Raw genomic sequence first — 55,161 nt, 5'->3', positions numbered from 1 at the left:
TACGCGCTGGCGCTGTCGTCGGTGCGCATGCTGGCGCGGCTGAGGGTCTGGGAGACGGTCGCAGACCACGCCCAGCCGATGAACGAGATCAAGGTCACCGACGGGCGCGCTGGGGATGCCAAGGCGTTTCTGGGTCTGCATTTCAACAGCGCCGAGATCGAGGAAGGCCCCATGGGCCAGATGCTCGAAGATCGCTACCTGCGGCGCGCACTGCTGGATGCCATGGACGCCGAGCCGGGCGTCACGCACATGCAGGGCGAAACGGTGATCGCGCAGGACGTGGCCGCACAGGGCGTGACCCTGTCACTGGCCAGCGGAGGCAGCCTCAAGAGCCGCATCGTGGTGGGCGCCGATGGCCGCCAGAGCGGCACTGCCGCCCGCGCCCGCATCCGGCGCACCGGCTGGTCCTACAAACAGACCGCGCTGGTCTGTGCCATTGCACACGAGAAGCCCCACGGCGGCGTCGCGCACCAGTTCTTCATGCCGCCGGGACCGCTCGCAATCCTGCCATTGCCGGACAACCGCAGCTCCATCGTCTGGTCTGAGACCGACGCCACCGCCCGCGCCATCAACGCGCTGCCGGACGAGGACTACCTTGCGGTGCTGCGCCCGCGCTTCGGGGATTTCCTCGGGGAGATTTCGCTCGCGGGCAAGCGGTTCACCTACCCACTGGGGCTGACGCTGGCGAACAGCTTCATCGCGCCGCGGCTGGCACTGGTGGGGGATGCTGCGCACGGGATGCACCCCATCGCCGGGCAGGGCCTCAATGCCGGGCTGCGCGACGTGGCGGCGCTGGCCCATGTGCTGGCCGATGCGCGGCGCAGGGGCGAGGACATCGCCTCGCCCTTGGTGCTGGACCGCTACCAGCAATGGCGCCGCTTCGATACCGCGACGCTGGCGGCCTCGACCGACCTGTTCAACCGGCTCTTTTCCAACGACAACCCGCTGCTGCGGATGGGTCGGGACCTCGGCATGGCGGCGATCAACGCGGTGCCCGCCATGCGCCGTGGTTTCATCCGCGAGGCGGCGGGCATCACCGGAGATCTGCCGGAATTGATGCGGCCTTGAGCCCCCTGCCCTGCGGCCGCGCTTCGGCAACCCGCAGCTGCTCCTGAGCGCGGTGTGCAACACCCGCCGGACGCGCCCCGAGCACTTTTGTTGCCACACTTGCCGCGGGCAGCCTCGTCCCTGATGCCCTGCGCGACCTCCGGCGCACGCCTTTGCCGCATCGCCCAAGTGCCTCTTTGCCACGGCTCCAGAGCGTCACCTGCTGCGGCACCTCGGCGCGGGTCTGCACAGCCCCTGCGCCCCCATGCGCGTTGCAGCACAGGGGGGATGGCCCCTATCTGATCATCAAGGCGCAACCGGTGGCGCTGCCTTTGCAGGTCTCCACCGGGCGCACCCACGCGAAAGGATCACTGACATGAAATCCATCGGCTTTCTCTCCTTCGGGCACTGGTCCCCGACCCACGGCAGCGCGGTGAAGACCGCCTCGGATGTGCTCCTGCAGTCCATCGACCTCACGGTGGCCGCCGAAGAGCTGGGTCTCGACGGGGCCTACTTCCGGGTGCACCACTTTGCCCGGCAGCTTGGCTCGCCCTTCCCGCTGCTGGCCGCCGCAGGCGCCAAGACCTCGAAGATCGAGCTTGGCACCGGCGTCATCGACATGCGCTATGAAAACCCGTTCTACATGGCCGAGGATGCCGGCGCCGCCGACCTCATCGCCGGCGGGCGGCTTCAGCTGGGCCTGTCGCGCGGATCGCCCGAGCAGGTGATCGATGGCTGGAAATACTTCGGCTACGAGCCCGAGCCCGGCGAAAGCTCGGCCGACATGGCTCGGCGCCACACCGAGGCGTTCCTGAACCTGCTGGAAGGCCACGGCTTTGCCGAGCCGAGCCCGCGCCCGATGTTCCCCAACCCGCCGGGAAAGCTGCGGCTCGAGCCGCATTCCGAGGGGCTTCGCAACCGCATCTGGTGGGGCGCGGGATCGAACGCCACCGCCGTCTGGGCCGCCAAACTGGGCATGCATCTTCAAAGCTCGACCCTGAAGGACGACGAGACCGGCGAGCCGTTCCACGTTCAGCAGGCCGACCAGTTGCGCGCCTACAAGGCTGCGTGGCAGGAAGCCGGGCATGCGGGCACACCGCGTACGTCGGTCAGCCGGTCGATCTTTGCGCTGACCAACGACATGGACCGGCGCTATTTCGGGCGCGGCGGCAAGGAGAGCGACCAGGTGGGGTTCATCGAACAGCAGCGGTCGATCTTCGGGCGCGGCTACGCGGACGAGCCGGACCGGCTGATCGAACAGCTCAAGGGCGACGAGGCGATTGCCGAGGCGGACACCCTGCTACTGACCGTGCCGAACATGCTGGGCGTGGACTATAACGTCCATGTGATCGAGACGATCCTCAAGGACATCGCCCCCGCGCTCGGCTGGCGCTGATCGCGGCTTAACTTCCTCTCTCCCGCGTGCAAGGGTCCGCCCTGATACCGCAAGCGGGAGAGAGGATCACCATGACCCAGAACTGTGCAATCGTCACCGGGGCCGCGCGCGGCATCGGTCTGGCCACGACCGACCTGTTCCTTGAACTTGGCTGGCAGGTTGCCATGCTCGACTGGGACGAGGCCGAACTGAAAGCTGCCGCCGAAAGCCGGACCGGCGTGCTGACCCTACCCTACGACATGTCCGACCCCGCGCAGGTGACCACCGCCGTCGGCGAGACGCTGGCTTGGTCGGGGCGCATCGATGCGCTCATCAACAATGCCGGCGTGGCCGAATTCGGCCCGATCCGCGATTGCAGCCACGCCCAATGGCGCCGGGTGATGGACACCAACCTTGACGGCACCTTCCTGTGCAGTCAGGCCTGCATCGAGCCGCTGGCCGCCACCAAGGGCGCCATCGTCAACATCGCCTCGATCAGCGGCCTGCGCGCCTCGACCCTGCGGGTGGCCTACGGCACATCCAAGGCCGCCGTCATCCACATGACCAAGCAATACGCCGCCGAGCTGGGCGAACAGGGCATCCGGGTGAACTGTGTCGCCCCCGGCCCCGTCCGCACCAAGCTGGCCATGGCGGTCCATTCCCCCGAGATCATCGCCGCCTACCATGACGCGATCCCACTGAACCGCTACGGGTCTGAACGCGAGCTGGCCGAAGCCATCGTGTTCCTCGCCTCCGACAAGGCATCCTATATCACCGGGCAGGTGCTTGCGGTGGATGGCGGGTTCGACAGCACCGGCGTCGGCCTTCCGGCCCTGCGATCGGTGGTCGAAGCGGAAACCGCCTGATCGCCACGGCCACGAAACCCGTTCAGAAACACCCACCGGAACAACAGAAGGCCCCGCACGATGGCGGGGCCTTTTTTTCATGTGGAAGCCCTTGGCAACCTTGGGCCGCTTGCCGCACGGGCCACAGGCATCAGCGCACCCGGAGGCAAATGCGGGCCGGTGTCATGCCCGGCCCGGCCGGGTCACTTCACCCGTTGGCCGTTGGCAAGGATCTGGCCGCTGTCGTTGATCTCGATGGTCGAGCTGACGCTGTCGGGGTCCGAACCGCTCACGGTGAACATCGCCAGCATCATCCGCGCGCCCATGGCGTCCTGCTCGGACACCACGCCCAGCTCGATCAGTCGATCGATGAGGCCATTCGCCCCGTCGGCCTGCAGTTCGAGCGTGCCGGTGGGCGCGGGCATGCCGTCAAAGCTCTCGAGATCGTCGTTGTCGAAGGTGAAATCGCCCGTCCCGGTCAGCTTTGCGCCGCCGGCCTCGATGGTGAGGTCATTGAGCGTCAGCGCGTTCAGCTCACCCGGCTTGGTGTTGCCACCTTCAAGCGTTGCCAGCTGCGTCGGATCGAAGAAATCGATGTAGGGCGTCACCTGCCCCGACAGGTCCAGCATCACGGTCATCGGATCACGCGGCATGACGGCCTCGGGGTCGAACATGTTCCAGATCATGTCCGACAGGGTGAGCCCACCGAAGTTGACGCCGAAGGCCATGTCCTGCGGCTCGTCCGAGGCGCTCACCGGGACCAGCGCATGGGCCGTCACCTCATTCATCTCGGCGCTGAGCGGGAAAGGAAACTCCGGCGTCTGCGCTTCCCAGCTGACCCGCTGGGCGCCCGCATCGTAGCTGAGCCCGTCCTGCGAGGCACTGTAGCGCAGCCCCGACCCGTCGCTGGAGCTGGTGATCGTGGTGGCGGAGCCCTCTTCGGTGAAGGTCATCTCGGACCGGCCCGGGCCAATCTCGATGCTGCCACTCGCCTCGAGGCCCGCCGCCATGGGGTTCTCCACGTCGGGGGCCATGTCCACCGGGCGCGCCATGATCGAGCTTACTTCGACGCTCTCGGCGCTGCCGATGGCCGAACCGCCGTTGGCGCCGGTCTCATCGCTGCCGAAGATGTCATAGGCGACGCTGGCGATGTTGAGAGATTTCTCCATCCGCTGCATGTCGCCGTCACGGCGAGAGGTCGCGGTCCCGTCGAGCGTGTCCATGGACACCAGACCCCGCGCTCCCTCTCGGGGGATCTCGGTGCCGTCCACCACCAGACGCGCCAGTTCCAGCACCAGCCGCGCGGCGCTGAAATCGTAGTCGATGGCATCGGGATCGCCCGAGGCGACCATGTCGAACTCTTCCGGACGGTAGTCGATCTGCAGGTCCATCGTCTCGCCCTCGTTCGGGCGCACCTCGATCGTCAGGGGCAGCACGTCGGGCAGCACCACCCGGACCGACCCGTCGCCCGCCTCCTCGAGGTCCATCCCCGGCATGGAGACAGTGAACGTCCCCTCGTCTTCGGGCAGCTCGCTGATCATCCGGATATCGGACACGGTCAGCACATCGCCGGACCGCGTGGTCCCGGCCTCGAGCGCGTAGCCGAACCCGTCAAGGCTGCGCGACATGTCCTGCCACACCTCTTCGGGGGTCACATCGGCCTGCGCGGGCAGCGCGAGAACCGAGACGGAGGCCGCAAGGACGGCAAGACTTGTGCGTTTCATGGGGCAATCCTTCCACGGGAGCTATCAATTGGTTGCCGGGAACTTCTGCTTGTGGGCGAGCGGGGTCAAGAGGCTGGACCGGGGGTTTTCCAGCCTTTACCAAGGTTGTGAATCGGAAAATCGAGGTATCCCATGGACCTGACAGGCAAGACAGCGCTCATCACCGGAGCCTCGCGCGGCATCGGTGCCGCCACCGCCCGGATCTTTGCCGAGGCCGGCGCCAAGGTTGCGCTGCTGGCCCGCAACCGCGACGCCATCGCCGAGCTGGCGGGCGAGATCGGCCAGAACGCCGTCGCCATCCCCTGCGAGATCTCGCGCTACTGGGAGGTGGAGCAGGCAGTGGCCAACACGCTCAAGGCCTTTGGCTCGCTTGATATCGTGGTGAACAACGCTGGCGTCATCGACCCCATCGCCCCGCTGGCCGAGGCCGACCCCGACGCATGGAGCGCGGCGATCGACATCAACACCAAGGGTGTGTTCAACGGCATGCGCGCGGCCCTGCCGGTGATGCTTGGCGCGGGCGGCGGCACGGTGCTGACAATCGGCTCGGGCGCGGCGCACCGCCCGCTCGAGGGGTGGTCGGCCTATTGCACGTCGAAGGCGGGCACCCTGATGCTGACCCGCGCGGCGCAGGAGGAATACGGCGCCAAGGGCATCCGCGCCCTGTCGCTGTCGCCGGGCACAGTCGCCACGGACATGCAGCGCACCATCAAGGCCAGCGGCGTCAACGCGGTCAGCGAGCTTGACTGGGACGACCATATCCCCCCCGAATGGGTCGCCCGCACCCTGCTGTGGATGTGCGGCCCCGAGGCGGACGGCTTCCTCGGAGACGAGGTGTCCCTTAGGGACGAGGACATCCGCAGCAAGGTCGGCCTCGGATGATATCGCTCGAGCAGGACGGCGATTACTGGCTGGTGGTCATCGACCGCCCCGACAAGGCCAATTCGCTGACCCCGGAGATGCTGGGCCGCCTGTGCGAAATCGCCGAAGCCGCGCAGGCCGCCAAGGCGCTGGTGATCACCGGTGTGGGCAAGGTTTTCTCCGCCGGGGCGGACCTGGACGCGGCACGGGCGGGGCTTGCCACCTCGCCGCTGTGGGAACGGCTGTCGGGTGCCATCGCGCGGCTGCCGGGCCTCAGCATCTGCGCCATGAACGGCACCTGCGCGGGGGGTGCCATTGGCATGGCGCTGGCTTGCGATCTGCGCATCGCGGTGCCGGGGGCCAAGCTGTTCTACCCGGTGATGAAGCTGGGCTTCCTGCCGCAGCCTTCCGACCCGATGCGCCTGACCGCGCTGGTGGGGCCGGCGCGGGCCAAAGTGATCCTCATGGCCGGCCAGAAGATCCCCGTGGAAGAGGCCGCGCACTGGGGCCTTGTCGACCGCATCGTCGAGCCCCCTGCCCTGCTGACCGACGCCCGCGCCCTGTGCGAGCACACTCTGGCGGCGGACCCTGCCCTGTCCGGCGCCATCAAGCAGATGATCCGCTAGCACGCCCCTGAAAAGGTCACGAGATCGGCTTGTCGTCCTGCTCGCCTCGGCCCAACGGGATCCGTCTTGCCGGCCAAGCGCATGCAGCTGAAAAATGACGCTCTTTCGCGCTCAAACGCCTTTGCCTCGGGTTTCTCAGCGGCCTGCTGGGTGCATCGGCGCAGGCGTTTAAATCCCAGCCGTACCAGAGTGCACCGGGTCCACTGCAACTGATCGCGCGCATGAAGCATGAAGAAGGCCCCGCCGACGTGGCGGGACCTTTGAAGGAATGGCTGGCAATCAGTTGTGATTGGGCTCGGAGTTGGTCTCGAACTCGAGCGGCGGAGCGTTGTGATAGTCGATCACGCCCACGGTACCGCTGGAGGCACTCAGCGGGCTGACGAAATCCTGCGCCATGCCGTCGGTCACGTTCAGCACGTATTGCGCATCAGGTTCAAGGACACCAGTGGTCCATGTGTCATCCGTGGCCGAGGCACTGGTGGATGTGCCCGACTGGTTCACGAAGCGGACAGTGTCGCCGATCGCGGGAAAGACCTGATCGGGAAAGAATCCGTCACCCACGATGATGACGTAATGCTCGACCGCGGCCGCAGGGCCTGCGAGAGCTCCGATCAGGGTGGCGAGGATAGCAGACTTGCGCAGCATGAAACACTCCTTAGAACAGCTCAACAGGCCCCCACCGATTGGCTGCCGCTTCCTTAAGAAACGAATAAGGCAGGATTTTGGCGTGGTGGCGCGCCGGATCAGACCGAGAGCAGCGCCGTTGCGACCATGTCAGCCTCAGATGGTCCCAGCGCCAAAGGCGTGTCATGCAGCACCGACAGCCGGGTAAGCGCCTGAAGGTCCGCCTCTCCGCCATGGGGCACAGTGGGATCGGCAAAGAAGATCACCGCGTCAAGCTCGCCCGTGGCGATCATCGCACCCATCTGCTGGTCGCCCCCGCGCGAGCCGCGCTGCAATCGCCGAACGGTCAGCTCGGGCGCCGCCTCCGAGATCATACGCCCGGTACCGCCGGTGCAGATCAGCCGGTGCCCTTCCAGCGCGGCGGCATGGCGCATCACCCATGCCCGCAGGTGAGACTTGCGGGTGTCATGCGCTGCCAGCGCGATGCGGCGCGGCGCCGTCGAGGACCGGCGCGCCCGCCCCGTCATCGCGAGGATCGAGCGCACCTGCCCGGCAAAACCGGGGGTGTCGGCGGGAAACTCGCCTGCGAGGGCGGCAGTGCCCACGGTAAAGCCCGCGCCGCCCGCCTCAGCCACCGACAGGATGCGGGCCTCGCCGTCGATGCTGCCCGCCATGATTACCGGCTTGTCCACGGCGCCGCAGACCGCGCGCATCAGCGACGGTACATCTCCGGCAAAGCGGTAGGCCAGCAGGTCCAGCCCGTGCACATGTTCCAGATCGCAAAGCCGCCGGGCGGAGTCAGCCACTGCCGATTCCGGCCCCTGAAGCACGCTCGGGTGTCCGGTGATCTCGCCGCAGAAAGGGTAGTAGCGCAGCGGATGGTCGCGGGTCACCTGCGTCACCACGTCTGCTCGCGTGCCGCCCAGCAGGCAATCCACGTCCAGCGACACGGCGGCGCGGGCCGAGGCCAGTTCACTTTCTTCATCAAGGCTCACCACCTCGAGGTAGCTGCGCCCGCCCGCCGCGCGTATGGCATCCGCGAGACCGCGCAGTTCCGGCAGCGGCAGGCCCACGTCCTTGAACCCGATGTGTCGCACCCCGCCTTCCAGCGCCTCGTCGATGCGGGCGCGGGCGTCCGGGATGGTCCGGTCGTTTTCGGTAAGCATCAGGATGAAGTCGAAGGCCATGGCATTCCCCGTCGCGCTGTTTGCGGTAACCTACGTGGGATGGCCACAGTCTCCAAGGCCGGTTTCACGGCACGGACAGGCCGGGCAACAGCGGGGCTGGCAGTGCACCGACGCTGCAGGTGCTTCTGGCAGACCGGGTTGTGGACAAGGGCACATCCGCCTGATCCACCGCGCCGGTTATGTCAGAGCTTGATGTCGTCCAGCCGCTGATCGCCGGGCAGCTTGGACCGTTCGAGGATGATCTGCGAGATCGCCCGCGCGCGCACCGGGTCCAGCGATGCGAGGATCGGCGCCGCGTCGCGTTCGTCCATGGTGCCCATGACCATCACCGTCACCTCGATGTCGAGGTCGTTCATGATGTTCGCCGCTTCCTTGGGCTTCATGTTCCGGTAGAGCGACACCAGCCGGTCCACGTCGGCCGTATGCGCCGCCTCGACCCGCTCCAGCAGGCCCTCAAGCTCCTGCTTGAGATCCGCAAGCCGCTGGCGTTCGATCTCGAGCGTTTCCGACGTCAGGTCCTGTTCCGCCGACCGTTCCGCCGAGCGATCCTTCTGCGCCTCGAGCAGCTCTCGCTCGCGGCGGATCGAGGCGAGCAGTTCCTCGGGGGCCTCGCAGATCACGGGCTCGGGGGTGGGGGCGCCCTCCTCTGCGGCCTGTGCAGCCGAGATCAGTGCACCGCCGGAGGCCGATTGCAGCTGCGGCATCTCAAGGACAGTGGCCCCGGCCTTGGCAAGGACGACAAGGGCGATACCGCCGAGGATAAGGCTGATGGGGCGCATGGACAGATCTCAGGCTTCGCGTTGACGGACGGTTTCGAAGAAGCCGCGCACCAGTTCGGACTTGCCGTTCAGCGGCGTGGCTTCAGGCGGACGGCTGGGCCGTTCGCGGCTGCTGCGGAAGGCGGGTTCCTTGCGGGCCGCTTCGGTGCGAGTTTCGCTGCGGGTCTCGGTGCGCGCCCGGGGCTGCGCCTCGCGGGCGGCGCGCAGGGCGGACACCGTGCTTTCGCTGCGCTCCACCGCCTGGGAGAAACTGCCGATCATCGGCTCCATCTCGCGCAGGACGACCATAAGCTTGCGCACCCGGCGGTCCACCACCCAGGCATAGCCGAGTGTACCGACCAGAAGGACAAGGACAGCAACATCAATCACGAAGGACATCTGGCAGCTCCTCTTCTTGGTAAAGCTTTTCCGTAACCTTGAGCGCCATGCGCCCGTTCTTGCGGTGGCCGACCTCGGCATGGGCAATGTCCTTGCCCACGCAGGTCAGCGTCACCGCGTCGTCCGCCTGAAGTCCCAGTTCCAGCACCTGCCCCGGCGTCCACGCCAGCACCTCCCGCATGGGCAGGTTGACCTGCGCCAGAACCGCGGACAGATCCACCGAGGTGCCGCCCAGCATGTCGGTCATCTTGGACCGCCAGCCACTGTCACCGCCCAGCTGGCCGCCGGTGAACTGCTGCGACAGAAGGTGGCTGACCTGCTCGAACGCCGTGTTGGGCAGGATGAAGACCATCTCGCCGCTGCGGCCCTCGATCTCGATGTCGAGTGTGGCCCGCACGCAGGCGCTGGTCGGTGGCGCCAGCAGCAGACCCTTGGGGTTGGTCTCGAGGTGATCGATGCGGAACGTGACCGGCGAGACCTTGTTGAAGGCTGCGGTCAGCTCGGCCAGCACCGTCTCGCAAAAGCCCTGCCCCACCCGTTTCTCGATGCCGGTGAAATTGCGGGAGGCCGGCGCGGTCTGCGGCCCGGTGCGCCCGCCAAAGGTCACTTCGACGATGTTGAACAGCAGGTTCGGCGACAGTATCGAGGCGACGGTGCCGCCCCAGTCGTCCGCATCGGTCACCGCGATCAGCGCCACCTCGGGCAACTCGCCAAGCGCATCCTGGCAGGTCATGTAGTCGATGCCGCGCAGCGAGGTCTCGGCCATGCCGCCCAGGTAGCTGCGCAGGACCTGGCCAAGGGACAGCGCAAAGCGGTCGAAGGCGACCTCGAGCATGGGCAGGCGGGCATAGGAATGCTTGGCCCGCTCGACCATCAACTCCTGCACGTCACGGGTGCTGAGCATGGAATCGGGATGCACGGTCATTGCACGATCAGGTCCGCGATAAGGAATTCCTGCGGCGCATCACTATCGGAAATCGCACGCGCGCGACGCAGCAATTCGGCCTTGAGCCGGACGAGACCAATGCTGCCCTGCAGGTCACTTTCGTTCAGCTGGCGCAGGTAATCCTGAATACTGTCGCGCATGAACAGCTTGCGCTCTTCGATGTTCGCCGCGCCCGGCAGGGTGTTGTCATAGGCCAGCGCAAGGTTGAGCTTGAGGAACCGCGTGGTCTGCCGCCCGGTCGCCGTCGTGGACGTGATGTTGACGATGATTTCCTGGAACGGCGTGACAACGATGCGATCGTCGCCCACGCCACCAGCAGCAGAGCCTGCATGGGCTTGGTCTGCGTCCGGAGCGCTGCCTTCGTCCGCGTGCGCTTCTCCCGCCTCGTCGCCAGACCCGGGGAGCAGCGCCATGACCGCCGATGGCCCGACCGACGCGACAAGCCCGCCGCCAAGCGCCACGAGGCAGGCCAGCACCAGAAGCGCCCCTCGCAACAGCCCACGCCCCTTTCGAGGGGCGCCGCCTGCGGGGTCTGCGCTGCTTGCCGATGCCATTGGAGAGCCTGCCGAAATGCTTTTCTATCCTTGCACCATGATGCGAAAACACGGCCGTTAAAGCAAGTATAAAACGCGACAATAATCTTGATGGACAAGGATAGATGTGATTAATTTTGGATAAACCGGACAGGGGCGGATTCCGACGTGCAGGCGCTGATAGACAACCTGAAATCCCTCGGGCAGAAACGCCTCATCGCGCTTGGCGCCGTGGGGGTCGGGCTCGTGCTCGCGGTATTCATCGGCATGGCGGTGCTGGCGCAACGCGATTACGTCTCGCTCTACCGTGACCTGTCGCCCGCAGACGCGGGGCGCATCGTCGAGGCGCTGGAGCAGGCCCAGATCCCCGCTCGCGCCGACATGGCCGGCACCGCCGTGAGCGTGCCCGCCGAGGACCTTGCCCGCGCCCGCATGGAGCTTGCCGGTGCAGGCCTGCCCAATGACGGCACCCCGGGGTGGGAGATCTTCGACAGCGCCACGGGCCTTGGCATGAACAGCTTCATGCAGCGGGTGAACCGGATGCGGGCGATGGAAGGCGAGCTGGCGCGCTCAATCCAGACCATCGACGGCATCGAGGCGGCCCGGGTCCACCTTGTTCTGCCCGAACGCGAGCCGTTCAGCCGCGAGCGGGCTCAGCCCTCTGCGTCGGTCATCGTGCGCGGGCAGCGTCAGATCGCCATGCGGCAGGCGCAGGCGATCCGGTCGCTGGTGGCTTCGGCCGTGCCGGACCTTGCGCCGAACCATGTGACAGTGCTGTCCGCCTCGGGCGAGACGATCCTTGCGGAGGATGGCGAGGCGGGGTCCGACACGTCGCTGCAATCGGCCCGCGCCCAGATCGAGGACCGGCTGGGTCAGCGCATCACCCAGATCCTGTCGGCCCGCGTGGGCGCCGGCAACGCAAGGGTGCAGGTCAGTGTGGATCTGTCCACCGAGCGCCGGGTGATCCACGAACAGACCTACGACCCCGCGCAGCGCGTGGTCCGCTCCACCGAAACCCGCGAGGAATCCCGAGAGGACCAGCGCGCCGCATCCGGAGAGGTTGGCGTCAACGACAACATCCCCGCGGCGCTCGCCGATGACGTGCCGGGCAATGCCTCGAACACCTCGAACAGCACCAACGAGGTGGTGAACTACGAGATTGGCGGCACCCGCTCCGAGATCGTGCAGGAGCCCGGCGAGATCCAGCGCGTGTCTGTCGCGGTTCTCGTCAACGGCATCTACAACGTTGAGGGCGGCGGTGCCGTCGATTACGAGGAACGCGGCGAAGACGAGCTCGCCCGCCTCGAGACGCTGGTCCAGAGCGCCATCGGCTTCGACGAGGCGCGCGGCGACAGCGTCGAGGTGGTGAGCCTGCGCTTCATGGACTACTCAATGGACGTGGGCGAGCCGGTGTCTGGCGGGGTCATGCAGCTGATGCGCGACAACCTCGGCACCATGCTGCGCGGCCTCTTCGCGTTGGGGCTGGTGGCGGCGGTCCTGTTCTTCGCGGTGCGCCCGGCGCTCAACCGGCTGGCCACCCCTGCCGCCCTGCCCGGCCCCGACGGCGCGGCACCGGGCGGTCCCGGTGCGCTGGCACAGATCGGCAGCGACGGCAGCTCGACGACAACGAACATCACCAACATCCAGAACGCCCGGCAGGCCGGCACCACGGAACGCAACGTCTACCAGGATGGCACCGTGCTCGACCCACTGCCCCGGGACGAGGATGACACCATTGCACTGGCCTCGGTGCAGGGCGGCGTCCAGCGCGGCTGGATCAACACCGTCGGCACGCTGATCGAGAACGAGCCCGACGATGCCATCAAGGTGGTGCGCGGCTGGCTCGCCGAAGGATCGGCCACATGAGTTTCGTCTTCGACCGCAACTTCGACGCCGAAGGCGAGGCCACGGCGCGCGGTGAAACGCCGGTCATCGGTGCCGTCTTCACCCGCGCCCAGTACGAACAGGCCGTTGCCGAGGCCCGCGCCGCGGGCTTCGAGGCGGGGCTCGAGCAGGGCCGCGCCGAAGCCTTCGACGCCGCCGAAGGCTCGCAGAGCGCCCGCCGCCTCAAGGCGGCCGAGGCGGTGGTGCCCACCCTTCGCGCGCTTTTCGAGGACGCGCAGGCGCATCACGCGGCGCTTGAGGCGCAGATGGTCGAGTTCGTGCTGTCGGTCTTTTCGCAGGTCGCGCCCGACGTGCTGGCCGCACTGGCCGAGAGCCAGGCTCGGCGCGAGACGCTTGGCGCCGTGCGCATGGCGCTTGGCGCGTCGCAGCTGACGCTGTTCCTGCCCCCCGACACCGTGGAAAGCGCCAGCGCCGAGCTTGAGGCCGCCGCCCGCGAAGCGGGCTTCGGGGGCCGGCTGTCTCTGCGCCCCGACCCGGAGCTTTCCGCCGGTGACGTGCGCGCCGCTTGGGACAATGGCGTCATGTCCTACAGCTTTGCCGAGGTCTGCGCCCGCATCCTCGGGGCGCTTGGCATGACGCGGGACGATATCGAACAGAGGCTCGGGCAGAAACTCGCAGGAGACCGCACATGAACGACCTGACTGACACCGACGAAACCGCCCTGAGCGCCGTTGCCCAGGACGCGCTGGCCGAAGAGGCCGCGCAGCGCGGCGACGAGGCAAAGCCCGCAGGCGGGGCCAACATCGAGGCGATGCTGAATGTCGGGCTGAACGTGCAGATCGTTTTGGGCCGCACCCGCATGCCCATCGCGCAGCTGCTCAAGCTCAGCCGCGGGTCGATCATCGAACTCGACAAGTCCATCGGCCAGCCGGTCGAGGTGGTCATCAACGACCGCCTGGTGGCACGCGGCGATCTCGTCAAGCTGGCGGACGACCGGCTGGGCGTGTCACTGATCGAGATCGTCAAGGATTACGTGTCCACCGAATGATCCAGCCCCGCGCCATCGCTGTCTGCCTTGCCGTCGCGGGGTTTGCCGCCCTGCTGGCCGGGCCTGCGGCGGCGCAGGGCATCGGTAGCGACCTGCTGGGCGCCATCGGCGATGCGCTGAGCGACGCGCCCGCAGGTTCGGACGACCGCGCCACCCTGTCGGGGCGCATCATCCAGCTTGTGGCGGCGATCACCGCGCTTTCCATCGCGCCGGGGCTGCTGGTCATCATGACCAGCTTCACCCGCTTCGTGATCGTCTTTTCCATGCTGCGTTCGGCGCTTGGCCTCAATCAGACGCCGCCCAACATGGTGCTGTCGTCCATGGCGCTGTTCATGACCTTTTTCGTCATGCAGCCGGTGTTCGAGGATGCGTGGGACGGCGGGGTGCAGCCGCTCATGAACAATGCCATCAACGAGGAACAGGCGCTGCGCCGCATCGGAGATCCGTTCCGCGCCTTCATGTTCGCCAACACCCGCGAGAAGGACCTTGCCCTCTTCCACGAGATCGCGGGCCGCGATGCGGCGCAGCAGCCGCCGCTGGCCGAAACCGCCGCCGAGGCGGACTGGCGCACGCTGGTGCCCGCCTTCATGATCTCGGAGCTGCGGCGCGCCTTCACCATAGGGTTCCTGATCTACCTGCCCTTCCTCGTGATCGACCTCATCGTGGCCTCGGTCCTGATGAGCGCGGGCATGATGATGCTGCCCCCTGTCCTTATCTCCTTGCCCTTCAAGGTGATCTTCTTCGTGCTGATCGACGGCTGGTACATGCTCGCCGGCAGCCTCATGGAAAGCTACGCGCCCATGGCGGGCGCCGGCTGACCCCTTCGGGAAACGGAGCTTCAGAATGGCCGTCGCCGACCTTCGCCGCAAGGCAGACCCCGCCGCCACCGTCCCCCGCACGCGCAAGCTGACAGGGCCGCAGAAGGCCGCGATCCTGTTCCTGTGCCTTGGGGAAAAGCGCGGCTCCGCGCTCCTTCAGCAGCTTGACGATCTCGAGATCCAGAAGGTCACCCGCGCCATGTCCGGTCTCGGGTCGATCTCGAACGATCAGGTGGAGCAGGTGCTGCGCGAGTTCGTCGACGACATCACCAACGGTGGCGGCGTCGTGGGCTCGTTCTCGGTTGCCGAGAACCTGCTGCGCAACCTGCTGCCGGGCGAACAGGTGGACGGTATTCTCAAGGACATCCGCGGCCCCCTGAAGGAGCGCGACCTCTGGGCCCGCTTCGGTGCCCTGTCCGAGACCGTGATCGCCAACTACCTGCGCAACGAACACGAGCAGACTGTTGCGGCGATCCTCACCAACGTGAAGACGGATGTGGCCGCCAAGGTGCTGCCGCTGCTCGGGCCGGACAAGATGAACGACGTGGTGGAACGGATGATCCGAATGGAAGCGGTGCCCAACCACATGATGAAACAGATCGAAGAGGCGCTTCAGGCGGACATCATGAACGCCGGTGCCCAGCCCACCGCAAGCGAGCAGCACCAGCGCATGGCGGATCTCTTCAACAAGCTGGACCGTGTCGCGTTCGATGCCATGGCTCCTGCCCTCGAGGAGTCGGTTCCCGACAGCTTCGAGGCGATCAAGGCCAAGATGTTCACCTTCGAGGATCTTGCCAAGCTCGAGCCGCTGGACCTGGCCCGAGTCATGCGGGGCATGCCCGGCAACACCCTGCCCACCGCGCTCAAGGGTGCCAGCGAGACCACCCGCGAGGCGTTCCTGGCCGCCCTGCCCCAGCGGTCGCGCGACATGCTGCAGGAAGAGATGAACGGCATGGGTCCGGTGCGCCGCCGCGAGGTGGGAGAGGCGCAGACGCTGGCGCTCGACTACGCGCGCACGCTGGCCGAGGACGAACAGATCCGCCTGCCGCTGAACGACGATGACGAAGAGACGCTCTACTGAGCGTCTCCGGCGCGCTCAGCGGTTGGTGCGGTAGCCACCAAAGCCGGAAATGGCGGTGATGTCGATGGTGACGGGCACGAAACTGCCCGATGCAAAGCTCGACGCACTGCTCAGGATCGTCATCGCCCCGCTCAGCGGGGTGGAGCTGCTGCCCGACGTCGCATCGCTGATGGCCACGTATTTCGTCACCATCTCCTCGATCACCTCGGGGTCCGACAGGGTCTCGAGGTCGAGCTTTTCATTGATCAGCGCCGCCTGCTTGTCGATGTCGAGCGCGGCGAGGGCCTCGGGCAGGCCCAGCACCGTGCGCACCACCTTCGACAGGTCGGTATCGCGCAGGATGTCGAAGGCGGAATTGACGTCACCGGCCTTGCGCCGGAAGGCCAGTGCGGCGCCCAGCGTTTCATTCTCGTCGGTCTTGGCATTGACGAACTGGGTGTCAACGTACTTGTCGACCACGGTCGTCTTCCAGCTGGTCAAAAGAGTGTTGATGTTGCCCTCGCCCCCGGCACCGAACCCCAGCGCGGTGTAGAGATCCTTGAAGCGGCTGTCGGTCAGCTTGTTCACGAGGGCATCGCGGTCCTCGATGTCGCTCTTGAGGATCTTCTCCATCATCGCCTTGCCGAAGATCTGGTCCTCGAGGTCATAGGCCTTCATGACGAAGCTGTAGAGATCGTAATCCTCCAGGAGATCATCCACGGACTGCACGTCCGAGATGTTCTCCATGAAATATTCGATGGCACGGGCGTGCTGCGGCTCGGAGCGGATCATCTCCTGCTGCTTGTCCTCGGTGGCGTTGACGATGCGCAGCGCCACGTTGGTCGCCATCCCGGCAACCGAGATCATGCGCGTTCGCCTTCCGCTGTCCCGAGAAGCTCGGCCTCGCGCGCCATGAGCGGGCGCAGGTTGCGCAGGGCGGTGAAGTATTCCCCGCGGCTGACGTTGTTGGCGGCTTCGAAGACATGGCCTGACATCTCGGCCGAGAAGGCGCCCACCAGCGCCGCAAGACGCTCCTGCGCGGCCTTGACCGCCTTGTCGCGGCCCTCGGCATCAATGAGCGCGCTCTGTATGAGGAAGTAGGCGGCGGTCACCGGCGTCGTCGCGGCACCGGGGCTGAGCAGGTCGGTTTCGCGGATGATGTCCGCGCGGGTTTCAACGGTGATCGTGCTCTTGCGACCGCCGTTGCGCATCAGACAGCCGTTGACGATGATCCGTTCAAACGGCTTGAGCGTGAGATTGAGTGCCATCGAGATCCACCGCTGCAGGGGCCGGGCTCTGGCCTGCAAGGCCGCCCATGATGTTCTGGTTTACGTCGATCAGCGCCTTCAGTCCATTGCCGCCGCCGATCACCTCGCCACAGGTCCGGTCGACCCACAGCGACAGGGAAATGAGGTTCGCCCGCAGCGCCGCGGGCAGCTGGTTGCCCTCGCGCGAGAGGTCGTTCTGCAGGCGGACCCAGAGGGCGCGGTTTTCCGACACCACCTCGCGCAGGCCCTGCGCCAGGATCGCCACGCGCTCGGCCTTGTCGCCGGCGCCGTTCCAGGCCTCGAGATGCACGCTCATGCCGCCGGTGATGCGGGCAAAGACCCGGGCTTCGATCTGCCGGGGCGTTTCGCTTTCGCGGATGGTCCGCTTGTATGCGTTGATGCTCATGTCTTTCCTGCCTCTTCGCCCGGACCGGGCCGGACGTTCCTTGCACTGGCCGCGGCTGGTTCCGCCGGTCCTGGTGCCTGGGGTGGCGAGGGGCGCAGAACGCGCCCCTCGCCGGATCATCTACCGAACGTAAGTCCTGATCAGCGGAAGAGCGACAGGATGTTCTGCGGCGCCTGGTTGGCGATCGACAGGGACTGCGTCGCCAGCTGCTGCTGCACCTGAAGCGCCTGAAGACGGGCGGCTTCCTCTTCCATGTTGGCGTCGATCATCGACCCCACACCGGCGTCGATGCTGTCGACAACGGCGGTCAGGAAGGTCTGCTGGTTCTCGATCGACTTCTCTGACTGGCCAAGCTTGGTGGCGATGTCCGTGACATTGCCCACGACGCCTTCGGTCGAGGCCAGGGCCCCTGCCAGGAAAGCCTCGCCGGTGGCGGCCTCGGCGTTGGTGGCGAAGCCGGTTGCAAGGGTTTTGAAGTCCTGCACCAGCTTGCCGATGTCGTGGGTCCCCACCGAGATGTCGGTCGTGCTGTAGGTGCCGGCCCGGCTGATGCCGGTGACGACGTTGCGTGCCACGCCCACGTCGGTGTCGGTCTGCGTGGCCGCGGTCAGAATACCGGTCGCCGCGGCAACCGATCCGGCGGTCACGTCACCACCCGAATAGGCACCTGCGCCCAGCATGTCGTCACCGTTGAAGGTCGACTGGCTGAGAGTGGTTTCCATCTGCTTGACCAGCTCGTTGAGGTCATTTTCGACCTCGGTCTGACCGCCGGTCGCGCCCTGCGCGAAGGCAACCTTGTCGAGGAACTGCTGGGCGAGGCCGTTGATGGTTTCAGCACCAAGACGCGCGGTCGAGACCGAGTTCTTGGTGAGGGTCAATCCTTCGTTGATCGACGAGTAGACCGAGCTGTCGCCCTTCATGGTCTCGGAGATCTGGAAGTAGGCTGCGTTGTCCTTGCCGGACTCGACCTTGAGACCCGTGGAAATGCGGCCCTGGGTCTGCTCGAGGCTCGAATTGATGCCACGCAGGGTGGCCAGTGCGTTCATTGCGCTGGCGTTGGTATTGATGGAAGACATATCGTACTGCTCCGTTTCTATCGTTAACGCTTGTCATTCTGACAAGAACTTGGGCCTGTTAATTCAGTGTCACCGGGGCGAGAGGCCCGCCCCGGCGGGCGGTATCAACCCTGTCAGCGGAACAGCGACAGGATATTCTGCGGCGCCTGGTTGGCAATCGACAGCGACTGGGTTGCCAGCTGCTGCTGCACCTGAAGCGCCTGAAGACGCGCGGCTTCCTCTTCCATGTTGGCGTCGACCATCGAGCCCACACCGGAGTCGATGCTGTCGACGACAGCGTTCAGAAAGGTCTGCTGGTTCTCGATGGACTTTTCCGACTGGCCGAGCTTGGTGGCGATGTCGGTCACCTGGCCGACGAGGCCTTCGGTGGTTGTCAGGGCGGTCGCCAGGAAGTTGTCGGTCGTGTCACCCGCAGCGGCGGTCGCGCCGAAACCGGTAACGGCGTCGCCAGCGGTGGTCGTGCCGGCCACTTCGACGATCGCCTTGAACGATGCCACCAGCGATGCCACGTCGTGGGTGCCAACGGTGATCGAGGTGGTCGCGTACGAACCGCCGGCACGGCTGATGCCGGTCACCACTTCGCGGTCGTCGCCGACAGTGGCGCCACCGTTGACCGCGGCGGTCGTGATCGTACCGTCGACATCTGCCACCGCGTTGGTACCACCGTTCGCGCCTGCCACGATATCGTCGTACCCACCGGCACCCAGCATGTCGTCACCGTTGAAGGTCGACTGGCTGAGGGTGGTTTCCATCTGCTTGACCAGCTCGGCAAGGTCGCTTTCGATCTCGGCATGACCGCCGGTCGCGCCCTGCGCGAAGGCAACCTTGTCGAGAAACTGCTGAGCCAGACCATTGATGGTTTCAGCACCAAGACGCGCGGTCGAGACCGAGTTCTTGGTGAGGGTCAGGCCTTCGTTGATCGACGCGTAAACCGAGCTGTCGCCCTTCATGGTTTCGGAGATCTGGAAGTAGGCTGCGTTGTCCTTGCCGGATTCCACCTTGAGACCGGTCGAAATGCGGCCCTGGGTGGTTTCGAGGTTGGAGTTGATGCCACGCAACGTCGCCAGCGCGTTCATCGCACTTGCGTTGGTATTGATAGAAGACATTATGTTCTGCTCCGATTTCTATCGTTGGTCTTCGTCTTTCTGACGAAAACGGTCCTTGCCGTAAGTACTGGGTAACACGACAGAATGTGAACAGAGGTTTAACGAAGGTTAACGCTAGACCGACTGGTCAAACCGTTGCGATGGGGTCACATCCGAGGAGCTGCGGGCGCCGTCCTTGCCGTAGAGGCCACGCAGGCTCTGACGGTCGCGGATTCGCTCAATTTCGCTGGCTACAGCGCTTGTAGCCTCGGTCATGCGGCGCAAAAGCGCCAGATCGGTCGCGATGAGATCACGCAGATCATCCAGCCGGACCCGCAGCCGCTCGGACGCTGCATCGTCTTGTCCGAAAATTTTTTCCTGCTGCCCGAAGACCGTCTCAATTTCGCCAAGAAGCTCCGCCTTTCGGGGAAACAGCTCTTCGACGCGGCCCAGCTGACCCTGGCCGATGGCGGCGATCTCGTCGCGCAGCAGGCGCGCAAGCTGGTCGATCAGCATGTTGGCGCGGGCGGGGGTCACGTCGGTCATCCCTCGCGCTCCTCGCCGCGGGCCGAGGTGTAGGCCTCAAGTGCGCCGCGCAGGCTGCTCGAGATGCCCGCCCCACCCTGCTCGGCGATCTCGCGGCCGAAGGCCTCGGCCAGGAAGGACCGCCAGTGCTCTTCTGCCTGCCCGCCGCCGAAATCGCCGATGTCCACCTGGCTCAGCATCTCGTCGACCATCTGGCTCAGGAACATCGCCTCGAACTCGCGCGCGGCAGTCTGGGCCGCATCCGGCTCGGCGGTGCCGGGCCGGGCACCCATCGCGCCAGTGACCTGAAGGGCGGCCATGTTGGTGGAAATGTCCATCACAAATACTCGTCAGATGATTTCAAGATCGGCATGAAGCGCCCCCGCGGCCTTGATGGCCTGGAGGATGGAAATGGTCTGCGTCGCCGTCAGACCGATGGCGTTGAGCGCATCCACCAGCCGCTGAAGGCTCACGTCTGCGCCTTCAAGGATGGTGAAATGGGTCTCAGTCTCCTCGACGCCCACGGTGGTGCGGGGCACCACGACGGTGGTGCCGCCGATTGTCACCGGGTTGGGCTGGCTGACCTCGGGATCCTCGCGCACCATGACCGTAAGTCCACCCTGGCTGACCGCGACCCGGTCAATACGCACGTTGGCCCCGATCACGATGGTGCCAGACCGGGCGTCGATCACCACCTTGGCGATGCTGTCGGGCTCGACCATGAGGTTCTCGACCACGGACATCATCTCGGGGACGTCGCCCTTGCCCGACCCGCTGAGCCGCACCTCTACCGTGCCGGGATCCAGGGCGCGGGCCATGTTGCCCCCCAGCTTCTGCTGGATCGCCTCTGCCACCCGGCTGGCAGTGGTAAAGTCGGGATTGCGCAAGCTGAGGCGGATGGTGTCCAGCGATGCCAGCTCGAACGGGATTTCGTTCTCGACCGTGGCACCATTCTCGATCCGGGCCACCGTAGGCACGCCCTCGACCAGCGAGGCGGCAACGCCCTGCGCGGCCCAGCCGGCGACGGCAATGGGGCCCTGCGCCACGGCATAGACCTCGCCATCGGCGCCGGTCAGGGGCGTCACGATCAGCGTACCGCCCCGCAGGGAGGTTGAATCGCCCAAGGACGACACCACCACGTCGATGGGCGAGCCGCGCCGCGCGAAGGGCGGCAGCATCGCAGTGACCATAACGGCAGCGGTGTTCTGCGTACGGATATTGTCGTCGGACAGGTTGCCGACGCCAAGCCGCTCCAGCATCGCCTCGATGCTCTTCTCGGTGAAGGGGCTGTTGCGCAACGAGTCGCCAGTCCCATTGAGGCCGACCACGAGGCCGTAGCCCACCAGCTGGTTCTCGCGCACACCTTCGAACGTGGCAATGTCCTTGATCCGCACATCCGCCTGCGCCGGGAAGGCAGGCAGCAGCGCGGTGGCGACGGCGGCGAGGAAGGCAGCGATACGCATGATGCTCCGAACGGGTCTGGAGGGGATCTGACGGCAGGGCCGCGCCGTGAAACTAAACTACGACGGAGCCAAAATCGCAATGATTAATTCCTTCAGCAATCCATGACTAACCATTCTATCCTTGTGTTCTGCTTGACCGAGCCGCAATATCGCAGCATTGTATGCTTGCGATTGCCATGAAAAGTCCAACAGCTGTCAGGGGGCGTGGTGCATATCTACCTTTACGAGCCGCGTAACAACGCCCTTGGCGGGCTGATCTCGGGGATGAGCGAGGCTCAGTGGGAGCCGGTTCCCGTCACCGACGACTTCTTCGACCGCCAGCTCGACCTCATCGCGCCCGACGGCTTTGCCGACCGCCCTGTGCTGATGTGGGGCCACCCCCGCATCGTGGAGCGCATCGCGCGCCTGCGCCGCGCCGGCTGCCGCAACCCGGTTCTGGTCCTGCGCTCCGAGCGTGACCCCGAGGCGGCGATGGAGACGCTTGACGCGGGTGCCGATGACGACATCGTCGGGCCGCTGACCGGGTTCGAGCTGCGCAGCCGCGTCAACGCCATCACCCGGCGATTCCACGGCCACGCGGCGGCGTCTGTGCATATCGGTGATATCACGGCGTATTTCGACGGGCGTGATCCGGACGTGGCGGGCCAGCCCATGCGGCTGTCGCAGCGGGAACTGGCGATCTTCCAGCAGATCGCACTGGCGGCGCCGCGCGTGGTGTCGAAATCGCGGATCTACGACGCGGTCTACGGCATGGCCGACGACCAGCCCTTCGACAAGGTGATCGACGTCTACATCCACCGCATCCGCAAGAAGATCGAGGAAATGTCGCCGCTGGGCGATCCGCACATCCGCACGATCCGCGGCCGCGGCTACAAGCTGTCCCCCGAGGGCTTGGAAGAGGCAACGCAGCCGCTGCCCCTGCCTGGCTCAGGACATGAAATTCAGAAAGCTCAGCTGCGATAGCCGCGCGGTCACGGCGTAGCTGGCCTGAAGCTGGGTTTCGAGCGCGGTGATGCTGGTCGCAGCCTCGTAGCTGTCCACCCCGACAAGCGCATCCACACGCGCGGAGTAGACCACTTCACGATCCTTCAGCCGCGCGCTGGAGGCCTCGACCTGCGCAGACGCGGCGTCAAGCTGGGTCTGGCGGTCAAGCAGCCCGGCCATGCCCTCGGCAATACGCGAGGCGGCAGTACCGACCCAGGCATCATAGGCGGCGTCATCGGTGATCCCGGCAGGATCGACCGAGACCAGCATCGCCAGCCCCTGCAGCACCTCGCGGAAGGCCGGATCACTGGCAGAGGCGCCAAAGCTCACCCGCTCGCCATCGCCGATGCCCACGGACTGGCGGCCATCGCCGCTGCCGCCATAGAACAGCCCATCAAAGCCACCGCCCGAGAACAGCGCATCCAGTTCCGCAAACTTGGCTTCGGCATCGGCAAGGCTGTCGATGCTGCCGCCAGTGATTGCCGCGACCGCCTGCCGGGGCGTCTGCCCGCCATCCGAGGCCGCGTCCCAAGGGGTCAGCGCACGTGCGTCACCCGCTGCACCCGCAAACAGCGCCGCTCCAGCATGGGTGGCGTTGGCCTGGTTCACCAGCGCATCGAGCGCCGCCCGCGCCACCACCTGGATGCCGTCCGCTGCGCCACTGTCCGCGACGCTGTTGGCAAGCGCGAGCTCCATCGCCGGTCCGACGCCAGCACGGATGGCGCTGATGGCGCTGCTCATGCGGTCGATGCGGCTGCCCAGAAGACCATTGGCGGCGATCTGCGCCGCGTCCCGTTCCAGCGTAGCGTTCAGCGCCAGCGCCTCGGACGCGCCGACCCCAAGCGATTTGTAGATGTCCGACTTCACGCCGGTGGACAACTCCTGCTCGGCGGTGGCAAGGCGGGTCTGAAGCTCGGCATTGGTGTTGCGGCGCAGAAGGTTGCTGTACTGCGTCGAGGGGCCGCTGTTCATGTTGTAGATCATCGGGATCTCCGGTTCGGGCCTGCCGTCAGGCCGCGGCGATAAGGGTGTCGAGCATCTCGGCCACGGTCTGGAGCACCTGTGCGTTGGCGGCATAGCTCTGCTGGATCTGGGTCAGCTGCTGCAGCTCGTCATCCACGTTGACGCCCTGGAAGGACATGCGCGTGCCCTGCACAGCGACCGCCCCCGAGGCGAGCGTCGCCGCCTCGGTTTCAGCGCGCGCGCGGGTGGCGTTCTGCCCGGCGATCAGGGTCGAGGCATAGGTGGCGATGGTGGCGCTGCCGCCAAGACCAGCCGCCTCGTCGAAGCCGACCGGCGCATCGAGCGCGTCGATCATGTCCTCGATCAGCGTGTTGTCCCCGGTGTTGCCCGGCTGGGCCGCGCCCATCCCGTCACGGATGCGCCAGACCGCCCCCCCCTCGTCGGGCAGCACCGCCGCGTTCACCGCTATGCGCGCGGCAAGGCCCGGCTCGTAGGGCACGCCCGGCATGGCACCGGCATCGGTAAAGAGGCCCGGACCGCCGGTGCTGGTGTCGACGGTGGCCATGGTCTCGATCAGCGCCGAGGCGACCTCGTCGAGCTGCGCCTGCATTTGCGGCAGCGTATCGCTTGCCATGGTGATGCGCCCGGCCAGAGACCCTTCGGAGATGCCACGCACCCCCGGCTTTCCCGGCGTGATCTCGACCGCGCCGGCAAACAGGGTGCCGGTCTGTGCGTCGTAGCGCAGCGCCTGCCCCTGGTTGCCAGCCAGCAGCTCTGTACCGCCGGTCGTGAACAGTTCCACCCGGCCCTGCGCATCGGTACGCATGGTGAAGTCGATTACCTCGGCCAGCGCATCAAGCTCGGTGCCGATGGCGTCCTCGGTGGCAAGCCTCGCCTCGCCCTGAAGGCCGCCCGCCACCCGTTCGTTCAACTCCTGCAACCGCGCAATGCGCGCGTTCACGGAGCCCACGTCCGAAGCGATGGCGTCGTTGGTGCGGGTCATGGTGGTGGCCAGCTCGTCCCCGGCGCGGTTCAGCGCCACGGCCAGCCCCTGCGCCGCATCCACCGCACCGCGCTGGGTGGCGCTGTCCGAGGGCGACACCGACAGTAGGCCAAGGGCGCCCTGGAACCCGGTGAGATTGGTCAGGATCGTGTTGCCGCTTTCACTGTCGCCCAGCAGGCTGGTGTAGGCGTCGAGCCCCGTGGCCACGGCGTCCTGCGACGCGGTGCGCGACACTTCGGTGCGGTACATTGCGTCCAGCGTGGTATCCACGGCGCGACCGATGGTCGACACCTGCGGCGCCCCGTTCGGACCGGCGGTGATGCCGATGCTCCGGCGGGCGTAACCTTCGGTGTTTGCATTGCCGATGTTCGAGGACACGTTTTCGGCCCAGCGGGAGGATACGGTCATCCCGCTGCTGGCCGCGTTGAGGGCGGAGGTCAGGCTCATGATATTATCCCGTCAGCCTGATCAGCGCTTGAGGTTCACGGTTTCCGACAGCATCTCGTCGGCGGTCGTGATGATCTTGGCGTTGGACGAGTAGGCCCGCTGGCGCTGGATCAGGCTGGTCAGTTCCTGCGCGATGTCCACGTTCGAGGATTCCACCCCGCCCGAAGTCAGCGTGCCCGTCTCGCCCGAACCGGCCTGCCCGAGGTAGAAGTTGCCCGAATCCATCGACGCCGAGAAGGTCGAGTTGTTCGAGGTCTGCAGCCCATTGGGGTTGGCGAAGGTCGCCAGCGGCACCTGGTAGAGCGATGTGCGCGTGCCGTTGTCGAAGACACCCCACACGTTGCCAAACTCGTCGAACTCCACCCGCGTGAGCACGCCGCTTTCGCTGCCGTCCGCCTCGATGGAAAGCGGGGTGTAATCGCCCGAGAACTGGCTCAGCCCATCGAAGCTGCCCGGCGCGCCAAGCGATACGTTGACCGTCTGCGGCACGTCACCGTTGGGAATGGTAAGGGTCATGGTGCCGGTGGCCGGATCGAAGGCAAAGCCCGCCGGGTCGGCGGCCAGCACCGTGCCGTCGCTGTAGGCTTGCGGCGCGCCCGCGCCTTCGCCGCTGTTGGCGAAGGACATGGTAACCTGGCCGTAATCGCCGTTCGCGTCCGAAATCGTGACGTCCCAGGTGTTCGGCTCTGCCGTGGGCTGGAAGGACAGGGTCAGGCGCTCGGCCTCGCCGAGGGCGTTGTAATATTCGATCGAGGTCACGAAGGCATCGCCGGGGGTGTCGAGCCCGGTTTCCTGCGAGGGCAGATTGCCACTGATGCCGATGTTCTCGGTGATCGCACCGGCGATGGTCTGACCTGCGATGTTCACCGGCTCGAGATCGGCAAAGCTGTTGCGGTCCACCGACCCGAGGTTGCCGTTGGCATCATAGGGGAAGCCCATCAGGTACAGCCCCGCCGAGTTCACGAGGTTGCCGTCCTCGTCCGGCTCGAAGCTGCCGACGCGGGTGAACATGTTGCCCGAGGTGTAGGAGGCATCGACGTTCGAGTTGACCACGAAGAACCCACCGCCGCTGATGGCAAGGTTGGTCGCGACCGAAGTTTCGGAATAGTTGCCGTCGATGGTGTTGGTGTTCACGGTCGCGGTCTGCACGCCCGTGGACATCGCTCCGCCCACCGCCGACGCGGAGCCCGAGGTGATCATCTGCTCGAAGCTGCGGCGGTAGCCCACGGTGTCGGCATTCGCGATGTTGTACGAAATGCTCCCCACGGCGGTGGAGTTTGCCAGAAGTCCGCTGACGCCGGACGCCATCGCGTTGGAAATGCTCATAACAGCCTCGCCTCTTTGAATGTCGGTGTTCGGGCACCGTTCCCATTGGATATACAGAGCCCCGGTTTCACCAACTTTAAAACCGGGAGTCCTTTGCTATCTTTTCCACAGGCTGCCCATGACCTTGGCCGTTTGCGGCCTGTTCTTGCGCCCGTTCAGATTCGGCAGCTCAGATTCGCCCGTCAGTTCACATCCGGGGGGACTTGCACCCCGGACAGCCGGTCCAGCATCTCGCCGGCGCTGTCGAGCCGTTCACGCGCGGTGCCCTGCCGCAGCGGAAGCAACTGCGGCGCGACACTGGTGAGGGTCGCGGCGATCTCAGCCCATTGCGGCAGGTCGGTCAGCCCCTCGAACCGTGCCGCGAGGGTGGCGGCGGTGGCGGCGTCGCCGCTGCGGTGGGCGGCCAGCATGTAGCGGATGGCATCGGGCAACGGCAGATCATCCCCGGTGCGTTCGGCAAGCAGAGCATAGGTAGCCTGTGCCTGCAGCCAGTCCTCACGCCCGAACTGCGCCTGCGCGCGCAGCCGCAGCACCTGCTCGGGGGCACCGGCGCTTGCGCCCGCAACCAGTTCGGCCGCCTGCCCCGTCGCGTCGAAGTACCGCGCCTTGACCAGCTCAACGCGGCGGGCAAGCTCAGCGTCCTGCGGCTCGGGCGGGTCCGCCAGCAGGGCCCCCAGCGCGTCAAACTGCGCGCCCTCCAGCATCGCCTCGGCCTCCTTGACTGCCAGCCGCTCAAGCTGCGCCGAGGAGGTCTCGAACAGGCCAAGGTCAGCGCCCGCGGTCAGGTAGTCGCGGATCGCGCCGTATTCGGTGGCCGCCACGGTGGTCGCGCCAAGATCACGGAAGTGATCGGCAAAGCCTTCCGACACCAGCGCAAAGCTTGGCTCGAAGCGGAACCACGGGGTGAGGCGCGCATGCACCTCCATGAAACGTGACAGCGACAGGGTGCCGTTCTCGCCGTCGGCATAGAGCGCCTCGACAAGGCTCCGCGCCTTCTGCCGCGCGGCGCTGGCCTGCGGCGTGCCGGGATGGCGCTGCAACAGTCGCCCGTAGGTTTCCAGCGCGCCCAGCCGGTCTTCGGTAATGGCCTGAAGCGAGGCAAGATCGTCCAGCGTGCGCGCCGCGTGATCGTCTCCACGCCAGATCTCGGTCTCGATGGACAAGAGTTTTACCGCTTCAGCAGGCTCCAGCACCTCTTCTCGCAGGCCCAGATCGACGATGGCCCGCCGCGCCCGATGCGCCCAGAGATCGTCTCCGCCCTGCGCCCGGACATAACTGTCGAAGGCCGCGAGCGGGTCGTTTCCGGCTTCGGCCACCCGGCCCAGAAGGTAGTGCAGCGCGGTGCCGTCCCGCAACTCGGGGTGATCGGCGAAGCGTGCAGCGATGTCGCGGGCAAGGCCCCAGCGGCGGCTTTCGATGGCGCAGTCCAGCAGCGACGGCAACACGCGCGCACGCAACGGCGCCGGGAAACGGTCCGAGCGCAAGAACGCCTCGGCCAGCTCGGGCGCTGCGGCGGCGCAGTCCCCTGACTTCAGTTCCGACAGCACGCGCAGCATGGGCTGGTCCGCCCAGTCCTCGTGCTTCGGGTCCAGCAACTTTTCGGCACGGTCGGTCAGCGGCCGGTTCAGCGGGTCGGTCAGGCCGACCACCAGCTCGAGCGCCGCAGCGCGCAGGCGGTGGGCCAGCGGCAGCTCGGCCCCTGTCACGTTGCCAAGGATCGACAGCGCCTCCGAGGCCATACCGTGGGACAGGTGAAGCTCGGCCAGGTCCGTGAGCGCCCGCGCATGGGCCGGGCCCGCGCCTTCGGTGTCCAGCACCCGGGCCATGAGCTCCCCGCGGGCCTCGAGGAAGGGCAGCGCGCGCTGTGGCAGCAGGAACAGCACCGGCGGGTCAATCACCTTGGCGGGCCGCGCCAGCGCCGGCACGGGTGCGATGCCGTCATCGTCGAGATCCGCCAGCGCAACATGGGGCACCAGCGCGACCGCAAACGCTGCGGCAGCACGAATAGCCCAAGGATAGGCGAATTTATTTTTTTCACTCACCATGATTGTTCTTGATATACACAGGCTGAAATCGCATTGTCAGCAAGAAAAAGCCGATATTCCCCTGAACTGACAAGGATTAGGAAGGTTCGCCCATGGCCACCTCGACCTATGTGGCGCTGTCCCAGCTGACCGCCCTTGAGCGTCAGCTTGACGTGACGGCGAACAATATCGCGAACGCCAACTCCACCGGCTTCAAGGCCGAGCGGGTGCTGTTCGAAAGCTACCTCCAGCAAGACGAGAGCCTGCCCACCGATCAGGGCACCAACTACCTGATCGACCGTGGCTCGTACCTTGATGATCGCGCGGGCACCACGATCCAGACGGGCAACCCGCTGGACATGGCGCTGTCCGGCAAGGGCTGGTTCGCCTACGAGAACGCGGATGGCACGCAAGGTTTTGGCCGTGACGGCAACTTCGTGCTGGACCCGCAGGGCCGCGTGGTGACCACCGGTGGCGCACAGCTGCTGGACGCCGCCGGAGCGCCACTCAACCTGCCGCCCGCGGTTGCAGGCACCGTGAGCATCGCCGGAGACGGCACCATTTCCGGACCCGATGGCGCGATTTTGGGGCAGGTGGGCATCTTCGCCCTGCCCGACCGCCAGAGCCTTGGCCGCGCCGGTGGCGGCCTGTTCGTGCCCGAAGAGGGCAATATGCAGTTCACCCCCGATGACAGCGGCACCCAGGTGATCCAGGGCGCGCTGGAATCGAGCAACGTTCAGGCGGTGACCGAGGTTACCCGCCTCATCGACATCCAGCAGGCCTACCAGCACGCGCTGAACCTCGTCTCGTCCGATGACGAGTTGCAGAAAGAGATGCTGAGCCGCATCGGCCGCACAACCTAACGGAGCAGACAGATGAAAGCCCTCGGGATCGCCGCAACCGGCATGATGGCGCAGCAGACCAACGTCGACGTTATCTCCAACAACATCGCCAACGCCAACACCACCGGCTTCAAGAGCGCCCGTGCCTCGTTCAGCGACCTGATCTACGAGAACGTCTCGCGCGAAGGCGCGGTGACGGCGGAAGAGGGCAACACTCGCCCCGTCGGCCTTGACGTCGGCCTTGGCGTGCAGGCGGTGGGCACCGTTCGGCTCAACACCCAAGGCGGGCTGACGCAGACGCAAAACCAGCTCGACATGGCCATCGACGGGCGCGGCTACTTTACCGTGAACATGCCCGACGGCGAACAGGCCTACACCCGCGACGGGTCCTTCCGGCTGTCTGCCGAAGGGCAGATCGTCAACGCCAATGGCTACGAGATCGACCCGGGCATCGTGCTGCCGGACAACACCACGTCCATCGCGGTGTCCGAGACGGGCATTGTCAGCGCCTACGTGGACAACGACCCAAACCCCGTCGAGATCGGGCAGCTGACCCTGACCACCTTCGTCAACGATGCCGGGATGCGCCCCTTGGGCGACAACCTGCTGCAGGCCACCGTCGCCTCGGGCGATGCAATCCCCGCACTGCCCGGGGACGAAGGCGTGGGCATCCTGCGGCAGGGCTATCTCGAAAGCTCGAACGTGGACATCGTGCGCCAGATCACCGACCTCATCCAGGCGCAGCGCGCCTACGAGATGAACTCGAAGGCGATTGAGACCGCGGACCAGATGATGTCCTCGGCCAACCAGATCCGCTGAGCCATGCTGCGCCGTCTCGCCCTTCTGGCCGCGCTCGTGCTGGCCCCGCTGGCCACTGCCGCCGAAACCCCGACCGTGCTGGTCGAGGAAAAGGTCCGTGGCAGCTGGGGCCCCGAGCTGCCGCCCGAGGCGATGCTGCGGATCACCTTTTCAGGCAGTACCATCGAAGAGGCCGAGCTGATCTCGGACTTCTGGATGGACCGCGACAGCGGGCGCTTCTTGGCCAACGCGGTGACCGCCGAAGGCATCACCCACCGGCTGCAGGGCATGGCCATGCCGATCATGGCGGTGCCGGTGCCCGTGCGCTCGCTCATGCCGGGCGACATCGTCACCGAGGCCGACATCACCCTGACTGAAATGGCCCTGCGCCGCATAGGCGCCTACACCCTGACCGACGCGGAAGACCTCGTGGGCCAGCAGGTGCGGCGGATGCTCAGCCAAGGCCGCCCGGTGATGGCGCAGTCGGTGATGCAGCCGCTGGTGATCGACCGGGGCGACAAGGTCTCCATTCTTTACGACGATGGCCGGCTGGTTCTGACCGCCCCCGGCCGCGCGCTTGATGCCGCCCATCGCGGCGCAGAGCTGCGCATTGTCAATCTGGTCAGCAACCAGCCGCTGGTCGCCATCGCGCGTGAACCCGGCCTCGTCGAGGTGATCCGATGATCCGTTACCGCCCCGCCGCCTTGATGGTCCCCGCCCTTGCGCTGGCAGCCTGCAGCAGCCCCGTGTTCGACCGCGAACCCGAACTCAGCCCCATCGGCGTCGACCAGCAGGACCTGCAGGCCGCGCGCACCGTCAACGTCCCCATGCCGCCCCCCGAAGCCGAGCGCATCCCCTATCGCGCCGAGGGTGCGTCGCTGTGGGAACGCGGGTCCGGCGGGTTCTTCGCCGACCAGCGCGCCACGAAAATCGGCGACCTGTTGACCATCGTCATCGACATCCGCGACGAGGCCAGCCTCGACAACACCTCAAAACGCAGCCGCAGCGGTGAAAGCACTCTCGCTCAGCCCGGCTTCTTCGGCTACGGCAGCCAGATCGACAAGATCCTGCCCGGCGTCGGCCCCGAGGATCTGCCCAGCGGCGACATCGTCGACATCAGTTCGGCCACTTCCGCGCGGGGCAGCGGCTCCATCGACCGCAGCGAGGACATCTTCCTGCGCATGGCGGCGCTGGTCGTGCAGACCCTGCCCAACGGCAACATGGTCGTGGTCGGTCGGCAGGAGGTGAAGGTGAACGAGGAACTGCGCGAGCTGCGCGTCTCGGGCATTATCCGACCGCAGGACATCGACCGCGGCAACACCATCCTCTACGACAAGATGGCCGAGGCCCGGATCAGCTATGGCGGCCGAGGGTCGGTCAGCCGCCAGCAGGTGCGCGGCTACGGCGAGGACGTGCTGGACGTGATCCTGCCCTACTAGGCCATCGCGCTTACCATTATTAAGCCACGATTTACCAAAATTATCGCCCCATTGACCCGCGATACCGATTCCCGAAGCAGCCATTTTCGGGAATCGGACATGAAGAAAGCCTTGATCGCATTTGCCGGCCTGCCGCTGGTCTTTGCCGCCGCAGGATATGCCGGAGGTCAGGTGTTGCCCGTGAAGGAAACGCCTGCCGTCGCCGCCACCGAAACGGCAGAGCCCACCGCTCCAAATGCTGCCGAAGGCGTTCTGGACAAGCTTGCCGATGAAGAGGGCGACACCCACGCGGCCGCGGACAAGACCGACGCAGAGGCCACGCCCTCGGATCTCGCCGCGATGGAAGCCGCAGCCAATGATTCCCACGTTGTCCGTCTTGGCCGCATGAGCGTGCCGGTCTACGGCGCCCACAGCGTCACCTACATGGTGTCCGAGATTGGCGTGCAGATGCGCGACCTGGCCGCCGTCGCCGACTACAACGAGATGGACAACACCTCGCGCCTGCGCGACGCCGTCCTGGCTGCAATGCACCGTGCGGCGGAAGGCATGAGCCTGACTGGCGCAGTAATCGACACGCCGGAACTGTCGGAAAAGCTGAAAGCAGACCTCAAGAACGGGTTCGGCGACGCGGTGTCGGACGTGCTCGTGCTGTCCATGGTGCAGGCGGAAGTGCCGCGCAGCTGAAGCCGCGCGGCAGTCCCGATTACCTGACTTCCTCGATCATACCGGCGGGCACCTGTTCGCCGGTTTCAAGATGCAGCATCGCCAGCCCCTGCTCGTAGGTGAGGCTCGCGACTTGCGACAGGGCGTAGGTCTGCGCATTGACGGTGTTCCCGTCCGCGTCCAGCCCCACCAGTTGCATGCTGTAGCGGCCATCGGCCAGCGGCAGCCCCTCGTCATCAAGGCCATCCCAGATCACCTGGTGCAGCGTGCCGGTCGTGCCCGGAAGCCCGCTGATGTTGCGCACCACCCGGCCCGCCCCGTCGATCACCGCAAGCGACACGTCGGACGCTTCGTTGCCGAGGCGATAGCCCAGTGTCGCGTTGCCGTCCGACAGGGTCACATTGGACATCGGCGCCACCACCTCGCGCCCGAGAAAGTTAAGCCCCGACATCGCCGAAAGGCCCGACAACTGCGAGGCAATGCCTTCAAGGTTGGCATTCTGCACCACCGCCTGCTCCACCTGCGTCAGGGTCGCCAGCTGTGACACGAAGGCAGTGCTGTCCATGGGCTCGAGCGGATCCTGATTTTGTATCTGCGCGGTCAGCAGGGTGATGAAACTCTGATAATCCTCGCCCAGCTGGCTGAGCGACGAGTTGGCCGCACTGCCCGAGGCACCCGTGGCGGTGGCGGAGCTGCCGATGGCAAAGGGATCGATGGCCATGATGCGTGTCCTTTCCGGTTCAGACCGAGATGTCGACACCGCCGCCCGAAGGCATGGCGCTGCGCGAAGGTAGTTGTTCGGGCGTTTCTCTGCCGGCATCGGCCACGTCCCAGCCGGGCGACTGGGGCACGGGTCGGGCGCCCCAAGGCTGGCCCGGATTCTGGCCCGAATTCTGTCCCATGCCATGGCCTGCGTTCTGGCCTGCGTTCTGACCCGTTTGCTGACCAGCGCTTCGGTCTCCGAGGTCCCCGAAGCTGAGCGAACGGCTGTCCACCACATGACCCTGTTCCCGCAAGAGCGCGACAAGTCCGTCGCGGTCCGCCCGCAAGCTGCCAAGCACTGATGCCTGTTCGGCGCGCACGGATACGCTGATAGCACCGCTATCCTGCGCTGACAGCTCGATCTCCACCTGGCCAAGGCTTCCCGGATCCAGTCGCACCCGGATCACACCGTCCTGAGACACCTGGGCACGGATCTGGTTGAGGATCTGGGCGCTGTCCGGCAGCGGTACAGGCGCCCTTGGGGCAGCCTCCGGCGTGGCTACGGCTGCCGATACCGAGGCTGCTACGGTCACCGCTGGGGCCAATGCAGCGACCGGATCGGCGCTGGCGGCAGTGGCACGGGGCAAGGCAGGCTCAGCTGCCATGGCCGCAGGATCACGCGGCATTGCCCCATCCTGTTCGGCATCCACAGGCAGTGCCCGCAAGTCGAACAGCTCCGAACCAGTGCCATCCGGCACCGGACCATCGGCGGCCCCATCCTGAAGGGCCTCCCCCTGCTGAAAGAGACCCCGCGACGCAAGTCCCGCCTCGGATAGCCCATTTGTCCGAGGCAGAGCGCTCCTCACATCGGTCAGCGCGCCTGCACTTCGTTTCGTGCCAGCGTCCGGTGTCCTGAGCGCAAGGACAGCCGCAGCGCCAAGCACCCCTTTTGCGAGCGTATCAGGCTCAGCCCCCGGCTCTGCTGCGACCGCCTGCCTGAGGTCTGCCACGAGCCGTTCGAGCCCTTCGCGCAACGTCGTGCCCTCAGCCAAGCCGTCTGGCCACTCTGCGAGCCGCTGCCATCCAGACCCTTCGCCCTCCGGGCGCGCGTGCCCCTCCTGCACAGCGCCCCTCGGGCCCGCACCGTCTTTCCCTGCGTCCTCAAGCCCGAGCACGTCGCGGACCTTTTCGAACATCGCCGCAAGGCCATGCTCGCGACGGGCATCGCCGTCGCCGGCAAGGGTACGATCCGTGGGCACGGGGGCGCCGGCCAGGCCATCGAGCACTCCGCCTTCAAACCCGGTCACGGCGCCGGAGACATCACGCGGCAGGGCCTCGCCAAGGGCGGAAAGGATTGGCTCAACCTCTTCGACAAGCGCCTCGTCAGACAGGTCCGGATCCGCCAGCGCGCCCTCCAGATCCGACAGCAAGTCCTGTGCGTCCGGTGCTGACGGTTCGGCACTTTCCTCGGGAACCGTCGCCGGGCCCAACAGGCGTGAAAAAAGCCCGCCGCTCCCCGGGCCGCGCTCGCTGCCCGGCTCAACTGGACCAAGGCCGATACCGGCCAATGCGGACATTATGTTCAACATGCACCCGACAGGCTTCGCAAGAAGCCCCCACTTACAAGGTTTCGGCGACGTCGCGATACCGCCTCGGAAAGGCCGGTGTGTCGCGCTGCGACCGACCGCACCTGCCGCGCGAATGATCGCACCGGCCGTTCAGGCAAGCGCAGGTCTGCATCGGCCTGCCAGCCACGCATCCCTGAACGGCCCTGAGCCAGTGCCAGAAACGGCTTGGCCAGTGCTGATTTGTACAACGTCGCCAGCATGCGCCAAGGCCGCCTTATTCTTGTTTCCAAGAATAAAAATACACGCTTTGACGAAAGCCGAAAGAATTTAATGCTTTAATGGAAGTTAAAGCGCGTCGACAGGCCAAGCTCTACAGGATCGCTGTCCACCTTGGGCGCGCCAAGGCAGCACCGCAGTGCCGTGCTGGTGCGGGCACACCAGTCGCCGAATCCAAGAGTGTCGTCGGCCACATCCAGAATGCTGGCACCGAAGGTCTGCAACTGGGAGGCGCGGAACCCGGGATCAAGCCGCTCGAGATGGCGCTGCAGGCTCGCTTGCGACAGCATGTTGGGCAGCGCAACGATCGACTGCGGCACCATCCAGTGGCGACCCAGGGCTTGCGACATGCCAAGCGTGAAGGCATCGAGATCGAGATCCTCGCCGTCACGCTGAAGGGTCGCGGCGCGTTTCATTGCGGCCTGTGCCAGCCCGTGAAGCGCCTCGGTTTCTCGCTCCATGGGAATGTCACCACGGTCGAGCGCCACGATCAGCGCCTCCGCCACGGCACTGCCCAGCAGCTGGTCGGGATGGTGACGCCGCTGCGGCAGGGCGATCACGAGGGTATCGTAAGGCAGGTCGATCGGGAGCTCTTCGACGAGGACGTCGCCAAGCGGCAGGCCGGGGCCGACCTCCACCCCGTCATGCAGGACCAACGGATGCTTGCCATCAAGCTCCGCAAGCAGCAGCGCCATGCGAACCGGCAGGATCCGGGCGAACAGCGCCTCGAACCGGAAACGCGACGCGTCACTGGGAAGCCGCACGTGTTCGGCCCATATGAGTTTGAGCAGGTCCTGTCCAAGCATTCCGTTTGTCCACAAGCAAGTTACCGGGCCACCATATCGCAGCCGTTAACGTTCACGAAAGAACCTTAGTGTAAAGCGAGACACCATATGTGGGCAAAGTCTACAGCCGTGAATCTATATACAGACAGGTCAACAAAACCCGCAAACCTTTGAATACGTTGAACCTTGCTGCGGGCACTGCGAGCTTTGCGCACGCGAACACCCCGGAAATTTCCTTAACAAAGGAAAATTCCGGACCCTATATATGGCATAAAAGCAACGCAGCCCCCACAATATCCGCTTAGAACTGCGTCTCTTTTGCGGGGATCGAGCCCGAGGCCGGCGGGCCTCAGGGTGATGTTGCGGCGTCGGTCCGCACGACCATCACGCTGATCCTGCGGTTTTGCGGCGCATCCGGGGTCAGCCCCTCGAGTGGCTGAGTGTCCGCCAGCCCCGAGATCCGAGTGATCCGCCCGGCATTCACGCCGTTTTCCACCAGCACCCGCCGGGTCGCGTTTGCCCGGTCTGCCGAAAGCTCCCAGTTGGAATACGCCCCGCTGCCGCTGTAACGGCGCGAATCCGTGTGGCCGGTGATGGTGATCGGGTTGGGCAGGTCCGCCACGGCCGCAGCCACGACCTCCAGCAGATCGCGGGTGCGATCAATGATCCGGGCGCTGCCAGAGCTGAACATCGAGCTGCCCGAGGTGTCGACGATCTGGATGTCGATACCGTCCTGGCGGCGTTCGAACCTAAGGTGTTCCGACAGGCTCTCGAGGCCCGGCGCCCCGGCCAGGTCGCTGGTGATCTGCGCCTCTAGCCGGTCCTGCTCGGCTTCCCAGGCGGCGCTGTCACGTTCGTCCTGTGCTTGGTCCGCCGCGTCGGAGATGGTCGTGCTGTCCAGTGCCCCTTCAGGACGGGTGTCGAAAGGCACCGCCGGGGTCGCGCGATCATCGCGCAGGCGGCTGTCAAAGACCGCAAGTGGATTTTCCTGCCCGAAGCTCGGCAACTGCACCGGGGTCGCTGCCCCATCGGTCCCGCTCAGCACCCCGTCGGCGGCCAGCACGGTGCCGTCGAGCAGTCCGTCGCCGCGTCCGCCGCTTTCGGAAAGGCTGGGCGTGAAGTAATCCGCCAGGCCGCGAAGCTTTTCCTCGTCAGAGGCCGCAAGAATCCACAGAAGAAGGAAAAACGCCATCATCGCCGTCATGAAGTCGGCGTAGGCCACCTTCCATGCGCCGCCGTGGTGGGCATGTTCGTCACTCTCTTCCGTGCGGCGAATGACGATTGTCTGCTCGTTCTTGAGTGCCATGTTTCGTCAGGCCTCGCCGGGGACGATCGACCGGGCATAGGTGCCAAGCCCGGCCTCGCGGGCATGGGCGGCCTTCTTGCGCGAATAGCTCGGCGCGACCAGCGGGAAATCCTCTGGCAGGCCAAACGCCGTGCGGTAGGCTGCTTCGGTCATGCCATGCTCCGCCCCCAGATGCCGCTTGAGCATTTTGAAGCTGCGGCCGCAGCACAGGCAGGTGACCTTGTCTTCGGTCACGGCCTTTTCGACGGGAACCGCAGGCTGCACCTGTCCGTCCGCCGTGACCGCCGGCGCCGAAACCGGCTGCGGTACAGGGCCGCCAAGTTCGGCCGCAAGACGACGATACAGCGTGATAATCTCCTCCTGCCCGACATCTTTGCGTGACGCGTAGGCCGCCACGATGCGACCAAGCGTTTCTTCCTTGATGCCAAGATCAGACATTCCCGCCTCCGGAGTTCGACCCATTTGCGACCCGGCCGGCCGTGCTGCCGGCAACCGTGCAGATCCGCGCATGCCTTGTATCCATCACAGCTGAATACATCCTATGGGGGAGTTCAAGCCTTGAAAAACCCAATTTTCTGCACTTTTCGCACAAGGCTAGCGCGCCGTGCTGCGCAAAGATATCCTTGAAAGCAGCAAGGACAATATGTCCAAGACTGCGCCTTACGGCGGGCTGGGCGAACACGGTCTTCTGACCGCATGAAGCGCCTTGGTACAGCAGCGATGCAATCATGGCCCTGACTTCTTCTTGTTGCTCGTTTCTATGTCGCAAACACACACATAGAGCGCTAAGGTTAAACGTGATTGAAAAATCGCAAAACTTTCGTACAAACCTTGTTTTTTATTGGTTCGACCAAGGTCCGCCCGCGAATATGCAAGCCAGAGCGTCCTTTTCCGTCGTGGTTGAGCGTGACAGCGCCCTCAGGTCTGCCTGGACTCGATTGCTGCAGGACAGCGGCATGCCCAAGGTCTTGCGGCGCGAACGGCCCTCGGAATTGCGCGGGCTCTTGACTGACAGCGCCCCACTCGAAGCGATGATCGTCGGCCTATCGCGCCGCCAAATGCCGGACGAGCCACAACTGGGCCTCGTTGCGCTTGCGCGGCGGCTCTGCCCCGGCGCGGTCATCATCGCAGTGGATCATTCGGGCCGGTCCCGCGCCGCTGTCGAAGCCTTCGCTGCCGGAGCTGACGACGTGTTGGGACCCGGCCATGACCCCGCCGAACTGCGCGCCCGTTTAGCCCTGCGCTTGCAGCGGCACAGCTCCTCCGAACGACGCGGCGCACGACTGGCCCGACTTGGGCTGACGCCGATCGAAGAGCAGATCTACCGCCACCTCAGCGACCACATGGGCGAGGTGGTCGATCGCGCCGACCTGGCGCATGTGATCGGCATGCAGGACTGGAGCTATGGCGATCGCCGCTTCGACGTGCACATCGCCCGCATCCGGCAGAAGCTGGAAGACCGGTCAGACGGAGAACTGGTCGTACGGTCGATCCGTGGGCGTGGCTATGTGCTTGAACGTCATCGGCAAGGTCACCCGCGCCAAACGACGTAGCGCAGGACCGGCTAACGATTCAGCAAACCGACACTTTAGACAATCAGCGGCTGGCCAGCTGCGTGTCCGCCACGGTCTGGGGCGCGAGCCATTGCGTCAGCACCGGATGGCCTCCATCGCGCAGGACACTGCCCGCCGCGAGCCCGACACAGACCATGCACAAGAGCATCGCGTAGAGCGGCCGGAACAGTCGGGCACGCCGGACCGGCGCGGGCGCGGCTTCGGGCTCCTGTTCAGGCGGCACCAGTGCCCCCGGGGTCACGAACACCCCCTGCCCCGTCACCGTTACATCCGCCACCCTGGCGCCCTTGGCATAGCGCTGGCGCAGGGCCGCCGGGAACTGTCCCTCGGGCATGTCGAGAACCAGCGGCTCGCCGGGGCGCCACTTTCCTACCGTTTCGCGCGGGACCACGAAGCATGAATAATCGTCGCGGAAGCCGACCTTTGCCGCGCGCCGCGTGGGCGTATTGATCCCGACAGGCGCACCGCCAAAGACAAGGCGGACGCTGCCATGCTCGACGGACAGCACCGCTTCGGTCAGGGCGCAGTCGTCATCCGACACCATCGTTGCGAAGCCCTCGGGCAGATCCGGCGCGGGCTCGGGGCGGCGGGTCTTGGAGCGGACCTCGGACAAGTGCAGGCGCGGCGTCCAGCGAAAGGTCTCGGACAGCGACGGCACCTTGGGCAGAGGCAACGGCGAGGGTTTCGGCGCGGCCTTCCTTTCGGCTTCGAAGCGGTGGTTGATGAGGTAATCCTGCGCCAGCTCGGCGAGGTCATCCTCGTCCTCGATCAGCGCCAGCAGCTTCTGCTCGTCGGTGAACAGCACGCGGCGGGTGGGATAGCCTTCGGTGCTGGGCACGACGGCGAAATGCCGGTCCGGACAATCAAGCACCGCTGCGGCCTTTCTCAGCACACCGGAGCGTTCGGTATCGTGATGCAACAGGATCTCGCACAGGCCCGCTCCGTCGAGACAGAGCACCAGCCCGATCTCTTCCGGCCAGTCGACAAACACATGTCCAAGATCATGAGCGTCGAAGAAATAGGCAAGCTTGTCGGTGAGCACGACCGCAACTCCAAGAACTGTCCCGCGATATCCTCAAGCTATCCTTGTTTATACTTGAACAAAAGTCAATTTTACATATGATTTGGCATGAAAAGCGGGCCGTTCCGCAACAATCACCAAGGCAGAGATCACTTCCATGACCATGTTACTCGGACTTGCCCTCGTCTTCGGCCTGGTCTTTGGCGGGTTCATGCTGTCGGGCGGCAAGATGGATATCGTCCTCCATGCGCTGCCCTTCGAAGGCATGATGATCGGCGGCGCGGCCATCGGGGCCTTCGTCATCGCCAACTCCATGTCGGTTGTGAAGGCCTCGGCAGCGGGCATCGTGAAGGTCATGAAGGGCCCACGCTGGAAGGCCGGCGATTACAGCGACCTGCTCAAGCTGATGTACGAGCTGTCGCGCATCTACAAGACCAAGGGCGTGCTGGCGCTGGACAGCCACATCGAAAGCCCCGGCGACAGTGACATCTTCAAGCGCTACCCGCGCATCATGGCCGACCATTTCGCCATCGACCTCATCCGCGACAGCTTTCGGATGCTGTCCATGCAGTTCGATGACCGCTTCGCCACCGAGGACGTCATCAACCGCAAGATCCGCAAGCACCACCACGAGGCGCAGGCCCCGGTCCATGCCATCCAGCAGGTCGCCGACGGCCTGCCCGCCATCGGCATCGTTGCCGCGGTTCTGGGTGTCATCAAGACCATGTCCTCGATCGACCAGCCGCCCGAGATCCTCGGCGGCATGATCGGCGGCGCGCTGGTGGGCACGTTCCTCGGCGTGTTCCTGGCCTACTGCATGGTGCAGCCGGTTTCGGGCCGCCTCAAGCAGATCGAGGAAGAGGACGGCGCCTTCTACCTCGTGATCCGCGACATCTTTGTCGCCATGGTATCGGACCATCCGCCCAACATCTGCGTCGAGATCGGCCGCGGCAACATTCCCACCCGGATGCAGCCCGACTTCTACGAAGTCGAGAGCGCCCAGAAGGAACTGCCCGCCACATGAGGCTGGCCGCTGCCCTCCTGCTGCTTGCCGGCCCTGCCTTCGCGGCAACGCCGAAAGCACCGGCAGAGGACGAACCGGATTTTCGCTCGGCAGCGGTGAGCGGAGTGTTTCGGGCCCTGCCACCCGGCAGCTCGGGCTTTCCTGCCGACATCCTCATGGAGATGCGCATAAAGCTGGGCGGCGAGCCGGCCCCAGCCCCGCGCCCGCAGGCCGCGCCCGAGAGCCCCGAGCCCGAGAGCAATGGCCACTGACCGCCTTCGCGCCCTGCGCGTGATGGAGCGCCTGCGCGAGATCGACACGCGAGAGCGCGCCACCGAGGCGGCAAGCCTGCGCGCAAGGTCCGACACTCTTGAGACCGAGCGCGAAGCCTTGCTGGCGCGATTGTCGGGAGAGTCCCGGATCGAGGGACTGGAAGGCGCGCCCTATCTCGGGCGCTTCATCACCTCCATCCGCTCCGAGCTGGACCGCAATACTCGCGAGGCAGCAAGGCTTGCGCCCGAACTGGCACAGGCTGAGGACCGTCTGCGCGAGGCTATGGCGGAACAGAAGACCTACGAGATCCTGCGCATCGCCACGCTTGACCGTCAGCGCAAGGAAGCCGCAAGGCGCGAGGCGCGTGATCAGGACATGCAGACGATCCTGCGCTGGCAGCGCTGACTCTCTGGCCGGACCGGGCGGGCAGACTCGCTCACCGGAGCCTGAAGCAAACCACCGTTAGAATGACGGATAACCCCTACCCCTGAACCTTGATCCCCGCCTCGTCGAGGCAGGCCGCAAGCCGCGCAAAGGTCTCCCCCGACGGCATGGCGTCGCGCTTGGTCTGGCCCAGCAGCGTATCGAGCAGCGGCGCGAGGCGGATCGCCGCATCGACCTCGGGATCCGACCCCTTGCGATAGGCCCCGATGCGGATCAGCTCTTCCATGTCGGCGTAGCGTGCGGCGGCCTGCCGGGCGGCACGGTAGAGCGCGTATTCTTCGGGCCCGTGGCAATCAGGTAGCATCCGCGACAGCGATCGCAGGATGTCCACCGCCGGAAAGCGCCCGCGCTCGGCGATGCGCCGGTCGAGGATCACGTGACCGTCGAGGATGCCGCGCACCGCGTCCGCCACCGGGTCGTCCATGTCGTCGCCATCCATCAGCACCGTGTAGAGCGCCGTGATGTCCCCCGCCGTGCCCTTGCCGGGACCGGAGCGCTCCATCAGCCGGGGCAGTTCGGCAAAGGTGGTGGGCGGGTAGCCCTTGGAGGTGGGCGGCTCACCCCCAGCCAGGCCGATCTCGCGCTGCGCCATGGCAAAGCGGGTCACGCTGTCGAGCAGCAGCAGCACCTGCTTGCCCTCGTCGCGAAAATGCTCGGCCACGGCGGTGGCGGTCCAGGCCGCCTGTCGGCGCATCAGCGGCGGCTGGTCCCCGGTGGACACCACCACGACCGACCGCGCCAGCCCCTCTTCGCCCAGATCGTCGCGGATGAAATCCTGCACCTCGCGGCCACGCTCACCCACGAGGCCCACGACGATGACCTCGGGCTGCGCATGGCGCGCCAGCATGGCCATCATCGTCGACTTGCCCACGCCCGACCCCGCAAACACCCCCATCCGCTGCCCCCGGCACAGCGGCACGAAGCTGTCCATGACCTTGAGCTGCGTGTCGAGCCTTGGCCCCACCTGCCGCCGGTCGAAGGCCGGTGGCGGCGCGGCGCGGACGGGGCGCGCCGTGGCCCCCTCGGGCAGGTGGCCGCGCCCGTCCACCGGCTTGCCAAGGGCATCGACCACCCGGCCGAGCCACGCGGCATCGGGGCGCACCTCGGTCGCAGCATGGGTAACGGTCACCGCATCACCGGTGCGCACCCCGTCCCATGTTCCGAAGGGCAAAAGGCGCGTGCCGGCATCGTCGATGCCCACGACCTCGGCCAACACGGGGCCGTTCGCGCCCTGCACCGTGCAGTGATCGCCGATGCCCAACGTCCGCTCGAGACCGCGCACCACCAGCGACAGGCCAAGCGCCGAGGCGACCTGTCCGCCAATGCTTGTGCGTTCAATGCCACGAGCAAGGCTAGAGAGCTCTGAAAAGGCCGTATGCATGTTGACTATCCATTGCTATCCTAGGTTTATTAATGCTATTCTTGGGTTAAGCAAAAGGGTTTTGTTTATGAAGCTTTCCGGCATGTCCCTCTTCCAGTTGGCATCGCAGCGGATGACCTGGCTTGGCGCGCGCCAATCGGTGATTTCCGAGAATATCGCCAACGCCGACACCCCGCATTACCGCGCCCGCGAAGTCAGCAGCTTTGGCGAGATGGTGGAAGGCAGCACCCGTCCGCAGCAGGGCATGGCCCTGACCAACATGCGCCACATCCCGGGCAGCACCAGCGCGCCGGACGGCGTGCGGATCTCGGAAGATGCCGACGCGTGGGAAAGTGCGATCGGCGGCAACAACGTCGTGCTGGAACAGCAGACCATCAAGTCGTCGGAAGTGGCGGGCAGCTACCGGCTTGCCGCGGACCTCTACCGCAAGGGGCATGACCTGCTCACCGTCGCGGTCACCGGCGTCCGCTGAGCTTCGGAAAAGGGACAGACATGGACACGCTCAAATCCATCCTCAGCGTCGCGGGCAGTGGCATGCGCGCCCAGGGCGAACGGCTCAAGGTCGTCTCCGAGAACGTCGCCAACGCCAATTCCACAGGTATGGCCCCGGGCGAAGACCCCTACCGCCGCAAGGTCATCTCGTTCGAGGAGATGGTGGACCGCGACACCGGCGTGTCCTCGGTGGCGGTGGCAGACATCACCCGCGACGAGGCCAGCTTCGACCTCAGCTACGACCCCTCGCACCCCGCTGCCGATGCGGATGGCTTCGTGAAGGTGTCGAACGTCAACACGATCCTCGAGATGGCCAACATGCGCGAGGCCTCGCGCTCCTACCAGGCCAACCTCAACATGTTCGAGACCGGGCGCACCATGCGCTCGCAACTGCTCGACCTGCTCAAGTAAGGCAAGATCCCGATGGCTGAACCCGGCTCCCTCCTGTCCGTCAGCGCCGCTTCCGGCGCCTATCGCGCCAGCCGCGGCATGGAGAGTATCGCCTCCCCCACCGAGGTGGCGGCCCCGAGCTTTTCCGACATGCTGGCCGACGCCGGGCGTGACACCGTCGCGTCGATGCGTGCTGCCGAGGCGACGGCGATGTCCGGCCTGCGCGACGGCTCAGACACGCAGGCGGTGGTCGAAGCCACGCTCGAACTGGAATCCACAGTGCAGACGGCCGTGTCGATCCGCGACAAGCTGGTCGAAGCCTACCAGGAGATCATGCGGATGCCGGTCTGAGCCGCATGATGCCCTGATGCCATGACCGAAAGCGATGTTCACACAGTCCTATCCGATGCCTTTCTGACCGTGCTTTATGCGTCCGGTCCGATCATGGTCATCGCGCTGGTGGTCGGGCTGATCATCGCCTTCTTCCAGGCCCTGACGCAGGTGCAGGAGATGACCCTCACCTTCGTGCCCAAGATCATCGCCATCTTCGTCGGCCTGCTGGTCTTTACCCCGTTCATGTACGCCATGGTCAAGGCACTGTCGGACCGCGCCTTCGACCTTATCGTCAGCGGGGCAGTGTGATGCGGCGGCTGGTCACGCTCCTGTCCATGGCTCTCTGCACCGCGCTGGCGGCCACCCTGCCCGTCACCACGGCGCAGGCGGACTGGAGCCGTTTCTACACGCCGTCAGAGCGCACCTCTGCCGCACCGTCCGCCATTCCGAACGCACCTGTCGATCCGTCGGGCGTATGCATCCGCGAGATCCTCAAGGCCCAACTGCGCCACCAGATCCCCGGCAACCTGCTCTTGGGCATCGGCCTGCAGGAGGCGGGAATGATGCACAAGGGCGAGCTGACAGTCTGGCCCTGGGTCGCCAATGCCGAGGGCGAAGGCCGGTTCTTCGACAATCCTGGCGCTGCGGCAAGCTGGGTGCGGGCGCGGCAGGCTGGCGGGGTCGCCTCGATCGACGTGGGCTGCATGCAGGTGAACCTGCGCTGGCATCCCGATGCCTTCGAGACGCTGGACCACGGGCTCGATCCGGAAACCAACGTGGATTACGCCGCCCGGCTGCTGCTGTCGCTCTACGAGCAGACCGGCGACTGGACCGAGGCGGCGGGCCGCTACCATTCGGCGACGGACGAATACAAAGACATCTACCTTGGCCGGCTGCGCCAGAACGTGGCCATCGCCAATGACCGGCTGGACATCTTCCGCGAGCTGGCCGCGCGCGGCAACGGACATCCCGGCACATTCAAGACCGTCTCGGCCCCAGGTGCGGCACCGGCGGCGGGCGGACTGTTCTGGACCTCGGATCTCAGCCGGTCCACCAGGCCCGCTGATGGCGCGCGCAGCCTCTTCGGGCGCGAAGCACTGCAGCCCGTGCTGCCCGCATTCAGGAAGATGTTCTGATGGCCTTCACCGACAGCATCCGCAACAGCGCCGCGGGCGGCATCCTGAGCCGGGGCCGCGGCAACCGCGACGTGGGCTTTGCCATCGCGATCGTGCTGATCCTCGCGATGCTGTTCGTGCCACTGCCACCGGTGCTGCTCGATCTGGGGCTGGCGGTGTCGCTGTCGGTGTCGGTGCTGATCCTGATGGTGGCACTGTGGATCCCGCGGCCCCTTGATTTCAACAGCTTCCCGTCGCTGCTGCTCATGGTGACCATGCTGCGGCTGTCGCTCAACGTGGCCTCGACACGGCTGATCCTGTCCGAAGGGCACACCGGCAGCGGGGCTGCTGGCGGCGTCATCGAAGGCTTCTCGCGCTTCATCGTGTCGGGCAACTTCGTCATCGGGATGGTGGTCTTTGCCATTCTCGTGGTGATCAACTTTATCGTCATCACCAAGGGGTCGACCCGGATTGCCGAGGTGTCGGCGCGGTTCAGCCTCGATTCCATGCCCGGCAAGCAGATGGCCATCGACGCCGACCTCGGCGCCGGCATGATCGACGAGGACACCGCCCGCGCCCGCCGCAAGGTGCTCGAGGATGAAAGCAGCTTCTACGGCGCCATGGACGGTGCCTCGAAGTTCGTGCGCGGCGATGCGGTGGCGGGGATCATCATCACCCTCATCAACATCGTCGGCGGCATCCTCATCGGGGTGGCGCAGCACGGGCTGTCGCTGTCGGATGCGGCGGGCTTCTACACCACACTCACCATCGGTGACGGCCTTGTCAGCCAGGTGCCCGCGCTGATCGTGTCGCTGGCCGCGGGCCTCATCGTCACCAAGGGCGGCACCGAGGGCGCGGCGAACGAGGCGGTGCTGGGCCAGCTCGCGCGCTTCCCGAAGGCGCTGTTCATGGCCGCCGTGCTGCTGCTGGGCATCGGGTTGCTGCCCGGCTTCCCGCTGCTGGTCTTTGCCGCGCTCGCAGCCCTGATGGTGGGCCTTGGCCTCGCGGTGGGCCGCCAGGCCGAAACCGCCCGCCAAAGCGCCGCCATGGCCGAGGCCGCCGAGGAGCGCGCCCGGACCGCGCCCGCCGAAGACACGATCCAGGACACGCTGAAGCTCGACAGTCTGCGGCTGGAGCTGGGGCAGGCCCTCGTGCCGCTGATCTCGAACAGCGATGCGGCGCTGGCGGGCAAGATCAAGAGCCTGCGCAACCTCTTCGCCCGCGAATTCGGCTTCGTTCTGCCCTCGGTACGGATCAAGGACGACCCCATGCTGCCGTCACAGACCTATGCCCTCGTGGTGCAGGGGGTCGAGGTGGCACGGGGAGAGGTGCGGCCCAACGGCCTCATGGTTGTGAACCCAGGCAACTGCGGCCTGCCCGGCGAACGGGGCCGCGATCCGTCCTTCGGGCTCGAGGCGCTGTGGATCGAGAAATCCGTCGCCCCGCAGGCGGAGGGCATGGGCCTCACGGTGGTGGACCCCGAAAGCGTCGTCATCACCCACCTCACCGAGGTGGTGAAGGAACACCTGCCCGAGCTGATGACCTTTGGTGCCACGCAGGAACTGGTGCAGGGCCTCGACCGCGATTACCAGAAGCTCGCCGCCGAGGTCGCCCCGCAGGCGCCCTTCGTCCTGATCCAGCAAGTGCTTCAGGCGCTGCTCGCCGAGCGGGTGTCGATCCGCAACCTGCCGCTTATCGTCGAGGCCATCGCCGACGCCCGCCGCAGCACCACCAACGTGGTGCAGATCACCGAGGCCGTTCGCCGCCGCCTCAGCAACCAGATCTGCAAGTCGCTCCTGGACGGGTCTGGTTTCATCTCGGTCATCACCATGTCACCGGCATGGGAAAAGGAATTCCTCGAGGCGCTGCGAGTCAACGGGGACGAGCGCAACTTCGTCATGTCGCCGCAGAGGGTGCAGGAGTTCGTCCTTGCCGCCCGCCGCGAGATCCAGAAATACGCCGAACAGGACCAATGGCCCGCCCTGCTGGTCAGCCCCGAGGTGCGCAGCTTCGTACGCTCGATGCTGGAACGGGTCAGCCCCATGACCGTGGTGCTCTCGCACAACGAGATCCACCGGAAGGCGTCGCTGCGCACCGTCGCGACCATCGGCCAGTGAGAGGCCGGTAATGGATCTCTCGGCGCTTCTTACCGGGCAGTTCCTCGGCCACGCGCTGGTCTTTGCCCGGCTGGGCGGCATCATCATGTACATGCCCGCGCTTGGCGAAACGGTGATCCCGGTGCGCCACAGGCTGGCGCTTGCCATCCTCATGACGCTGGCCTTCTACCCGGTCCTGCCGGTGGGGCCCGCCCGGCTTGAACAGCCGGGAATGCTGCTGGCCGCCTTCGGGATCGAGCTGACCCTTGGTGTGTGGATCGGCCTGACCGCGCGCATCCTGCTCACCGGGCTCGAGTTTGCCGGGGCGCAGATCGGCATGATCTCGGGGCTGTCCAACGCCTTTGCCCCGGACATGGGGTCGTTCCAGGGCTCTACGCTGATCTCGACCGGGCTGATGCTGGGGGCGGTTGCTGTGATCTTTGCCACCGACCTGCACCACCTCATGATCAGCGCCATGGTCGAGAGCTACCGCATTTTCCCGCAGGGGCAGATCCTTGCCGGGGATCTTGCCCAGCAGATCGTCACCGCCGTCGGGCAAAGCTTCTACATCGGGCTGTCCGTGGCCGCGCCGTTCTTCGTGATGGGGGTGCTGGTCAACCTCGGGATGGGTCTTGCGGCGCGGATGATGCCCACCCTGCCGGTGTTCTTCGTCGCAGCGCCCCTGCTCATCGCGGGCGGGCTGCTGATGCTGGGCGTCGCGGCCCCGATGATGCTGCGCGAGTTCGCCGAACGGCTGGCGGACTGGCTGCGCGCCATGGTGTTCTGAGCCATGGCAGACGAAGGCGAAGACAAGGACAACAAGACCGAAGAGCCGACAGAACGACGGCTCAGGCAGGCCCGCGAGAAAGGCGATGTCGCCTCATCCCGCGAGGGCGGCACGCTGATGACCATGCTGGCGCTGTTCGTCATTGCGGTCTTCGTTCTGCCTGCCACCGCCGGGCCGCTGTCGGGCCTGCTGCGCGGGGTATTCGAGACGGCGGGCCAGCTGACCGTGGGCAGCGACGCCACCGGCCTGCGCGATCTGGGCACGCTCACGCGCGAACTGCTGCGCGGGGTCGTTCTGCTGCTGGCCCCTCTGGTGGTGCTCATGGTGCTGGGCGCTCTGGCCGGGGCCGCGCTTCAGGGCGAGGTGGTGGTGGCCGCGGAACGGCTGCGGCCCAAGTGGTCCAAGATCTCGCCAGTGGCGGGGCTGAAGCGCATGTTCTCTGCCGCAAGCTTCGTGGAGTTCCTCAAGAGCGTCACCAAGGTGATCGTGGTTGGCATCATCGCCGGCTACGTCAGCTGGCATGCGGTGCGCCGGATCTGGCAGGCGCAGGGCATCCTGCCCGAGATGCTGGCGGATTACGTGCGGGCCGAAGCGGCGCGGATGCTGATCTACGTGCTGGTCATGGTTGCGGTGGTCGCCATCGCCGACATCCTTTGGAAGCGCTACGACCACAGGCGCAAGCAGCGCATGTCTCTCAAGGAGATCAAGGACGAGAACAAGGACACCGAGGGCGATCCCCATATCCGCGCCCGCCGCAATGCCCTGCGCCGAGAACGGGCCCGCCAGCGCATCGCCACCGCCGTGCCCCGCGCCACGGTGATCCTGACCAACCCCACACATTACGCCGTCGCCCTCAAATATGAGAGCGGCCATGACATGGCCCCGGTCTGCCTTGCCAAGGGCACCGATTTCATCGCCGCGCGCATCCGCAAGCTGGCCGCAGAACACGAGATCCCGATGATCGAGAATCGCCCCCTCGCCCGCGCCCTGCACGACGTGGCCGAGATTGACCGAGAGATCCCGGTGGAGCACTGGGAGGCGGTCGCGGCGATCATCGGGTACGTGCTCGACATGGACCGCAATATCCGCCGCGCCCCGCCCGAGGGCTCGCGCCTGCGCGAAGCGTTCGAGGATGCGGTGGACTGATCTTTCGGGCGTCCCTGCTAATCCTTGCCTGCCGGTCCCCCTGCGCACCCTCCAGCGCCTTGCAAAACGGCCTGTGCGCCTTCCCGCCCGCATCGCAGCCCGCTGGCGACTGGCCACGTATCCCCGGCGCCGATCCGGCCACTGGACACATGCATTCTTCTGCACGTACCGCGTCCGGGCGGCAGCACGGCGGAAGAACCGGCTTGACCGTCCGCGGCCCATGATTTACCTCTCCCCGCACACGGCGCGGGCGTTGTGTAATGGTAAGACCCTTGCCTTCCAAGCAAGAGATACGGGTTCGATTCCCGTCGCCCGCTCCATGTTTCCCCGGCATCGACGTCCCGGCATATCCGCACCGCGGGACAAGCCTCGCTTGTCCTAGGCGCCCCACCCGCCACGACAGGCACCGCGGCAGAACAGTCTGCTTAGCCTGCACAGGCATGGCATCGGGCGCGGCATTCCGGCCCGCTACGACGCTGTTGTGCCAAGGGATGTCTTGATTCCTGAGCAGAGGCTGTCATTACACCCCTGCCACATCTGAAGGAGAGGCAATGGCACACGGCAACCCGGCAACCGCCATCGCCGAAGAGCGTGGCAAGTCCCGCAAACTTGGCTCGCTCGGCGCGCTCTGGCCCTTCATGCGCCCTTATCGCGGCATGATGTTCGCGGCGCTGCTGGCGCTGATGGCCACCGCCGCCGTGTCGCTGGCCCTGCCGCTGGCCGTGCGCCGGGTCGTGGACAACTTCAGCGTCGAGGACGGCGCGCTGCTGGACCGCTATTTCCTAGCCGCGCTGGCCATTGCCGCGCTGCTCGCCGTGGGCACCGCCATGCGCTACGCGCTGGTGACACGGCTGGGCGAACGGGTGGTGGCGGACATTCGCAAGGCGGTGTTTGACCGGGTCATCGGCCTGTCGCCGGTGTTCTACGAGAAGGTCATGACCGGCGAGGTGCTCAGTCGCATCACCACGGACACCACGTTGATCCAGTCGGTGATCGGCTCTTCGGTGTCCATCGCCCTGCGCAACGTTCTGATGATGTCCGGCGGGCTGGTGCTGATGCTGCTGACCTCGGCCAAGCTCACCGGCCTCGTGCTGCTGGTGGTCCCCGCCGTGGTCGTGCCGATCATGACGCTGGGCCGCCGCCTGCGCAAACTCAGCCGCGAGAACCAGGACTGGATCGCGCAATCCTCGGCCAACGCCTCCGAGGCGCTGATGGCGGTGCAGACCGTGCAGGCCTTCACCCACGAGGACATCTCGCGCAGCGCCTTCGGCGAGGTGACCGAACAAAGCTACACCGTCGCCCTGCGCCGCATCTGGGTGCGCTCGGCGATGACGGCCATCGTTATCTTCCTTGTCTTCACCGGCGTGGTCGGCGTGCTCTGGATGGGCGCATGGGACGTGCGCGCGGGCGACATGAGCGCGGGCGCACTGGTGCAGTTCGTGATCTACTCGGTCATGGTCGCCGGTGCCGTCGCCGCCCTCTCGGAGATCTTCGGCGAACTGCAGCGCGCCGCCGGCGCCACCGAACGGCTGATCGAGCTTCTCCACACCACCGACCCGGTGGTTGACCCAGACGCGCCGCTGGCCCTTGCCACCCCGGTGCGCGGGCGCATCGCGCTGGACAAGGTCAGCTTCGCCTACCCCTCGCGACCCGGCATCTCGGCCCTCGACGAGGTCAGCCTGGCCATCGAGCCGGGCGAAACCGTGGCCCTCGTCGGCCCGTCGGGCGCCGGCAAGACCACCATCGTGCAGCTGATCCAGCGCTTCTACGACCCGCTTTCAGGAACGCTCAGCCTCGACGGAACGCCACTGCCGGACATGGCCCGTGATGCCTTCCGCAAGCATATCGCGCTAGTGCCACAGGATCCTGTGATCTTCGCCGCCACCGCCCGCGAGAACATCCGCTTCGGTCGTCCCGATGCCACTGACACGGCAATCGAGCAGGCTGCCCGTGACGCCGCCGCCCATGACTTCATCACCAATCTCCCCGATGGCTATGACACCTATCTCGGCGAACGCGGCGTGATGCTGTCGGGCGGCCAGAAACAGCGCATCGCCATCGCCCGCGCCATCCTGCGCGACGCGCCGGTACTGCTGCTGGACGAGGCGACCTCGGCACTGGACGCGGAGAGCGAACGGCTGGTGCAGGCCGCCGTGGACCGGCTGGCCGAAGGGCGCACCACGATCATCGTCGCTCACCGCCTGGCCACCGTGAAAAAGGCCGACCGCATCGTGGTCATGGAAGAGGGCCGCATCGTTGCCACCGGCACCCACGATGCGCTGGTAGCGCAGGGTGGCCTCTACGCTCGCCTCGCCCGCTTGCAGTTCACCGACGGCATCGCCGCCGAGTAACGGCCCGAAGCAAAAGCGCAAGGGCCCCGGAGACCACCACCGGACCGCGCGTCCCTTCGACATGGGCGCAGCCCTGTGCTTCTTCTCTTTGAAAATACGTCCGGGGGGTCTGGGGGCTGGCCCCCAGCTAACCTGCGGTCTGGGGAGCTGGCCCCCCAGACATCGTACCGGCCATCTATTCTGGGATCTGGTGGACCAGCCCCGACCGTCCCGCGGTCCGAAAGCGGCCCCAACGCTTGCGCGCTACCTCGGGGCCGGACCTCGCCGCCTTGATACAGCGGCAGGAGGCCTGCGGCCTCTCGGGCTGGGGAGCAGGCATCCGCAGCCCTGAAACCAACCAAGGGCCCGGAGCAGGGCTGCGCCACCAAGCCAGGCGGCGCAGCCCGTCGCATCAGTACGGTAGGGGATGCTCGCGGTGGAGTGCGTCAATGCGCTCCAGCAGCTCGTCCGAAAGCTCCAGATCCACAGCCCCCAGCAGATGATCGAGCTGGCCAACCGTGGTTGCGCCAAGGATCGACGACGCCACAAAGGGCCGCCGCGCCGACCACGCCAGCGCCATCTGCGCGGGGTCCATTCCGAACTCTTCGGCCAGCGCAAGGTAGGCGTCCACGGCGACAAAGGCGCGGTCGGTCTTGCGCCCGCCCAGATCACCGTTCAACGACATGCGCGACCCCTCCGGCACCGCACCGTTCTGGTACTTGCCCGTCAGCAGACCGGCGGCCAGCGGCGAATAGGGCAAGAGGCCCACATCCTCGTTCACCATCAGTTCGGCAAGATCGGTGTCTGCCATGCGGTAGAGCAGCGAGTACTCGTTCTGGATCGACGCCACGCGTGGCCCGCCGGTTTCCTCGGCGATGCGCAGCCACTGGGCGGTGCCCCATGCACTGTCGTTGGACAGGCCGAAGGCCCGGATCGTCCCGCGTTCCACCTCGCGCGACAGTGCCCCCAGCGCGTCATGCATGTGCTGGATGGTCGCTTCGCGGTCCTGCTGCGACGGGTCAAACCGCCAGTTCTGCCGGAACGCGTAAGAACCGCGGTTGGGCCAGTGGAACTGGTAGAGGTCAATCACGTCGGTCTTCAGCCGCTTGAGCGAGCTTTCGATGGTGCCCGGAATGGTGTCCGAGCTGATCGGCGCGCCGTCCCGCACGAACTTCGAATCGCCGGTGTGCTTGGTGGCCAGAACCCAGTCGCTGCGGCGGCCGGTCTTGGCGAACCAGTCCCCGATGATCTCCTCGGTGCGGCCGATGGTCTCGGCGCGGACCGGGTTCACCGGGTACATCTCGGCGGTGTCCATGAAATTGATGCCGGCCTCGAAGGCGCGCTCGATCTGCGCGTGGCCATCCTCGGACGGGGTCTGGTTGCCGAAGGTCATGGTGCCGAGGCAAAGCTCGGACACGGTGATGCCGGTCCGGCCAAGCGGGTTCATCTTCATATGTCGTCTCCGTGGAATGTTTGCGGCCAAACTAGTGAGCGCGCCCGGAATGCCAAGCCCCGCAGCGTCATAAACCTGCGACCCTGCGCATGTCTGCACAAGGTGGAGGCTCCAAATTATCAATTGTATGCGAATGAATACGGCACACATCCAGAGGACACGGATACAACATCGAAGGAGACCCGCCATGCCATCGCGATTCGAAGGAAAGACGGCCATTGTCACTGGCGGCGCATCGGGCATCGGCGCTGCTATCGCCCAGCGGCTGGCCGAGGATGGCGCCACAGTCGTCGTGGCCGACCTCAAGTTGGACGCGGCGCAGGCTCAGGCGGACAAGCTGCCCGGCGCCATCGCGCTGGAGGTGGATACCGCTGACGAGGCCTCGGTCCGCAAGCTGATCGAGGAGACCGTGGCCCGCACCGGCGGCCTGCACCTCATGGTCAACAACGCAGGCGTCGGCGGCCAGAGCGCGGGGGCGGGAGACTACGACCCCGACGACTGGCGCAAGACCATCGACATCAACCTCAACGGCGTCTTCTACGGCGTGCGCTACGCCATCCCCGAGATGAAGAAGGCGGGCGGCGGTGCCATCGTCAACATGGCCTCGATCCTCGGCAGCGTCGGCTTTGCACAAAGTCCCGCCTACGTGGCAGCAAAACACGGCGTGGTCGGCCTGACCAAGTCGGCCGCCCTGTCCTCGGCCACGGACAACATCCGCATAAACGCGGTGGGCCCGGGCTTCATCGCGACCCCGCTGGTGGAAAACGCGCTGGATGCGGACACCCGCGAGGCGCTGGCGCAGCTCCATGCCACCAAGCGCCTCGGCAAGGCCGAGGAAGTCGCGGCCCTGACCGCCTTCCTGCTGTCGGACGAAGCGAGCTTTATCACCGGCTCTTACCACTTGGTCGATGGCGGCTATACCGCACAATGACCTCCTGGCAGGGGGCACGAAAGACCCGTTGCCCCCTGCCCACTGGAAGAGCTGGGCCAAACCCGGTAAAGCAGCGCCAAACCGCACGGACAGGGCGCGACATGGCACGGCATCTCATCACTTCGGCAATTCCGTATATCAACGGTATCAAACACCTCGGCAATCTCGTGGGGTCTCAGCTGCCCGCTGACCTCTTTGCCCGCTACCACCGAGCACGCGGCGACGAGGTGCTATTCCTCTGCGCCACCGACGAACACGGCACCCCGGCCGAGCTGGCCGCCGCCAAGGCCGGCAAGCCAGTGGCCGAATACTGCGCCGAGATGCACGAGGTGCAATCGAAGATCGCGGAGGGCTTCCGCCTTTCTTTCGACCATTTCGGCCGCTCGTCGAGCCAGCAGAACCAGTCGCTGACCCAGCATTTCGCAGGGGTTCTCGCCGATCAGGGGCTGATCCGCGAAGTGTCGGAAACCCAGATGTACTCGCCCACCGACGGGCGCTACCTGCCCGACCGCTACATCGAGGGCACCTGCCCCAACTGCGGCTTCGAAGACGCGCGCGGCGACCAGTGCGACAACTGCACCAAGCAGCTTGACCCGGTGGATCTCATCAACCCGCGCTCGGTGATCTCGGGCGCCACCGACCTCGAGATGCGCGAGACCAAGCACCTCTACCTCTGCCAGAGCCGGATGAAGGACCAGCTCGAGCAGTGGATCGACACCCGCGAGGGCTGGCCCGTCCTGACCACCTCGATCGCCAAGAAATGGCTCAATGACGGCGACGGCCTTCAGGACCGCGGCATCACCCGTGACCTTGATTGGGGTGTGCCCGTCAAGAAGGGCACCGAAGACTGGCCGGGCATGGAAGGCAAGGTCTTCTACGTCTGGTTCGACGCGCCCATCGAATACATCGCCTGCTCGCAGGAGTGGGTCGATGCGGGCAAAGGGGCCGACTGGGAGCGCTGGTGGCGCACCGACAAAGGCGCGGAGGATGTGACCTACACCCAGTTCATGGGCAAGGACAACGTGCCTTTCCACACCCTCAGCTTCCCCGCCACGATCCTTGGCTCGGGCGAGCCTTGGAAGCTCGTGGATTTCATCAAGTCCTTCAACTACCTCAACTATGACGGCGGCCAGTTCAGCACCTCGCGCGGGCGCGGCGTGTTCATGGACCAGGCTTTGGAAATCCTGCCTGCCGACTACTGGCGCTGGTGGCTGCTGAGCCATGCGCCGGAAAGCTCGGACGCGGAATTCACCTGGGAGAATTTCCAGTCCTCCGTGAACAAGGACCTTGCGGACGTTCTGGGCAACTTCGCCTCGCGCGTCACCAAGTTCTGCCGCTCCAAGTTCGGCGAAGTGGTGCCCGAGGGCGGCAGCCTCGGTGCCCGCGAGGAACAGCTGATCGCGGACCTCACCGCGAAGATCCGCGAATACGAAGGCTTCATGGCGCAGGCAGAGGTCCGCAAGTCCGCGACCGCCCTGCGCGCCGCTTGGGTGCTCGGAAACGAGTACCTGCAGGAAGCCGCGCCGTGGTCGACCTTCAAGACCGACCCCGAGGCCGCTGCCGGGCAGATCCGCCTCGCGCTCAACATGATCCGGCTCTACGCGGTAATCTCCTCGCCCTTCATCCCGGACGCCTCGGCCCAGCTTCTGGCGGCGCTGAAGACGGACGGCGACAGCTGGCCCGACGACGTGAGCGCCGCGCTGGAGACGCTGCCCGCGGGCCACGTGTTCGAGGTACCGGACGTGAC

At 65.9% G+C, this 55,161-nt stretch carries 58 protein-coding genes and 1 tRNA gene (2 of these 59 cut by a window edge); 32 read left to right on the top strand and 27 right to left on the bottom strand.

The window, feature by feature from the left end; genetic code table 11:
• The 3 genes from IEX41_RS06780 to IEX41_RS06770 form a co-directional block, all read left to right on the top strand.
• Positions 1-1,068, top strand: partial view of a UbiH/UbiF/VisC/COQ6 family ubiquinone biosynthesis hydroxylase gene (locus tag IEX41_RS06780; RefSeq protein WP_188789482.1) — the 3' portion only. The gene continues 186 nt to the left of window position 1, outside the view; 1,068 of the gene's 1,254 nt are visible here — the last part of the coding sequence; the start codon falls outside the window, past its left edge; its stop codon occupies positions 1,066-1,068.
• Between the two features lie 355 nt (positions 1,069-1,423).
• Complete coding sequence (locus IEX41_RS06775) at positions 1,424-2,443, top strand: LLM class flavin-dependent oxidoreductase (RefSeq protein WP_188789481.1); 1,020 nt, start codon at positions 1,424-1,426, stop codon at positions 2,441-2,443.
• A 71-nt stretch (positions 2,444-2,514) separates the two neighbouring features.
• Positions 2,515-3,288 (top strand): SDR family NAD(P)-dependent oxidoreductase, encoded by a 774-nt coding sequence (locus IEX41_RS06770; RefSeq protein WP_188789480.1) that lies wholly within the window; start codon positions 2,515-2,517, stop codon positions 3,286-3,288.
• 182 nt (positions 3,289-3,470) lie between these two features.
• Here IEX41_RS06770 and IEX41_RS06765 read toward each other — a convergent pair whose 3' ends face one another.
• Positions 3,471-4,991, bottom strand: a complete 1,521-nt coding sequence (locus tag IEX41_RS06765) for a DUF2125 domain-containing protein (protein ID WP_188789479.1) — start codon at positions 4,989-4,991, stop codon at positions 3,471-3,473.
• A gap of 132 nt (positions 4,992-5,123) precedes the next feature.
• Between IEX41_RS06765 and IEX41_RS06760 the strand changes: the two genes are divergently transcribed.
• Together IEX41_RS06760 and IEX41_RS06755 are read left to right on the top strand one after the other, a co-directional pair.
• Positions 5,124-5,873, top strand: coding sequence for an SDR family oxidoreductase (locus IEX41_RS06760; RefSeq protein WP_188789478.1), 750 nt, complete (start codon positions 5,124-5,126; stop codon positions 5,871-5,873).
• Positions 5,870-6,478 (top strand): enoyl-CoA hydratase/isomerase family protein, encoded by a 609-nt coding sequence (locus IEX41_RS06755; protein ID WP_188789477.1) that lies wholly within the window; start codon positions 5,870-5,872, stop codon positions 6,476-6,478. Before IEX41_RS06760 ends, IEX41_RS06755 begins: the two co-directional genes overlap by 4 nt.
• Positions 6,479-6,757: 279 nt before the next feature.
• Here the strand turns inward: IEX41_RS06755 and IEX41_RS06750 are convergent, their stop codons facing one another.
• From IEX41_RS06750 to IEX41_RS06725, 6 genes are all read right to left on the bottom strand, one after another.
• On the bottom strand, positions 6,758-7,123 hold the full coding sequence (locus IEX41_RS06750; RefSeq protein ID WP_188789476.1) for a cupredoxin domain-containing protein: 366 nt from the start codon (positions 7,121-7,123) through the stop codon (positions 6,758-6,760).
• Positions 7,124-7,221: 98 nt separating this feature from the next.
• Positions 7,222-8,289, bottom strand: a complete 1,068-nt coding sequence (locus tag IEX41_RS06745) for a methylglyoxal synthase (RefSeq protein WP_188789475.1) — start codon at positions 8,287-8,289, stop codon at positions 7,222-7,224.
• A 182-nt stretch (positions 8,290-8,471) separates the two neighbouring features.
• The gene (locus IEX41_RS06740) at positions 8,472-9,068 is read right to left on the bottom strand and encodes a MotE family protein (protein ID WP_188789474.1); all 597 of its coding nucleotides are present in this window, start codon (positions 9,066-9,068) and stop codon (positions 8,472-8,474) included.
• 9 nt (positions 9,069-9,077) lie between these two features.
• Entirely contained in the window at positions 9,078-9,446 is a 369-nt protein-coding gene (locus IEX41_RS06735; RefSeq protein ID WP_188789473.1) for a flagellar motor switch protein, read from the bottom strand.
• Positions 9,430-10,371, bottom strand: coding sequence for a flagellar motor switch protein FliM (locus IEX41_RS06730; RefSeq protein WP_188789472.1), 942 nt, complete (start codon positions 10,369-10,371; stop codon positions 9,430-9,432). Before IEX41_RS06730 ends, IEX41_RS06735 begins: the two co-directional genes overlap by 17 nt.
• Positions 10,368-10,946 carry a flagellar basal body-associated FliL family protein gene (locus IEX41_RS06725; protein ID WP_188789471.1) on the bottom strand — a complete coding sequence of 193 codons (579 nt, stop codon included), beginning with the start codon at positions 10,944-10,946 and terminating at the stop codon, positions 10,368-10,370. Before IEX41_RS06725 ends, IEX41_RS06730 begins: the two co-directional genes overlap by 4 nt.
• A gap of 147 nt (positions 10,947-11,093) precedes the next feature.
• Between IEX41_RS06725 and fliF the strand changes: the two genes are divergently transcribed.
• Genes fliF through IEX41_RS06700 form a run of 5 tightly spaced genes read left to right on the top strand, consistent with a single transcriptional unit; the run spans position 11,094 to position 15,717 of the window.
• Positions 11,094-12,791: a flagellar basal-body MS-ring/collar protein FliF gene (fliF, locus tag IEX41_RS06720; RefSeq protein ID WP_188789470.1), complete on the top strand. Its 1,698-nt coding sequence runs from the start codon at positions 11,094-11,096 to the stop codon at positions 12,789-12,791.
• On the top strand, positions 12,788-13,462 hold the full coding sequence (locus IEX41_RS06715) for a FliH/SctL family protein (RefSeq protein WP_188789469.1): 675 nt from the start codon (positions 12,788-12,790) through the stop codon (positions 13,460-13,462). Before fliF ends, IEX41_RS06715 begins: the two co-directional genes overlap by 4 nt.
• Positions 13,459-13,818, top strand: a complete 360-nt coding sequence (locus tag IEX41_RS06710) for a FliM/FliN family flagellar motor switch protein (RefSeq protein ID WP_188789468.1) — start codon at positions 13,459-13,461, stop codon at positions 13,816-13,818. The genes IEX41_RS06715 and IEX41_RS06710 overlap by 4 nt, the downstream gene beginning before the upstream one ends.
• The gene (gene fliP, locus IEX41_RS06705; protein WP_188789467.1) at positions 13,815-14,636 is read left to right on the top strand and encodes a flagellar type III secretion system pore protein FliP; all 822 of its coding nucleotides are present in this window, start codon (positions 13,815-13,817) and stop codon (positions 14,634-14,636) included. The genes IEX41_RS06710 and fliP overlap by 4 nt, the downstream gene beginning before the upstream one ends.
• A gap of 25 nt (positions 14,637-14,661) precedes the next feature.
• The gene (locus IEX41_RS06700; protein WP_188789466.1) at positions 14,662-15,717 is read left to right on the top strand and encodes a flagellar motor switch protein FliG; all 1,056 of its coding nucleotides are present in this window, start codon (positions 14,662-14,664) and stop codon (positions 15,715-15,717) included.
• Between the two features lie 15 nt (positions 15,718-15,732).
• Here the strand turns inward: IEX41_RS06700 and IEX41_RS06695 are convergent, their stop codons facing one another.
• The 8 genes from IEX41_RS06695 to IEX41_RS06660 all read right to left on the bottom strand — a co-directional run bounded on the left by IEX41_RS06695 (position 15,733) and on the right by IEX41_RS06660 (position 21,519).
• Positions 15,733-16,563, bottom strand: coding sequence for a DUF1217 domain-containing protein (locus tag IEX41_RS06695; RefSeq protein WP_188789465.1), 831 nt, complete (start codon positions 16,561-16,563; stop codon positions 15,733-15,735).
• The gene (locus tag IEX41_RS06690) at positions 16,560-16,964 is read right to left on the bottom strand and encodes a flagellar biosynthesis repressor FlbT (RefSeq protein WP_188789464.1); all 405 of its coding nucleotides are present in this window, start codon (positions 16,962-16,964) and stop codon (positions 16,560-16,562) included. The genes IEX41_RS06695 and IEX41_RS06690 overlap by 4 nt, the downstream gene beginning before the upstream one ends.
• Positions 16,933-17,370: a flagellar biosynthesis regulator FlaF gene (locus IEX41_RS06685; protein WP_188789463.1), complete on the bottom strand. Its 438-nt coding sequence runs from the start codon at positions 17,368-17,370 to the stop codon at positions 16,933-16,935. The genes IEX41_RS06690 and IEX41_RS06685 overlap by 32 nt, the downstream gene beginning before the upstream one ends.
• Positions 17,371-17,510: 140 nt before the next feature.
• Positions 17,511-18,446, bottom strand: coding sequence for a flagellin N-terminal helical domain-containing protein (locus tag IEX41_RS06680; protein WP_188789462.1), 936 nt, complete (start codon positions 18,444-18,446; stop codon positions 17,511-17,513).
• 113 nt (positions 18,447-18,559) lie between these two features.
• Entirely contained in the window at positions 18,560-19,552 is a 993-nt protein-coding gene (locus IEX41_RS06675; protein WP_188789461.1) for a flagellin N-terminal helical domain-containing protein, read from the bottom strand.
• Between the two features lie 114 nt (positions 19,553-19,666).
• Complete coding sequence (locus tag IEX41_RS06670; protein ID WP_188789460.1) at positions 19,667-20,077, bottom strand: hypothetical protein; 411 nt, start codon at positions 20,075-20,077, stop codon at positions 19,667-19,669.
• Complete coding sequence (locus IEX41_RS06665) at positions 20,074-20,394, bottom strand: hypothetical protein (protein WP_188789459.1); 321 nt, start codon at positions 20,392-20,394, stop codon at positions 20,074-20,076. Before IEX41_RS06665 ends, IEX41_RS06670 begins: the two co-directional genes overlap by 4 nt.
• 12 nt (positions 20,395-20,406) lie before the next feature.
• Positions 20,407-21,519 (bottom strand): flagellar basal body P-ring protein FlgI, encoded by a 1,113-nt coding sequence (locus IEX41_RS06660; protein ID WP_188789458.1) that lies wholly within the window; start codon positions 21,517-21,519, stop codon positions 20,407-20,409.
• A gap of 207 nt (positions 21,520-21,726) precedes the next feature.
• Between IEX41_RS06660 and IEX41_RS06655 the strand changes: the two genes are divergently transcribed.
• Positions 21,727-22,482 (top strand): winged helix-turn-helix domain-containing protein, encoded by a 756-nt coding sequence (locus IEX41_RS06655; RefSeq protein WP_229672970.1) that lies wholly within the window; start codon positions 21,727-21,729, stop codon positions 22,480-22,482.
• Here the strand turns inward: IEX41_RS06655 and IEX41_RS06650 are convergent.
• From IEX41_RS06650 to IEX41_RS06635, 4 genes are all read right to left on the bottom strand, one after another.
• Positions 22,447-23,487, bottom strand: coding sequence for a flagellin (locus tag IEX41_RS06650; RefSeq protein ID WP_188789456.1), 1,041 nt, complete (start codon positions 23,485-23,487; stop codon positions 22,447-22,449). The two genes, IEX41_RS06655 and IEX41_RS06650, sit on opposite strands and share 36 nt — an antisense overlap.
• 25 nt (positions 23,488-23,512) lie before the next feature.
• Positions 23,513-24,916 (bottom strand): flagellar hook-associated protein FlgK, encoded by a 1,404-nt coding sequence (flgK, locus tag IEX41_RS06645; protein WP_188789455.1) that lies wholly within the window; start codon positions 24,914-24,916, stop codon positions 23,513-23,515.
• Between the two features lie 21 nt (positions 24,917-24,937).
• Positions 24,938-26,242, bottom strand: a complete 1,305-nt coding sequence (locus tag IEX41_RS06640) for a flagellar hook protein FlgE (protein ID WP_188789454.1) — start codon at positions 26,240-26,242, stop codon at positions 24,938-24,940.
• A gap of 182 nt (positions 26,243-26,424) precedes the next feature.
• Positions 26,425-28,287: a hypothetical protein gene (locus IEX41_RS06635; protein WP_188789453.1), complete on the bottom strand. Its 1,863-nt coding sequence runs from the start codon at positions 28,285-28,287 to the stop codon at positions 26,425-26,427.
• A 92-nt stretch (positions 28,288-28,379) separates the two neighbouring features.
• On the opposite strand from IEX41_RS06635, the gene IEX41_RS06630 reads away from it, so the two are divergent.
• The 5 genes from IEX41_RS06630 (at position 28,380) to IEX41_RS06610 (ending at position 32,029) form a co-directional block, all read left to right on the top strand.
• On the top strand, positions 28,380-29,129 hold the full coding sequence (locus IEX41_RS06630; protein WP_188789452.1) for a flagellar hook basal-body protein: 750 nt from the start codon (positions 28,380-28,382) through the stop codon (positions 29,127-29,129).
• A 12-nt stretch (positions 29,130-29,141) separates the two neighbouring features.
• Positions 29,142-29,927: a flagellar basal-body rod protein FlgG gene (flgG, locus tag IEX41_RS06625; RefSeq protein ID WP_188789451.1), complete on the top strand. Its 786-nt coding sequence runs from the start codon at positions 29,142-29,144 to the stop codon at positions 29,925-29,927.
• A gap of 3 nt (positions 29,928-29,930) precedes the next feature.
• Positions 29,931-30,590 (top strand): flagellar basal body P-ring formation chaperone FlgA, encoded by a 660-nt coding sequence (gene flgA / locus IEX41_RS06620; RefSeq protein ID WP_188789450.1) that lies wholly within the window; start codon positions 29,931-29,933, stop codon positions 30,588-30,590.
• Positions 30,587-31,345 (top strand): flagellar basal body L-ring protein FlgH, encoded by a 759-nt coding sequence (locus IEX41_RS06615; protein ID WP_188789449.1) that lies wholly within the window; start codon positions 30,587-30,589, stop codon positions 31,343-31,345. Before flgA ends, IEX41_RS06615 begins: the two co-directional genes overlap by 4 nt.
• Before the next feature lie 99 nt (positions 31,346-31,444).
• Positions 31,445-32,029, top strand: a complete 585-nt coding sequence (locus IEX41_RS06610; RefSeq protein ID WP_188789448.1) for a flagellar basal body-associated FliL family protein — start codon at positions 31,445-31,447, stop codon at positions 32,027-32,029.
• A 19-nt stretch (positions 32,030-32,048) separates the two neighbouring features.
• On the opposite strand, the gene IEX41_RS06605 is transcribed toward IEX41_RS06610, so the two are convergent.
• The 5 genes from IEX41_RS06605 to IEX41_RS06585 all read right to left on the bottom strand — a co-directional run bounded on the left by IEX41_RS06605 (position 32,049) and on the right by IEX41_RS06585 (position 37,083).
• The gene (locus IEX41_RS06605; RefSeq protein WP_188789447.1) at positions 32,049-32,729 is read right to left on the bottom strand and encodes a flagellar hook assembly protein FlgD; all 681 of its coding nucleotides are present in this window, start codon (positions 32,727-32,729) and stop codon (positions 32,049-32,051) included.
• 19 nt (positions 32,730-32,748) lie between these two features.
• Positions 32,749-34,140, bottom strand: coding sequence for a flagellar hook-length control protein FliK (locus IEX41_RS06600; RefSeq protein WP_188789446.1), 1,392 nt, complete (start codon positions 34,138-34,140; stop codon positions 32,749-32,751).
• 473 nt (positions 34,141-34,613) lie between these two features.
• Entirely contained in the window at positions 34,614-35,360 is a 747-nt protein-coding gene (locus IEX41_RS06595) for a hypothetical protein (RefSeq protein WP_188789445.1), read from the bottom strand.
• Between the two features lie 328 nt (positions 35,361-35,688).
• Positions 35,689-36,645, bottom strand: a complete 957-nt coding sequence (locus IEX41_RS06590) for a flagellar motor protein MotB (protein WP_188789444.1) — start codon at positions 36,643-36,645, stop codon at positions 35,689-35,691.
• Between the two features lie 6 nt (positions 36,646-36,651).
• Complete coding sequence (locus IEX41_RS06585) at positions 36,652-37,083, bottom strand: Ros/MucR family transcriptional regulator (protein WP_188789443.1); 432 nt, start codon at positions 37,081-37,083, stop codon at positions 36,652-36,654.
• A gap of 518 nt (positions 37,084-37,601) precedes the next feature.
• Between IEX41_RS06585 and IEX41_RS06580 the strand changes: the two genes are divergently transcribed.
• Positions 37,602-38,198, top strand: a complete 597-nt coding sequence (locus tag IEX41_RS06580; RefSeq protein ID WP_188789442.1) for a helix-turn-helix domain-containing protein — start codon at positions 37,602-37,604, stop codon at positions 38,196-38,198.
• A gap of 43 nt (positions 38,199-38,241) precedes the next feature.
• On the opposite strand, the gene IEX41_RS06575 is transcribed toward IEX41_RS06580, so the two are convergent.
• On the bottom strand, positions 38,242-39,261 hold the full coding sequence (locus IEX41_RS06575; RefSeq protein ID WP_188789441.1) for a hypothetical protein: 1,020 nt from the start codon (positions 39,259-39,261) through the stop codon (positions 38,242-38,244).
• 136 nt (positions 39,262-39,397) lie between these two features.
• On the opposite strand from IEX41_RS06575, the gene motA reads away from it, so the two are divergent.
• Genes motA through IEX41_RS06560 form a run of 3 tightly spaced genes read left to right on the top strand, consistent with a single transcriptional unit; the run spans position 39,398 to position 40,921 of the window.
• Positions 39,398-40,264: a flagellar motor stator protein MotA gene (gene motA, locus IEX41_RS06570; protein WP_188789440.1), complete on the top strand. Its 867-nt coding sequence runs from the start codon at positions 39,398-39,400 to the stop codon at positions 40,262-40,264.
• Positions 40,261-40,515 (top strand): hypothetical protein, encoded by a 255-nt coding sequence (locus IEX41_RS06565; RefSeq protein ID WP_188789439.1) that lies wholly within the window; start codon positions 40,261-40,263, stop codon positions 40,513-40,515. The genes motA and IEX41_RS06565 overlap by 4 nt, the downstream gene beginning before the upstream one ends.
• Positions 40,505-40,921, top strand: coding sequence for a flagellar export protein FliJ (locus IEX41_RS06560; protein WP_188789438.1), 417 nt, complete (start codon positions 40,505-40,507; stop codon positions 40,919-40,921). Before IEX41_RS06565 ends, IEX41_RS06560 begins: the two co-directional genes overlap by 11 nt.
• Before the next feature lie 76 nt (positions 40,922-40,997).
• Here the strand turns inward: IEX41_RS06560 and fliI are convergent, their stop codons facing one another.
• Positions 40,998-42,341, bottom strand: a complete 1,344-nt coding sequence (gene fliI / locus IEX41_RS06555) for a flagellar protein export ATPase FliI (RefSeq protein ID WP_188789437.1) — start codon at positions 42,339-42,341, stop codon at positions 40,998-41,000.
• A gap of 67 nt (positions 42,342-42,408) precedes the next feature.
• On the opposite strand from fliI, the gene IEX41_RS06550 reads away from it, so the two are divergent.
• The 10 genes from IEX41_RS06550 (at position 42,409) to IEX41_RS06505 (ending at position 51,051) form a co-directional block, all read left to right on the top strand.
• Entirely contained in the window at positions 42,409-42,813 is a 405-nt protein-coding gene (locus IEX41_RS06550) for a flagellar basal body rod protein FlgB (RefSeq protein ID WP_188789436.1), read from the top strand.
• Between the two features lie 20 nt (positions 42,814-42,833).
• Complete coding sequence (flgC, locus tag IEX41_RS06545) at positions 42,834-43,244, top strand: flagellar basal body rod protein FlgC (protein WP_188789435.1); 411 nt, start codon at positions 42,834-42,836, stop codon at positions 43,242-43,244.
• 12 nt (positions 43,245-43,256) lie between these two features.
• On the top strand, positions 43,257-43,574 hold the full coding sequence (gene fliE / locus IEX41_RS06540) for a flagellar hook-basal body complex protein FliE (protein WP_188789434.1): 318 nt from the start codon (positions 43,257-43,259) through the stop codon (positions 43,572-43,574).
• Positions 43,575-43,595: 21 nt separating this feature from the next.
• Positions 43,596-43,865 (top strand): flagellar biosynthetic protein FliQ, encoded by a 270-nt coding sequence (locus IEX41_RS06535; protein ID WP_188789433.1) that lies wholly within the window; start codon positions 43,596-43,598, stop codon positions 43,863-43,865.
• A complete protein-coding gene (locus tag IEX41_RS06530; RefSeq protein WP_188789432.1) occupies positions 43,865-44,692 on the top strand; it encodes a lytic transglycosylase domain-containing protein in 828 nt (275 codons plus the stop codon). The genes IEX41_RS06535 and IEX41_RS06530 overlap by 1 nt, the downstream gene beginning before the upstream one ends.
• Entirely contained in the window at positions 44,692-46,788 is a 2,097-nt protein-coding gene (gene flhA, locus IEX41_RS06525) for a flagellar biosynthesis protein FlhA (protein WP_188789431.1), read from the top strand. Before IEX41_RS06530 ends, flhA begins: the two co-directional genes overlap by 1 nt.
• Positions 46,789-46,798: 10 nt before the next feature.
• Positions 46,799-47,554 (top strand): flagellar biosynthetic protein FliR, encoded by a 756-nt coding sequence (locus IEX41_RS06520; protein ID WP_188789430.1) that lies wholly within the window; start codon positions 46,799-46,801, stop codon positions 47,552-47,554.
• A gap of 3 nt (positions 47,555-47,557) precedes the next feature.
• A complete protein-coding gene (gene flhB, locus IEX41_RS06515; RefSeq protein ID WP_188789429.1) occupies positions 47,558-48,700 on the top strand; it encodes a flagellar biosynthesis protein FlhB in 1,143 nt (380 codons plus the stop codon).
• Positions 48,701-48,946: 246 nt separating this feature from the next.
• Positions 48,947-49,020, top strand: a tRNA-Gly gene (locus tag IEX41_RS06510).
• 231 nt (positions 49,021-49,251) lie between these two features.
• Positions 49,252-51,051, top strand: coding sequence for an ABC transporter transmembrane domain-containing protein (locus tag IEX41_RS06505; protein WP_188789428.1), 1,800 nt, complete (start codon positions 49,252-49,254; stop codon positions 51,049-51,051).
• A 391-nt stretch (positions 51,052-51,442) separates the two neighbouring features.
• Here the strand turns inward: IEX41_RS06505 and IEX41_RS06500 are convergent, their stop codons facing one another.
• Entirely contained in the window at positions 51,443-52,483 is a 1,041-nt protein-coding gene (locus tag IEX41_RS06500; protein ID WP_188789427.1) for an aldo/keto reductase, read from the bottom strand.
• A gap of 187 nt (positions 52,484-52,670) precedes the next feature.
• Between IEX41_RS06500 and IEX41_RS06495 the strand changes: the two genes are divergently transcribed.
• Both IEX41_RS06495 and metG read left to right on the top strand, forming a co-directional pair.
• A complete protein-coding gene (locus tag IEX41_RS06495; protein WP_188789426.1) occupies positions 52,671-53,414 on the top strand; it encodes an SDR family NAD(P)-dependent oxidoreductase in 744 nt (247 codons plus the stop codon).
• A 101-nt stretch (positions 53,415-53,515) separates the two neighbouring features.
• On the top strand, positions 53,516-55,161 hold the 5' portion of the coding sequence (gene metG / locus IEX41_RS06490) for a methionine--tRNA ligase (protein ID WP_188789425.1). The gene runs 67 nt beyond the window's last position; only the first 1,646 of its 1,713 coding nucleotides appear in the window; the start codon lies at positions 53,516-53,518; its stop codon lies beyond the right edge, outside the window.

This window comes from Salipiger pallidus, assembly GCF_014643635.1.
Lineage (GTDB): Bacteria > Pseudomonadota > Alphaproteobacteria > Rhodobacterales > Rhodobacteraceae > Salipiger > Salipiger pallidus.
The sequence above is the reverse complement of the archived record's forward strand: the minus strand, read 5'-3'. Positions and strand labels throughout refer to the sequence as shown.

Coding starts and splice junctions, on each gene's coding strand:
- IEX41_RS06565 (WP_188789439.1), top strand. CDS start 40,261: ATGAGGCTGGCCGCTGCCCTCCTGCTGCTTGCCGGCCCTGCCTTCGCG.
- IEX41_RS06615 (WP_188789449.1), top strand. CDS start 30,587: ATGATCCGTTACCGCCCCGCCGCCTTGATGGTCCCCGCCCTTGCGCTG.
- IEX41_RS06715 (WP_188789469.1), top strand. CDS start 12,788: ATGAGTTTCGTCTTCGACCGCAACTTCGACGCCGAAGGCGAGGCCACG.
- IEX41_RS06500 (WP_188789427.1), bottom strand. CDS start 52,483: ATGAAGATGAACCCGCTTGGCCGGACCGGCATCACCGTGTCCGAGCTT.
- IEX41_RS06605 (WP_188789447.1), bottom strand. CDS start 32,729: ATGGCCATCGATCCCTTTGCCATCGGCAGCTCCGCCACCGCCACGGGT.
- IEX41_RS06730 (WP_188789472.1), bottom strand. CDS start 10,371: ATGACCGTGCATCCCGATTCCATGCTCAGCACCCGTGACGTGCAGGAG.
- flhA (WP_188789431.1), top strand. CDS start 44,692: ATGGCCTTCACCGACAGCATCCGCAACAGCGCCGCGGGCGGCATCCTG.
- IEX41_RS06650 (WP_188789456.1), bottom strand. CDS start 23,487: ATGATCTACAACATGAACAGCGGCCCCTCGACGCAGTACAGCAACCTT.
- IEX41_RS06580 (WP_188789442.1), top strand. CDS start 37,602: ATGCCCAAGGTCTTGCGGCGCGAACGGCCCTCGGAATTGCGCGGGCTC.
- IEX41_RS06710 (WP_188789468.1), top strand. CDS start 13,459: ATGAACGACCTGACTGACACCGACGAAACCGCCCTGAGCGCCGTTGCC.
- IEX41_RS06740 (WP_188789474.1), bottom strand. CDS start 9,068: ATGCGCCCCATCAGCCTTATCCTCGGCGGTATCGCCCTTGTCGTCCTT.
- IEX41_RS06700 (WP_188789466.1), top strand. CDS start 14,662: ATGGCCGTCGCCGACCTTCGCCGCAAGGCAGACCCCGCCGCCACCGTC.
- IEX41_RS06745 (WP_188789475.1), bottom strand. CDS start 8,289: ATGGCCTTCGACTTCATCCTGATGCTTACCGAAAACGACCGGACCATC.
- IEX41_RS06685 (WP_188789463.1), bottom strand. CDS start 17,370: ATGAGCATCAACGCATACAAGCGGACCATCCGCGAAAGCGAAACGCCC.
- IEX41_RS06630 (WP_188789452.1), top strand. CDS start 28,380: ATGGCCACCTCGACCTATGTGGCGCTGTCCCAGCTGACCGCCCTTGAG.
- flgA (WP_188789450.1), top strand. CDS start 29,931: ATGCTGCGCCGTCTCGCCCTTCTGGCCGCGCTCGTGCTGGCCCCGCTG.
- IEX41_RS06530 (WP_188789432.1), top strand. CDS start 43,865: ATGCGGCGGCTGGTCACGCTCCTGTCCATGGCTCTCTGCACCGCGCTG.
- IEX41_RS06765 (WP_188789479.1), bottom strand. CDS start 4,991: ATGAAACGCACAAGTCTTGCCGTCCTTGCGGCCTCCGTCTCGGTTCTC.
- IEX41_RS06760 (WP_188789478.1), top strand. CDS start 5,124: ATGGACCTGACAGGCAAGACAGCGCTCATCACCGGAGCCTCGCGCGGC.
- IEX41_RS06535 (WP_188789433.1), top strand. CDS start 43,596: ATGACCGAAAGCGATGTTCACACAGTCCTATCCGATGCCTTTCTGACC.
- flgC (WP_188789435.1), top strand. CDS start 42,834: ATGGACACGCTCAAATCCATCCTCAGCGTCGCGGGCAGTGGCATGCGC.
- flgG (WP_188789451.1), top strand. CDS start 29,142: ATGAAAGCCCTCGGGATCGCCGCAACCGGCATGATGGCGCAGCAGACC.
- IEX41_RS06610 (WP_188789448.1), top strand. CDS start 31,445: ATGAAGAAAGCCTTGATCGCATTTGCCGGCCTGCCGCTGGTCTTTGCC.
- IEX41_RS06585 (WP_188789443.1), bottom strand. CDS start 37,083: ATGTCTGATCTTGGCATCAAGGAAGAAACGCTTGGTCGCATCGTGGCG.
- IEX41_RS06695 (WP_188789465.1), bottom strand. CDS start 16,563: ATGATCTCGGTTGCCGGGATGGCGACCAACGTGGCGCTGCGCATCGTC.
- motA (WP_188789440.1), top strand. CDS start 39,398: ATGACCATGTTACTCGGACTTGCCCTCGTCTTCGGCCTGGTCTTTGGC.
- IEX41_RS06675 (WP_188789461.1), bottom strand. CDS start 19,552: ATGTCTTCTATCAATACCAACGCAAGTGCGATGAACGCGCTGGCGACG.
- IEX41_RS06775 (WP_188789481.1), top strand. CDS start 1,424: ATGAAATCCATCGGCTTTCTCTCCTTCGGGCACTGGTCCCCGACCCAC.
- fliE (WP_188789434.1), top strand. CDS start 43,257: ATGGCTGAACCCGGCTCCCTCCTGTCCGTCAGCGCCGCTTCCGGCGCC.
- IEX41_RS06660 (WP_188789458.1), bottom strand. CDS start 21,519: ATGCGTATCGCTGCCTTCCTCGCCGCCGTCGCCACCGCGCTGCTGCCT.
- IEX41_RS06590 (WP_188789444.1), bottom strand. CDS start 36,645: ATGGCACTCAAGAACGAGCAGACAATCGTCATTCGCCGCACGGAAGAG.
- IEX41_RS06560 (WP_188789438.1), top strand. CDS start 40,505: ATGGCCACTGACCGCCTTCGCGCCCTGCGCGTGATGGAGCGCCTGCGC.
- IEX41_RS06670 (WP_188789460.1), bottom strand. CDS start 20,077: ATGACCGACGTGACCCCCGCCCGCGCCAACATGCTGATCGACCAGCTT.
- fliP (WP_188789467.1), top strand. CDS start 13,815: ATGATCCAGCCCCGCGCCATCGCTGTCTGCCTTGCCGTCGCGGGGTTT.
- IEX41_RS06725 (WP_188789471.1), bottom strand. CDS start 10,946: ATGGCATCGGCAAGCAGCGCAGACCCCGCAGGCGGCGCCCCTCGAAAG.
- IEX41_RS06665 (WP_188789459.1), bottom strand. CDS start 20,394: ATGGACATTTCCACCAACATGGCCGCCCTTCAGGTCACTGGCGCGATG.
- IEX41_RS06770 (WP_188789480.1), top strand. CDS start 2,515: ATGACCCAGAACTGTGCAATCGTCACCGGGGCCGCGCGCGGCATCGGT.
- IEX41_RS06595 (WP_188789445.1), bottom strand. CDS start 35,360: ATGCTTGGACAGGACCTGCTCAAACTCATATGGGCCGAACACGTGCGG.
- IEX41_RS06550 (WP_188789436.1), top strand. CDS start 42,409: ATGAAGCTTTCCGGCATGTCCCTCTTCCAGTTGGCATCGCAGCGGATG.
- IEX41_RS06495 (WP_188789426.1), top strand. CDS start 52,671: ATGCCATCGCGATTCGAAGGAAAGACGGCCATTGTCACTGGCGGCGCA.
- IEX41_RS06520 (WP_188789430.1), top strand. CDS start 46,799: ATGGATCTCTCGGCGCTTCTTACCGGGCAGTTCCTCGGCCACGCGCTG.
- IEX41_RS06755 (WP_188789477.1), top strand. CDS start 5,870: ATGATATCGCTCGAGCAGGACGGCGATTACTGGCTGGTGGTCATCGAC.
- IEX41_RS06690 (WP_188789464.1), bottom strand. CDS start 16,964: ATGGCACTCAATCTCACGCTCAAGCCGTTTGAACGGATCATCGTCAAC.
- IEX41_RS06750 (WP_188789476.1), bottom strand. CDS start 7,123: ATGCTGCGCAAGTCTGCTATCCTCGCCACCCTGATCGGAGCTCTCGCA.
- flhB (WP_188789429.1), top strand. CDS start 47,558: ATGGCAGACGAAGGCGAAGACAAGGACAACAAGACCGAAGAGCCGACA.
- flgK (WP_188789455.1), bottom strand. CDS start 24,916: ATGAGCCTGACCTCCGCCCTCAACGCGGCCAGCAGCGGGATGACCGTA.
- IEX41_RS06735 (WP_188789473.1), bottom strand. CDS start 9,446: ATGTCCTTCGTGATTGATGTTGCTGTCCTTGTCCTTCTGGTCGGTACA.
- IEX41_RS06635 (WP_188789453.1), bottom strand. CDS start 28,287: ATGGTGAGTGAAAAAAATAAATTCGCCTATCCTTGGGCTATTCGTGCT.
- fliI (WP_188789437.1), bottom strand. CDS start 42,341: ATGCATACGGCCTTTTCAGAGCTCTCTAGCCTTGCTCGTGGCATTGAA.
- IEX41_RS06680 (WP_188789462.1), bottom strand. CDS start 18,446: ATGTCTTCCATCAATACCAACGCCAGCGCAATGAACGCACTGGCCACC.
- IEX41_RS06640 (WP_188789454.1), bottom strand. CDS start 26,242: ATGAGCATTTCCAACGCGATGGCGTCCGGCGTCAGCGGACTTCTGGCA.
- IEX41_RS06505 (WP_188789428.1), top strand. CDS start 49,252: ATGGCACACGGCAACCCGGCAACCGCCATCGCCGAAGAGCGTGGCAAG.